Origin of the sequence: Caldiplasma sukawensis (assembly GCF_052315375.1) — an archaeon.
Taxonomy (GTDB): domain Archaea; phylum Thermoplasmatota; class Thermoplasmata; order Thermoplasmatales; family Thermoplasmataceae; genus Cuniculiplasma.
In genome coordinates this window covers 1-57,671 of the sequence record NZ_JBLSDG010000001.1, presented here as the reverse complement: position 1 = coordinate 57,671, position 57,671 = coordinate 1, and the positions used below count along the sequence as shown (strand labels likewise).

Here is a 57,671-nt window from a genome sequence, read left to right as displayed (position 1 = left end):
CTAATATGTTATCTTATTTGCTAAAATTAAGTTCTTTTTTAATATTTTATGTCGCAAATGGAATTAATGAATGGTATAACCCGTCATAAGTATATATATTGACATACAATCATGTGCTAAGGTATGCCAGATGTCATCCACGGTAAGAATTACGGTTAGGATAGATGAGGATGATTTGAAAAAATTGGAAAATATAGTGAGGGAGGATGGAAAATACACTCTATCAGATGTGGTGAGAGATGCTTTAAGAGAATACATTCAAAGGAGAGAATCCTTGGGAAGTGGGAGGAGAGTAGAGCTGGACATACCTGAAAAAGTTAAGGGCCAGTTGAATAAAATGGTAAATGATGGGGAGGCTCTGAATCTTGAGGAGATGATAAGGTTTATACTTAGGGAGTACTTGAAAAATAAGATTGAAGGCTCTGATATTAAAAAGGATTCTGAAAAGGGTGAGAACTAATTGGTTGTATTAAGAGTTGAAAAAGAAAGGCTTTTAGAGAAAGATTTAAAACTTGATGACCTGGAAAAATTCTCAAGAGTTATAGGTTTTTCAATTGAAAATGATGAAGAAATTAAAATTGAGCTTAATCCTGACAGGCCTGATCTTTATTCAGTTGACAGCATAATTGAACAGATGAATATTTATTCAAAAGGTGTGAGTGAATACGGTCACATAAAAATTAAAAAATTTCAATATGAAAAACCAGAACGAAGACCCTATTTTGCCTTTTTCAAAGTTGAAAACGTAAAAATTGATCAGAATGATTTTCTTGAATATTGCGACAGAATAAGTGAGAATAGTGGAAGATCAAGAAAGGGATTTGCAATAGGGGTTCATGATCTTGACCATGTTAATTTTCCCATAAAGTATGGATATGCAAATCAGAATGAAAAATTCAGAACGTTTGATGACCTAACTGGTAAAATATCAGATCTAGTAAGGGAGCATGAAAAAGGAAAAATGTATGCCAGTGATAATGATCTGAAAAAACCATTAGCAGTTATGGACAGCACAGGCATTATTTCAGTGCCACCTCTATTCAATTCATACAGAACCAGGGTGAATGGTGAAACAAAAAGCTTTCTTGTGGACATAACTGCTGAAGATGAACACTATCTCAGGATTGGAATTTCATTGACAGCTTTTTACTTTCTAAGAAAAAAAGTAGATATTAGCTTATACACGGAATTTAAAAAATTTAACGAGATGAAAATAAAATTTAATGAAATGGATCTTAATGGAATTATTGGTGGCACTGTCAAAAATACTGAATTTCATCTAAAGAGAATGGGATATATTCTTCATGAAGGATATGTTACAGTACCTCTGGGAAGGGTGGATGTAATGGGCCCCATAGACATTTATGAGGATGTATTTAAGTCAGCAGGTCTTGACTTTATTCCTGAAATAGTCCCAAAAAAATATTTGGAGGGAAAGCCCGAAATTCACAATCAGATAAGAAGAAATTTGAGATCATACCTCCTATCACTTAATCTGCAGGAAGTTATGACATTTGTTTTACAGGGAAATAAAGAAAATAATAGAAGCGGATATGAAATATTGAATCCAAAAAGCGAGGATTATTCTTCAATAAGAACAGATTTCATTGACAATCATTTAAAACTGCTCTCAATCAATAAAAAAAATCCTTACCCTCAGAAGATTTTCGAAATAGGTGATGTTATGAGAGAGGGCAAACAGGTAATGTCTCTGGCAATTACAATAGCAGGGGAGGGTTCATCTTACTCAAAAATAAAGGGTTATCTTGATTCCACTTTATATGGATTGTCAATCAAAAATTATAAAATAGAAAAAGGGAGAGTGGAATTTCTTATTGAGGGGAGAGCTGGATATATTAATGTGAATGGAAAATTTGCAGGATACATTGGTGAAGTTGATCCACTAAAACTTCAATCAAGTTATATAGATATGCCAGTCTCATACCTATTTCTTATGCTTGACGAAATTTTACTTTAAAAATTTTAATGATCAAAGTTTATCTTAGATTTTGATGGATCACGACATAGGAGACTAACCCTGCTCTCTTTCCTGCCCGCAGTCAGTTCATATCCTGTGAGATCAGATAATTTCCTTGAAAAATCCATTATTTCTTCGTGTGATGGCATGTTCTTCTCCGATAGTCTTGCTATGGACTGTCCAACATGAACGTATCCCTTTGATTCGATAAAATCCGGGCTCGCCATTTTATCCATCTGAGCATACTCTTCTAAATATGGCATGTTAACATCCTTCACAAGTGTGTGTCTTATGACCTTTCTGGTGTTAAGAGATGGTAAAAGAGCCAGTGTTTTTTGGAAGTTTTCCCATGCATTCCCAATTACCGGATTTAAAAGCTCGTTGAAAATTAACTTATTTGGTCCTGCAGTTGTGACATAAAGTTGTGTTGGCAGAGGATCCAGATTTTCAAGAACCATCGGTAATGTTCCGTTTGTAACCAAAAATGTTGAGAACCCTCTCTTGTGAGCCAGCTCTATGAACTCCCCAAGCCTTGTATAAAGGGTGGGTTCACCGGTTAGTGATATGGCAATATGTCTTGGATGGGTTGCCTCTTCCCATTTTTCCTTTGTAACCTTTGGATTTCCCTTGAAACCTGATATAAGTTTTAGGTGTGCTTTTATGCTCTCCTCAAGTATAAATTCCGGATCGTCCTCATCCGATATTCTCATACTGTCAAAGCCATTAAACCTCCAGCAAAATGAGCAGTTTTCAGTGCAGGAATTTAAAGCCGGAGTCATCTGTATGCACTGATGAGAGTGAATCCCATAAAAAGTACCTTTATAACAAGAGGGGCCTCCAGTCAGCTCACTCTTTGTCCAATGACAAACTTTTACCGCTGAATGTTTTCCAACTAAACCGTAGTGTTGTTTTTTGTATACTTCCTGATATTTGTTTGCGACCTGTTTCTGCATTTATAAACAAAAGAGTAAACGGTTATTTAAACATTCATCAACCAGTGGTTGTTTTAGGTAATTTTATTATCATAATTGTATTTTGAATGTATGAGCAATGGAAGTCTTTGGCTTGAGGTTGATCCAGGGGAGAACATCCCTGATGAGTTCTATGCCATAATAGAAACACCGAAAGGTAGTAGAAATAAATATGAGATAAACAAGGATGGACCAGGTATAATTCTGGACAGGGTACTTCACTCCAGTGTGGTTTATCCCCTTGATTATGGGCTTATACCAAGAACTTATTATTCTGACGGAGACCCCATGGATGTACTTGTTATAACAAGTTTTCCTTTAAGTCCTGGAGTTATAGTGAAGGTAAGACCTGTAGGCATGATGAAAATGATAGACGGTGGAGACAGGGATAATAAAATATTGTGTGTTGCTTCAAAGGACCCAAACAATTCTGAAATAAAAGAGCTGAGGGATGTAAACAAGCATTTGCTTGATGAGATAAAGAATTTCTTTGAAACCTATAAGATCCTGGAGGGCAAAAAAACATCTGTGGAAGGTTGGGAAAACGCTGAAAAAGCTAAAGAGGAGATCAGACTTTCCATGAAAATGTTCAATGAAAAATTTGAAAAATAAATTTTTTATAAACTTATAATATTTTGATTCTTGAATATTCACTAAGTATTATTGATGCAAGAAAGATTATACCTATGAATGAGTTTGAATTGAAAAAAGAAGCTTTTGTTCTTGTTGTATCTTTTTCAGAGATAATGAGGTGCTGATATACAATGAGAATTGAAATTATTACAAATGCAACATCATAGTATATTGAATTAAATGAAATTATCATCAACCCGAACAACAATATTGTGAATGCATGTGTTATATCGCTTATTATAAGTCCCTTTCTAATTCCATAAATTGACATTACTGTTTTCAAACCGTTAATTCTGTCAACTTCAACATCCTGTATTGTATATATCATGTCAAATCCAGCGATCCATGTGCCCGTTGCTAGTACAAGGTAATAGATTTCAGGATTTAAAGGAAAATGAGGGGTAACTGCCAGGTAACCTGCCATAACCCCAACTCCTATTGTAAGACCCATGAAAAAATGTCTCCACTGTGTGTATCTTTTCAGTACTGGATCTATCAAAAATAAAATTATGACTACAGGTGAAAGCAGTAACACAAGATTGTTTATGAAAAATACATCAATCTCAAAAAGAAATATAAGGAATGCTGTTAAGATTAAAGTGTTTCGTAATGAAATACTGTTATTTACAAGAGCCCAGTTCTTTTTTCTTGGATTTATTATATCATATTTTCTACCAAGAATTCTGTTAATTGACATTCCCGCAGCTCTTGCAAGTGAGCCGGCAAATAATACAAGAATAAGTTCTTTGATTCCCGGGAACCCATTGGCAGCAATGAAAGATCCGCTCACAATAAATGGAAGATCAAAAATAGTATGTTCGATCTTTATGAATTCAGCGAAATCCTTCACTCTTTTAGTCTTTCCATAATTTTTTTCACTTTGTCTTCCACGGTCTGATTCATCTTCAATGTATCCGGCCATATCCTATCATATCCCTCCGATTTCCATTTTTTTGTAGCATCAATACCCATCTTTGATCCGAAGTTGAATATTGGTGATGCGTGATCAAGACTATCTGTGTGTGTCCCCTTTATAATAACCACATCCCTGTCTGGATCAATTCTGGTAGTCATTGCCCATATAACCTGTTTTCTATCATGAACATTAATATCATCATCCACAACCACTACAATTTTTGAAAACATAAGTTGGCCGGTCCCCCATATTGAAAACATAACCTTCTTTGCATGTCCAGGATACCTCTTTTTAATTGACACCACCACCATGTTATGAAAAACGGCCTCTTCCATTGTATTCATATCCACAATTTCAGGTATTTGTAATTTTATGAGGGGAAGGAAAAGCCTCTCTACAGCCTTTCCCATTATTACATCTTCATGCCACAATTTACCCACAATTGTGGTTGGATATACTGGTTTTTTCTTCATTAGAACCTTTTTAACATGAAATACTGGGAATTCCTCTTCCAATGAATAATATCCTGTGTGATCACCAAAAGGACCCTCCAACCTTGATTCGGAAGGATCAACATAACCCTCCAGAACGATTTCTGAATTTTCTGGATAATATAGATCGTTAGTCTTACCCTTTATTAAATCCATTCTCTCTTTCGAAATTAAACCCCAGAATGAGAATTCGTCAAGAGGGTCTGGAAGTGGAGCAATTGCTGAAAAAATTGTAAGTGGATCTGTCCCTAGAGTCACAGCAACTGGCATTATTGTTCCATGTTCAGAATGTTCCTGAAATTGCTTTGAACCGTCCTTATGGATCTGCCAATGCATACCCAAGGTTTCATCGTCATAGTACTGTAAACGATACATACCTGCATTCCTTCTCCCTGTTACAGGGTCCTTTGTTATTACAACTGGAAGTGTTACATAGGGAGCCTTATCTTCAGGCCAGGTTGTACATATTGGTAATTTTGAAAGCTCCACCTTTTTCATTTCTGTTTCCATGGTATTCTTATCGTGGAATTTTGGCCTTATTCCAGATAACTGTCTAAGAAGTTCAAGACCCTTTCCAATGAATGATTCTGATTGATCGGGGGGCTTTATAAGTTCCCTTAGAGCTGAGCCGATTCTTGATGGGTCCTCCCCCAGAATATCAGACATCTTATCCCATCTGGAATATATGTTTCCAATAACAGGAATGTCAGACCCTTTGGGATGTGAAAAAAGAATTGTTCTCCCTTTTCCTATTCTTTCTTCTTCGCTTAAAATCCAGGTTAATTCTAGGTTCCTATCTGTTTCATCATCTAACTGTATGTAATCCTTTTTCCTTTTTCTGTCTTCAATGTAGTCCTTAATATCGTTATATACCATAAGTGGTAATTAAAAAAAAGTGTTTATTGTTTTGTTAAAAAAAGTTTTATTTTGTTTATTTTTTCCTGAATATTATTGTTACTGCTGCACCTACTGCTATTCCACCAACCGCTGCAATAATTATTTCTATTATTGTAAGTGTACCAGATACTGTTTGTGTGGAGAAGTTTACATTTATGGTGTCATTTCCAGTAAGAATCAGTGAGCCTGAGGATGTTGTTGTTAGATATCCAGTTTCATTGTTTACCAAGTAAGTGATTGAAGTTCCGTATGGCAACATCACAGAAATACTGTCTGTTGTGCTGTTGTATGTATTTCCGTTAATCACCACTGTCCAGTTTGTTCCAGATACCAGACCTGACTCTACTATTGTGAAGGAATACATTAACTGAGTAAATTTAACAGAAACCGATGAACTTCCCCTTACATTTACAGTACCAGATGACACTGACATACCATATCCAGTAACAGGCATTATTGAATATGAATAGCTTCCATTGGTGACATTTGTGAATGTTATTGTTGACCCACCTGAAGACATTGTCATTCCATTGAGTGTTACTGACCACTTTGTTCCGGATGGTAATCCTTTTTCCATGAATGTAAGGTTGTATTCTTTCATATATGTTAGAACAACAACTTTACTCTCATTTAAGGTTACTGTACCCATGTTCATTCCAGAGTAACCTGGGACATTCATACCCACGTAAGTGTAATAGCCATTCACAACTGTTTCACAGACAGAACTGGTGCTGGATTGGAGATCAACACCGTTAACCTCAACCGACCACATTGTTCCTGATTTTAATCCTTTCTCCATAAACTCCAAATTAGACGTGAATGGTTGTGCAAAATAAGTATCACCAGATTTTAGTGATGTTGTATTGATCATTGATACAGAGCATTGTTGGTATCCTTGATCATTCACTAGTAATGTGAAATAATACATTGCTGAAGAGGTCGTGTTTATAATTGGAAGATCAAAATAGTTTCCTGAACCTTCGTATTTGATTTCCAAGCCCAAATAGGACACATAAACTTCATTTTGGATGTTTTCAGGTGTTGAAAGTGTGAAATTAAATCCGGGCATCTCCATAATATTTTTTGCTGTAGTAGCCATTGTACCATAATCATTGTAAGATCCACTTCCTTCGTAATTCCAGAAATAATCACTGAAGAATGAATTACCCATGTATGTTGAATTAGGATCACGGACAGGTATTTGAGTCAAGAAGTGTGAATATGATATATTATCGTATCCAGAGCACATGAACAGACCTTCCAGATTTGGTCCATTGTAGAATGAATTGAAGATTGGGTTTAAAAGTGAAACGTTCATTACAAATGCAGCATCAATAAATGTAACATTTGTTATGTTCACATACCCTCTCTGATTTGCAGGATTTTCAAGGAATATTGAGTTTCCAAAAGATATGAATTCACTGTTCATTATGTTAATCCTTGATGAATTCCACTCTGTGAGTGTGCCCTCTACATAGCCAGCCTGATTTGATGAATACCATGAGAATGCCCTTGCGTTATCTACAATAACATTGGAGGAGTTGTATATCCAGAAATTAAGTCCGTTAAAAGTAGGAAGCTGCAAACCAAAATTTTGATCTAAAAATGCAATATCCAAATTATAATATCCCTGATAAGATACTGGCATTGAGAAGTTTGCTATTTTCACATGCATGGAAGTGCCATTTAAGAATACCCCTGTGAATATGGGGAAAAGATAATCATTGAACTGGCCAAATATTGGGTTAATATTAATACTACATGCATTTATAACATAAGGGGAGGACAAAGTACCTGAACCTGAAATAGCAATAGATCCTAATTGTGAATTATTAAAGGCATATATTGGAGTGTAAACTCCCATACTCACGTTCTTCACATAATTAAGTGCCAGTGACATTGTTGTGTAATTCAACTCTGCACTTATTGGATCGTAATAATTGTCAAGAGCCTCCACGTAATAGGTAGAATTTGGCAGGTAGAAGGATATCTTGTTATGTAAAATTGGTATGTAATCCCAGAGGTATAAACTTAAAAACGTCTCGTTCAAAATCTTCTCGTTCGGAGATACAAAGACGAAACCATTGTCATTGCTTACTGATATGGTGTATTTTTCAGTCATATTTTCTGTTGAATTCCATAGACCATACACCATTGAAGGTCCTGTTTGGAGATATGCTGTGTTTCCCTCGTAGTGCACATTCACACCTGTAGATGTTTCCCCTGTCTCAGAGCCTATATCATAAGCCTCCGGAACATTCATGTAACCTTTTGTTGTCATATTGTAATATTTAAGGTTGAACGTTCCATTGATGCCAAAGACTGTGGCTGTGCTTCCACCACCTGGGCCACCTATCATGATTTCAGCATCATATGGTATGCCAACTGGCGTGAGTGTATTACCACTTACGAAATATGTTAATGGTGCTGCTTTATATGAAATTGATGACGACTGATTTACGAAGTTGTTGAAAATGGCTGTTTCATAATTTCCAGAGTGCATGACTCCGCCAACTACATATGAATAATTAAAGAAAACTGTCTGTCTACCATAACAGAGGGATGTGTTTAGATATAGATTAAGTACAAGGTGAGGACTTGCATACACTGTTGGTCCTATATTGATCAATGTTGTGCTTGATACACTTGGTGTAGATGAGTAGTAAAATGTGCCCGGTTCAACAACTGCACTTGATGATGAAAAGTTCCATATATTATCTACAAATGTAAGCTGGTGTGTCCTTGCTGAATAATCAACAACATTCTGTGTCCAGAATACATAACCTGTTTTATTCAATATTTCAACGTTGTTCAGAATTGCGTTCAGCTGGAATGTTACTGTATTTGGAGCAAGATCTGCAAGATTTGTTGTTTCAAGATTGCTAATATTTATACTTGCCTCAAATGATGAGGTTGTTGAATTCTTTGTTAAAGTTTTTCCACTGACATTATAAAGATTATAAAAGCCAATTCCCATTGGAGCAGGAGAAGTAATATAGCCAAGTGTGATCGCATTGTTCACAACCTTGCTTGCTGGATGAAGATTTGGAACAAAAAGGTATTTCATCGGAACCTTCTGCTCAATTGCATTCTGTATAGCTTCGTAAGCTCCAGTGAGTTTTGAACTCTTTGCAGAGGACAACAATTGAGATGCTGTATTGGTTGACATATCATTTGTTACCGGATGTAACTGAGTATTTACAGATCTATCGCTTGTACCAAAATTATTCATTTGCTGCGAGTTTCCAAAAATAAAAAATGCCCCGGAAATCATCACAGCCACGACAATAATTGCCAAAATAGGCTTGATTTTTCTCATTACCCTGTTATGGTCTTAATTGTATAAAAAGATTATGAACTCAAAATATATTATGCTTGTTCAATAATATAACGGTAAAACCCTAATTTAACAAAACTTTATAAAAAGGAAAGAGAAATATATGAGTTTAAATGATAAAAAATAATTAATCATTTTCTTTTAATAATTCCTGAAAATAGTATCAGGGAAAACATTGTTGCAGTAAACGCAATCAAACCATAGATTGGGCTATCAAATATAAGATGGCCCAATGGATTTTTTGAGGGGTCATATCTGTCCACATGCATTTCATATCTGTCATTGAATTCTATAAGATGAATCCCTTCTCTACGCCCCTGTAAGGAGTGTCTCCAGTCAGATTTTTGGCCTTTTATTTCCCCAACCGATCTTCTGAATAATCCTGAATCTGAGGGATCGGGGACTTTATCATCTTTTTTAAATTCAATCTTGCCCCTTCTTACTGTTTCATCTATCTTTTCCCTCCAGAATTTTTCAGCGTACATTTATATTAAGAATGGATCATTTTTATATAAAATTTTAGAACAATTCTTTTTATTCCCTTAATACTTTAATGTTTATGGAAAAATCCAATATTCTTGTTTCTGGTACAACGGGAAGTATAGGTTCAGAAATTGCAAAGCAGCTGATAAAATCCGGACATTCAGTGTATTCATTATCAAGGGACATAGAAAAAGCTAAAAAAAATATACCAGATGCTGAAGAATTTCTTGTGATTAATAATAAAAAGATGGATGAAATAGTAAATGTTATGAAAAACATAGATTATGTAATTAATGTTACGGGAGCTCCAATATTTGCAAAATGGACAAAGGGTTATGAAAATGAAATAAGGGAGAGCAGGATAGGTGTAGTGAATTACCTCGTTAGTGCTATAGAAAAATCAGAAAAAAAACCAAATGCTTTCATAAATGGTACAGCAGCCGGTTATTATGGTTATGCAAAAAACGTTTCAGTGGATGAAAAATCTCCGCCGGGTAATGATTTTTGGTCTAAACTTGTTTTGGACTGGGAAAATGCTGCAGACAAGGCAAAACAATTGGGTCTAAGAGTTGTGAATGTAAGAACTACACTTGTTTTAATGAAAAATACTGGTGTGCTTGATGTTTTGGTCTCATATTTTAACAAAGGACTTGGAGGGTATGTAAGACCAGGAGATCAAATTTTCCCCTGGATCTCCATAGAGGATGAAGTTGGAATTTTTATAAAAAGTCTTGAAAATGATAATTTTTCAGGACCAATAAATGCTGTTGCAGGTAACATAAGCTCCAAGGAATTCTCAAGAGGTATAGGTGAAGCTCTTGGTAAAAAATCTGGATTGCCTGTTCCAGGATTTATAATTAAAACATTATTTGGACCAGCCAGTGATTTGGTACTAAAAAGCCAGTTTGTAAAATCTTCAAGGATGGATGAACTTGGATACAAAATTAAAAATTCTGATTATTTTGATACTGTGAAAAAAATACTTAATTATTAATTTTCAATATCTTCCTGGCCATACAAAATATTATACATCCTGAAAAATTCTCCATTCTTTTTCATCAGTTCATCCTTGGTTCCATGTTCTATTAATTTTCCATTTTTTAAAACCATTATCCTGTCCACCAGATCTATCATTGTGAATCTGTGAGTTATCAAAATAAGTGTCCTGTTTTTTGAAAATTCTTTAATTGCATTGAAAATCAACCTTTCTGAATATAGGTCTATGCTAGATGTTGGCTCATCCATAATTAAAATGTCTGGATCCCTTATTATTGCCCTTAGGATTGCAACAGCTTGTTTCTGACCCTCTGATAGGTTCCTTCCAAGTTCTCCTGCTTTTGTTTGAAGACCATTTGGGAATTTTTTAAATATTCTATCAAGGCCAAATGTTTTTGCTATCTCGTTTATTTGATCCTCTGAAATTTCTGGATTGCTCAATTTCACATTGTTTATTATGGTATCATTGAAAAGGAAAGGCTCCTGAAGAACAACGGCTACCCTTTGTCTGTATAATTTTGTTTCAACGTTCTTTATATCATTTTCATCAACAAGAAATTTTCCAGCAGTTGGTGTAATAAATTTTAACAAAATGTTTGAAAATGTTGTTTTTCCGGCTCCGGTATGTCCCACTATACCTATTTTCTCACCTTTTGCAATCTCCACATTTATATCATCAAGAGCGTTTCTTCCTCCATATGAGAAACTCATTGAATCTGCAAGATACCCTTTTTTTAACTTTGAGAATTTTTCCTTTCCACCATCAACATCATCATCCTGACTGTTAATAATTCCATACAATCTCCCAACCCCTACTATTGATGATTGATATGAATTGTACAACTGTGAAAGCTGTATAACGGGATCAAAAAATTCCTGAACATACAATATAAATGAAACTAGAATGCCTATGGAGATTAAACCTGATTGAAGCTGGGCAACACCTTCCAATATCACTATAATAATCCCTACAAATTCTAGAATTCTGACGATTGAGCCATAAATGGAGGCGAGTCTTGACGCCTTAATATTTGCTTCCAGGTTGTCGCTGTTTAAAAATTCAAATCGTTTTTCAACAAATTTTTCCACGTTAAAGGCCTTTATGCTTCTTATAGAGTTTATATTCTCGGCCATATTTCCAGTTATTGCAGCGATTGTTCTTCTTGTCCTTAGATAATTCTGTCTAACTTTTCCCTGTAGTGAAAGTGTCAAAATTACTAGAAATGGCAGGACTATGATTGCATACATTGTAAGGTAAGCATTATAATAAATCATAATGGAAATTGAAATTATTATTGTTGCGACACCTGATACTACCTGAGGAATCTGAAAAGTCAAAAAATCTCCAATGGTTTCACCATCATTTGTTATTCTGCTAATAAGAAAACCAGATTTTATATTGCTGAAAAAGGAAATTGGAACCCTCTGAATTTTATTGAATGATTTTTCCCTCAGTTCCTTCACTGTTGATTGGGCTACCTCCGTTGTGCTTATTGCTCTGAAATTGTTGGCTAAAAATTGAATCCCATAAAGTGCCAGAAATACAAATGCGTAAAATATTGCCCCCTTAAGATTTCCATAATCAATCTGATTCACTGAAAAACCCACCATTAATGGGATTAAGGTACTTGCTGCAGCGGTTGTAATGACTGAGATGACAATAATTGCAAAGCCTCTTTTATGAGATACAACATCAGAAATCATTTTTCTAAGAGCTTTTCTCCCCTTTAGTGCTTTAATGTAACGTTCCTCTACCCCCTCATATTTTCTGGCTTCCATATTATTTCATCTCTTCTACAAATTCTATCTGATGTAGTACTCCATCCTTCAACTCATACAATGTGTCTGCATATTTCATTGATGAATAACGAAGTGACACTATTATGACGGTTATACCAACTATTGCCCTCTTTATGTTAGTGAAAATCTTAAGCTCAGTTTCAGCATCTACACTTGAGGTTGCATCATCAAGTATCAGAATGCCAGGTTTTGATGCTATGGCCCTTGCAAGAGTAACCCTCTGTTTCTGGCCCCCGGAGAGTGTTATTCCTCTCTCTCCCACCACGGTCTCATATTTTTCCGGTAAAGATTCTACAAAATCGTCTATTCCGGCGATCCTTGCTGCCTCAATGGCCACTGAATCGGGAATGTCAGATCTCCCAAATTTAATATTTTCCATAATTGTTCCTGAAATCAGATTGCTCTCCTGAGGCACAATTGATACCCTTTTTCGAAGAACACCCAATGGAATTGAGTTTATATCCAAACCACCTATTTTAATTGTTCCAGAACTAGGTTCTATCAATTTTGTAAGCATACCAACCAGTGTGGATTTTCCAGAGCCTGTTTCACCAGTTATACAAACGAACTCCCCCGAATCTACTCTTAAATTAATATCCTTGAGTATAGTTGTCTCTCCTCTCTTATAATTCACAGATTCCATTAAAATATCATTTCCTAATTTAAAATCATCTTTGTCCACAAGAACCTCATCACCACTGTCTGTAAGGACTTCATTTATTCTTCCAATGGCCGCCCTTGCATTTTCTGAGAAAACTATTAGCCTTCCTAGAAAACTTACTGGAAAAGCAACTAGTGTGAATATATTAACTGCACCCACAAGGTTTCCGATTTGGCCATGCAGTATTATATCGTCATAACTTCCCACAATTATTGTTGCAGTTGCTGCTAGCCCAATTATAAATGGCATAAGGTTATTGTAAAATCCCCTGAGATGTGCAACTTCCATGTATTCATTGTAATACCCGTCAGTTGTTTCTTTGAATGATTTTATCTGTTCATTTTCAAGCATATAACTTCTTATTGTTCTCTGACCTGCAATATTTTCTGTTAGTTTTTCGTTCATATGCCCGTAAAGTTCCCTTATATTTCTCCAATGAGTTCTCTGTTTCCTTTGAAACACGATACCAATGAAAATTATGAATGGAAGTGATAAGGCAAAAATTATTGCAAATACATAGTATAGTATTGAAAGGTAGATTATTGCAAATACGATCATGATTATTGTTGGAATCAGAGAAGAAAGAGTGTTCATTATGAAGTTCCTTGAAGCATCAACGTCCATTGTTGTTTTTGACAAAAGATCTCCAGAGACCTGCCCTTCAAAAAACTGATATTTCTTATTGAACATTTTGTTAACCAGTTTTTTCCTTAAATTATAGGCATATACCTGGCTAGTGTACTGAGATCCATAGTTAACTCCGAAGCTCGCAATTGATGAAACCACAGCCATAACAAGAATAAGGTATATTTCAGAGTAAACTGATGAATAATTTGCATTCTTAATACTATCTATAATATCGCCGATTAACACAGGTACTAAAAGCCTTGCCGCTGTAGATACTACAGAAGCTGCAATAATACCATATATAAGCCACTTCCTTCCTTTCAGATAATTGAAAGAAAAGAGGAGAGGGTATATTGGAGATTTAAACCTTTCAGTTAAACTTCTTCCGTTTTTTATCAAATATTTCCGTAATACTTTATTACATAAAAATTATGGTTATTAAGAATCAAGATTAAATATTTTCTAAATAAATTTCAACAAAATGAAAAAATTTTCCCTTTATATACTCAGTAATGAATTGACAAAGTATATTTAATTTATATATTTACGGATTAAAATGGAAAATAATAATGATCTCATAAATAGTAATTCTGAAAAAATGAGTGGGGGAGGTCAGTTAATCCAGGTTATTTCTGCATTTTCAGGATGGTTGATGGACGGATATGTGTCTATAGGATATGCAGTTTATGCCATATTATTGGCTGAGATTTTTGGAATGTCAGATCTTTTAACTTTTCTCGGATTGGTGGTTGGGGCTATTGGCAGGTTTATAGGAGCGACATTGTTAAGCAATTATATTGGAGATGCATTGGGGAGAAAGAAAATGCTTACTTACTCAATATTAGGTTTTTCAATTTCAGCCGCGTTCATATCCCTACTACCTTCAGCCTCGGTTTTATCAACTTATGGAATTTCCCCAATATTTTCAATCATTTTACTTTTCATAGTATTATTCATTGTGGGATTTTTTGCAGGCGCGGAATATTCAGGTGGTGCATCCCTATCCCTTGAATCAGTTAAAGAAAAATACAGAGCCCCAGTAGGTTCTTTTGTACAGAGTGGTTATGGAGTTGGATATTTCCTCCTGCTTCTTGTTGGTGAGGAGATGCAAACCTTCATGGGAACATCTGCTTTTGACAATTATGGCTGGAGAATACTTTTTGCCACCTCCCTTATACCAGGTTTACTTACCCTTATAATCAGGCATTACAGTAGAGAAACACCAATTTTTGAAGAAATTAAACTAAGTGATGAGATAGAGAAAACTCCTGCCTTGAATGCAATATCAAAAAACCCAGGTATTTTTGGTGCAATACTTTTAATTTCAGGTCTTCTTTTAGCAAATACAGTGACCTTATCATTCTATCCAACATTTCTTCCTTCAATGTTCTCAAATCTTTCAAAACCTGTAAACAATTACTACAACGAAATCATAAATCTGATTTCACTTATAGGGGTATGGGTAGGAGGATTCCTGACATTTTACATAGTAAGGAGAAAATTATCCATATCTATATTTTTCATAGTTTTTGTTATTGTTTCAATCATAACTGAAATGATACTACTTTATTTCAATACCCTTATGAACGATGTTTATGCATTTTCCATTCAAAGCTTAGCTGAAGCAGCTATTTTCGCAGCAATACCAGCATATTTGACTGAGATATTTCATAAAGGACATAGGACCTCTGGTGTAGGATTTGTTTATAACCTGGGAGGTATACCAGCAGCTTTTGGAATTTCTGCCATAATATTTTACAATGATTTTATTTACAAAGGAAATACTCACGGATTCATAATAAGCTGGTTTGTAATAATTATAATATCCATAGTGACCATGGGAGCAGGTATATTGCTAAGCAGGGAGACATTTAGTACAAAGATTGATCCAATAAAAGTTTAAATATTATTTGCCTTTTCTTTTTCTATTTGTCTAAATATTTCTTCATATTCTTTTTCAATGTCTGTTTTTCCCTCTTCCATTGAATCTTTGTCACCTATTATATTATCCATTATATATGTCCACTGATTTATTCTCCAGATCTTACCTTTTGGAAGAGTTATTTCCTCTCTTTCTGTTTTAAGTATTCCATTTTCCTCAAGATCGTAGAATGCATCTCTCTCCTGTGAGGAAAGCACATTGTCCAACACATAATCCTCATATCCAAAAAAAGAAAGTATAAAATCGCAGAAAGATTCGACCTCACCTTTACTTAAACCCTTTTTTCCGTATATTCTCTCAAGAGCTAGTAACAAGGTCTCTCTTCTGAGTACCCCCATTTTAATCAACAGAAAATTTATCAATGTTTATTAAACTATCTGGGATTTAAATTCTTAATTTAATTTTAAAAAAACTTTATTATTATTCAAAGATCATGATGGTACAAGTGTATAATATAAAGCAGGAAACCAAACTGGAAGAGGATAGAAATTAATAATTATTAAAAGGGAGATCTCAAGCGCAACAGAAAAATATATTGTTTTTGTGATTGAATATATTGTAATGTAGACAAGCCCGATTGCAAAAGAGTCAAGCATAAATATTGGAAAGTAAATCCCTGGGAATCCCGGTAAACTATTAATAAGAACTGAGAAATAATAAAGAAAATAAAGTATAGTTGCTAAAAATGTTGCCTTACCGCGATCAACATAATTTGAAAGAATTTCTACAGAAATGAAGGCAAAAATTGTTAACTCCACAAATGAAGGGTAAAAGATGGATGAAAGTGAATATGATATTAATGAGTTACCGTATCCAAATACTAGTTCAAGATAAATCCATACAATTAACACAGAGAATAAGAAAATTATACCATATGGCGAAAGGTATGATTTTATCACCTTTTCTTTTTCCATAATATAAAATAAGAGAATTGAAATGATTGGCAAGGGATATAAAATGTAATATGTGATAACTGTGGCATAATCTGGAAATCTGAAAATAAAGAAATTGCACATTATAGCGGCTAAAGGAAAAATAATCATTATCAGAGTGTTTTGTCGCAGAAAATCAGATATATTATCAAGTTTGGCCATTATTATAGTAATATATTTCACATTCATATTTGTACGCTGAGAAATATTACACTTATCAACACAAGAAGAAGAAAAATATTTGAAAAACCAAACAACTTCATGTATTGAAATTCCAGACCTTTTTTAATCATATTCTGGAATGATATAAAGAGCATAATTGCTCCAAATACAATACTTACAATAAAATATAGAATTCCAAGGTTCGTTATAAACACAGACATAATTATGAAAATAAAAAGTACTATTGTGTTTAGAAATATAGCTTTTCTGGTAAAATCTAATGATTTAACAGCTGGAAGCATTGGTACTCCAGCCTTATTATAATCATCACGATACTTAATGGCAAGAGACCAGAAATGTGTTGGAGTCCATAAAAAGACTATTGCAGCTATAATTATTGATCCTGTTGTTATTATATTGCCTGCAGCTGCTGACCCTGCCAAAGCAGGAAATGATCCTGCTATACCACCTATCACTATGTTCCAGGATGTTTTTCTTTTAAGAAACACAGTATACAAAAGGGAATAACTAAGAAAACCGCTAATAATAAAGGTAAGTGAAAGTAAATTAAGGAAAATAACTCCAATGATAATTGAAGTAATAATAAAGAATACCATAGTTGCCAAAATTGAAGTTGAATTTTCTCTTACAATAGATCTATATGATGAAACACGATTCATTTCGGAATCAATATCTCTGTCAAATAAATTGTTAAATAAAGCTGAAGAGAAAGAAGCTAGTGATCCTGATACAAGAAGAGGCAAAAGCAACCATATATGATTTAATGCTCCATTATATGTAAAAAAACCAGCTATTGCAACCATATCAATTAAAAAAGTTATTTCAATTTTGAATAAACTATTAATTTTTTTAAAAGATATTTTTTTGTTCAATTCTATTCACTTTCATAGAGTGTAATCTTTTACTTTTTCAATTGCATTAAATGTATTGGATTCAAGATTATTTAGCAGATTTGAGTGAACTGATGAACTCTTTACCACAGAAGAACTTGTGGAGTTTGAGGTTGCATTGATGAATATATGTCCGACCATAGTTGTTGGATGAACTGTGCACCAATATGTATATTCTCCAGATTTGAAGAATGTGTAATTAGCTTTTGAAACATGACCTGGGGTCTGTGTTATATCACTTGTCGTCAGCAGAGTTAATGTTGAAGATGTTTCATTAGGTCCTGCGTTTATTGTCAATGTGTGAGGCAAATTATCTTCCTCTATTACAGTAAAATTGACCTTAGTACAAACTTGAAAATACATTGTTGGGTTTGTTGGCCCATGATTGTAATCCCATCCACTTGCATCAGCCCAAAGAGTAACGTTATAATAGTGGGTTGGATGGATACCAGTAGGATCAACCAAACCCGCTGATGCTGTTGTTGTTGGGGCTGATATAACAAACAGCAAAGAAAGGGCAGCAAACAATATTATCAAAACACCAAAAATGGCTCCAGCTTTCATTTTTATTCACCTCCTACAGGAGACGGAGTTTTAATGGGAGTTTCTTCTCCCTGAGACAACTCGTCCCCTCCATTCAAATTATATGTGTCCTCCAATACATTTCTTGGTTCAACTGAAGGTTCATGTAGATAGGAAAGTATGAGATTTGCAATGAAGAATAGTTGACCTATTCCTATTATTACTCCTCCAAGAATTGCGGTGTCCTGGTATGCCTGATACCTTGCAAAGTATCCCGCGACATATCGAGGCATTCCTATGAAACCTCCAACCAGCCAACCCATTGACATCAAAAATGAGCCGACTGAAGTAAATACAAAATGCCAGTTGGCTAGTTTCACACTGTAAGTTCTCCCATTTGTAATGGATGGCCATAACATATAAATGGTTGCAAAAGCAACCCCTACTGTTACACCCATGAATATGAAATGGAAGTGACCGGTTACAAAGTATGTACCATGAGCTTGTTCATTACCCAATACCATTGCAAGGTAAACTCCAGCAATTCCACCAATGATGAAGTCAATTATTCCATTTATAACGAATAGCATTGGAGTTGTCAGTCTAATCTTTTCTGAGCTCCAAATTGTGCCTATGTAATTGAATATAGTTATGGCTGAAGGTATTACAACGAGGAATGATGTCATTGAGAAAAACACTGCCCAGTCTTTTCCTAGACCTGAATTCATGAGATGATGTCCCCACACAAGCTCTGAAAATGGAAGCAACAACCCCAAAGCCACGACTCCAGATGAATAACTGAATACCTTTTTACCTGTAAATTTGGGTAATATTTCATATATAAGACCAAATTGTGGTAAAATTGCTATGTATACTATTGGATGACCCCATACCCAGAAAAGTTCCGCAAAACCCAAGGGTGAGGTTCCGCCGTTTATACCAGTAAAGAATATAGGATTGAAAAAATCATAGAATAGAAGAACTAGGCCAGTCATAAAGAATGGTGCAGATGCAAGGAACATTATTAATGTAAACAAAACTGACCACGCAAACAGAGGCATTTTTGAAAGAGGAACGGATTCATCCCTGTCCATTATGATCATCCTGACAACGATTATTGAAGCAATTGTTATTCCTATGAAGATCATTTCCATTCCTATTACAGCCAACCAGTTGTATGCTCCAGCTCCAAATGGATTTAATTGTAGGGCAAGTGGAGGATAGAAATACCATCTTGTTGAAGTTCTCGAGAATAATATAAACAATCCACCAAGTAGATATATCCAGTAGGCGGTTGATGAAATTGATCCATATTTATCTTCCCTCACTTTCAGGAAGGATGGAAGCAGATAATAAGCAAGACCCATGGCACTTCCAACGGCCCACATATATATCATCAGGACAGAATGCTCAGTCGTAAGGATATCATAAAGAACGGTTTTTCCAGAGAATAGAGTGGGGTTCGGCTCAATTAGACTCACTCTCATTATTACTCCAAAAGTACCAGCAATAAAGAAGAATATTATGCTTGTTATCAGGTACCTTATACCTATACTTTTAGCATCATTCAAAATAAAGGCATTAGTACTGAAAAAACTCACTGATTTCTTCTTTTCCCTGAAGTAACTGCCGTAGTCATAATATCCATTTTCATCTGCTACAACGTCCATCTCTGTTTTTATATTAAGATATCTATAATACAAAAAGAACAATATCACGAAAAAAAAGGATAGTATGACTGAAAGCTCAATTAATGTTGTTAATTGTGACATTTTTTTCACCTCACTCACTAACGTATACGTAACCTCTCATAAGATAGTGGTAATATCCGCAGTATTCAACACATTCCATAACAAATGTACCTGCCTTTGTTGGGGTAAATGTTATGGTGTTATTCTGGCCTGGTACAGCATAAATCTGAATGTCAAACTGCGGAATATACAAGTCATGAATAACTGCAAATTGATGTGAACCTGGAATTGATGTTACCACTAGAGTGTATGTGTGACCTACGGTAAGATTTAGTGCATCTGTCTGTGTAACTGTTGTACCATTTGCATTTGTATAAGTAAATTCCCATGCCCATTGATACCCATCAACCGTTATAACAGTAGAGTTGGCAGGTATTCCGGATGTATTTGTCATTTTTTGAGAAATAGAAAAGGAACTGTTGTCCACCGACATTAAGTCTAGGGTGGCAGCACCTATAAGCACCGCAATTACTGCGATTATCCACATAGCTTCTATCTTCTGCTTACTATTCACCTGTAATCCTCCCCCTCGTAATTCCTTGTTCCTTTTTTCACAACAGGGTATAGCAAAAGACTTATTGTGAAAGCTCCAGCTGCTACACCTGCTGCGTATACAGGTGAGGCGTAGGTTGCCTCAAGCTGACCTTGAGTGGTGGCTTCGAAGTTAGTTAGAAAATAGGTAAATAAGAGATCAGCTATGATTCCTATCACCACAGCAACTATAAAAAATTCTGTGATGACTAAAGAATTTTTGTTCATAATGAGTAATTAAGAGAATTTATTAATATTTTACTCAAAAATGGCATTAAAAATAAAATTAATTTCTATACTTTTTCTATAATTTTTACCTTAAGAAAAGTTTCCAGTTTCTTTGCAAGTTTTATATCCGGTTTGATTTTCCCCCTCTCTATTGAATATATTAAGGTTCTCTTTTCTTTTAACTTATCTGCAAGCTCTTCCTGACTAATCCCCATTTTCTCTCTTGTTTCTCTGATTATAATGTTATAATCTGGAACTATCTCCAGAGATTCAATATCTAACTTTTCTGAACTTTTATGTTTATTTTTTAAATTACTTTTTACTTGAGTTGCATTATTAACGGCTGAAACTTTTTTCTGAGGTATAGGTACCTGTTCGCTTTCATAAGAGGTGCGGTATTCTTCAATTGGTGTGCCAAATTTTTCACATTTTGGGCATACTGAAAGTATGGCTCCATCAATCCTTACTTTTCTAGTTTTCGGTACATTCTGACCACACATTTCGCATTCCATAAACAGTTATGTTATTTTCATTATATTAAGATGTGCAGTGAAAAATATGTTTTAGAAACAATTGACCATAATCAAGTAATAAATTTCTCTCCAATAATTTAACTAAACCCTTCATAAAAAAAATTTTTTTTAAAAAGTTCAGGGCCATATATCTTCTTGAAAACTGCTACCATTTAATAGTTTTAATTAAAAGGATAATGTTTTTAATTTTACTAAAATTGAAAGTTTTATTTTAAAGTCAATTTTAATATAAAATAATTTTGTGATAAAATGAAAACCATTTCATTAACTTTAGCGCATCCGCCTTATTTTTCTCATGTATTCTTTGAATTTCAAGGATTCTATTAGACCCATATTCATTCTATCCATAAAATCAATATAATCATTTAATTTGTTTTGTAAAGCGAATGAACTCTTCTCCTGAAATTTTGGCAAAAAATATTTTTCATCAATTCTTTCGTAATTCGAAATGGCATAAAGAAAATAATCATAACACATTTTTGCTTTGTTAAGATTCTTGTTTTCTTCGGCAGCAAAAAAATCCAATAGACTAAGATTTCCCAGAGACTTAATTTTTTTAATTTTTTTAATATTCATTATAATTTTCCTGGTTTCATTATCAAGAACATTCATATCCAAATTTTTATCATCTAAACAACTTTTATTTATCCAAGAATAGATTTTTTCAATCATCTGGTTTGGAATTATATTAAGCCTTATGGCATCCTCAGGAGGTAAAATTCTTCCATATTTTAAACTTTCAACCATTAAGTTTGTTGCATAATCGATTATTAACCTTAATTTTTTTTCAGAATCTATTTTGTTATTTAGTTTCTTAAAAGATTCTATACCCAAGAACTTCTGAAATTTTGAGATATAAGCTTCAACAAAACTCAAATCCTTTTTGGTTTCGCTTAAAATTCCGGCTTCTATTATTAATGATATTATTTCTTCATCTGGAATAATTAAATCACCATATTCTCTTGCAAGCTCCACAATTTCTTTATAGTTTTCATAATTTCTTAACAATTTTATGCAGAGCAGGAAGGCATAACCTTTTATTTCATCAACAACATTATCCTTGATAATCTTCTCAGTTTTCTCAACCGCTTCCCTAATAAATGAGTTGGCACTTAGAATTGAAAAATAAATATCAAGGAATTCTTTGTTTTTCTTCCCCTCTTCAAAAGAATTTTCTAATAAAAGGTAGGATTTTTCTGGCAAATTTTGCCCCAAATAAAATGTTGCGAGGGGGACAGCAATTTCCCAATTTTTAAACTTCATTACATATTCTTCTATGGACTCTCTGAAAAATTTATTTGATATGTTTTCATCCAATATATCAATTAAAAAAGTTTCGAAGTCTTTTTCACTTTTTTTAATTTTTTTTATTATTATTGGTAAATCATCAAATTCTTTGCATTCAACTTTTAATAAAAATTTAAGGTAATCAAGGCCCTTTTTGTTATTTTTAATTAATTCCTCTGCTTTTTTATAATCACCCTGCATGATCAGAGAGTGAACATAACGTTTTACCAAGCTTATTTCCTTTCCCTTTTCAATACACATGTGGTAATAGAGGGTGGATTCGTCCCACATTTTTTTATTAAAATAAAAATCAGCATATTTTGATAGGATGACCTTATCCATTGTTTTTCCATACAACGAATAAATTAAATCTAAATTTTGAAAGTCATTAGCCTTGAAACACTCGTCAATTATATCATCAAGTTCTTCCAACGAGTTTGAATTTTTTATTATTTTTGTTGTGATCTCCTGAAGATTGCCCATTATCAGTCCCTTTGTTATTAAATCTTTTTTAACTTTCAAAATACCAAGATTTTCGAAATCTGATCTCTCAATTATATCTATCAAATCTGAAAGTATATCCCTCTTCTCCTTTATTTTCTCGTAAAAAGATAGAACATCTATATGCTTTAGATCCAAAATTTCTATTAATTTCAAAATTTTTTTTGCATCTACAATTTCGATTCCAAAATTCTTTAATATAAAATTAATAAACTCCACGTGATAAAGATCTGTAATTGCTGATTTTATATATGTCTCCGCTTTTTTAAAGTTCCTACCTTTATAATAAAGAACAGAAGTAAAAAAATTTATAAAAGGATCGTTTTCAATGCCTGAAAATTTTTTTAAAATCTGCTCCATTTTATTATAATTTCCCTCTTTGAATGCCTTAAGACCAACAGGAAAACAAAATTCTGGGAAATCTATGCAATCATTGGATGATATTGCAGATCTCAGTTCATTTATTTTTTCATTTTCTATTGTGTTGGCGTTTGAAAGATAAAAAATCACGGAAAGTGATTCTATTTGATTTAAGCTTTCCACATTAGTATTTAATGTGTTGATTTTTCCGCTTAAAACGAATGAAATGAGGATTTTTACAATATTATTTTTAACCATATCATAAAGAGACATTGAAAGATTGTTGAATCTTATTATGTTTAAAAATCTCAAAATATCCTTATCCTGTGGAATTTCTTTAATTTCATTTAGTATAGAAGAAGCTGCCTCCAAATCTCCATTTTCCAATTTCTCATTTGCCTCTTCATACAATGTTTTTGTTATTTTACTCTCATAAAACTTATCATTTTTTTTACTTTTTAATCCATAAAATTCTACAATACTGTCTAATGATTTTCTAAAATAATTATTTTCCTTGTATTTAAGGAAGTTTTCAGAGAACACTTTGTGGAACTCCTTAGTTTCACCCTTGCCCAATAAAATTTCACATTTACACAATATGCCTTCGGATGAATATTTAAAATCTTCAGAAAAACTGGAAAAAATTTCCTCTGCCTCACTAATCTTATTCATTCTAACTTCAATCTTGCATAAATATGATTTGACCTTCTCAGAAGAATCAATAATTATTTGTTCTTTTTTATCTAATGCAGCTTTAAGATTTCCACTTGATATACATGCATCTAAGAAAGACTCTTTGCACAAATTATGATTGCATTTATATTTTTCATATAGAAGAATAACATCATTAAATAAACCTTTCTTTAATTTTATTTGAATTTCAATTTGATGAAAAAGGTTTGGATTTTTTATTGTATTTTTAATTTCTTCGAATATAATGTAAGCTTCATCTACAAAATTATTATTGATTAGAAAGTTAAAAAAATTCATGTAAGTCTCAATATTTTGAATTTTTTCATTTTTAATATTTCTTAAGAGAATTTTAGCTTCATAGTTATTACCGTTTTCAATCAATGAGGTTACGTAATTAATTAAAAAGGTATCGGAATCCTGAAATGAATAATACATGAATTTATTAAATTCTAATTTAGTTAGTTTGTCTTCACATTTTTGAAAATTTTCTACAATTATGTTCAGGGTAGCCTTATTTGCTACTGTTAAAAAAGATTCCATTATATATTCACTAAATTGGCAATTACACGATAATAAGTATGCAATTTTTTCGTAAACCAAAAACTTTTTGGCTATACTTTCCAATAGTCTTAAACTCTCTTGATTAATTTTAATTGAAGTTTTTTGGCTAAATGATCTCTCTATTTCTTCCTTCTTTCCTCTATTCAAAAGAAACTTCAAGTATGAAGATACCACATTTTTATTGAAAGAGAAAATTGAGAATAATTCATATACGTCTTCAAATCTATACTCCAAATAATTTTCATAAATTTTTTTAAAGACTTGTTCCATAAAAAAATTTATCGTTGGATCATCCTTTATAATATTTAGATTTGTTGACCCATTCAAATTTGTGAAAATTTTTTTTAAATCTGAATTTTTGTCGGATTTTCCCTCAACAAACTCCTCCATTAATTTGTAAAATGAGGCTATCTCCATTTTTCATCTTCCATTAACACAATCAAGATTAATATATCAATCTTTATGATAATATGTAGAGATCAGATTTTCATATGCCCTAGCATTTTCAATGGCCATTTTTTCATATGAAGGATCTCTTTTCCTTAATTTCCCGGGCACTCCTGCAAACATGGAATTGCTTTCAACCTTGGTATTTTCCAGTAATAAAGTTCCTGCACCAATTATTGAGCCGTTACCAATTTCACAACCATTCATTATAATTGCACCCATTCCTATTAAGCAATTATTTCCTATTTTTGAGCCGTGAATTATAGCGTTGTGGCCAATGGAAACGTGGTTCCCTATGATGACAGGATATGAAGGGTCCGTATGAATGGTAACGTTATCTTGAATGTTAGTTCCATCACCTATTGTTACTGGTTCAGTTTCTGCTCTTATTGATGCGAATGGAAAAACTGAGCTATTATTTCCAATTTTTATTTTTCCAATAAGACTTGCCTTTTCAGATATATAACTGTTTTTGCCTACTGAAATATCCATAACAAATCATATGTTGAATGCCATAATATTTTTTTACATAATAAATGAATTGACTCTTCTAAATTTGAACAATTTACATTGACAAAATATTGAAGTTCAATTTTATCATGAAAGTATTTCAATTATTTTTCTTAGCAATTTCCTTTCCTTTTCTGAAATATCCTCCCCAGAAAGCTCATAATTTAACCACTCTAAAAGATCTTCTTTGACTATGAGGCCTTTATCCATTGCATCGGAGATTCTTTTCATTCCTTCATATTCATTGTCTATGACTGCCATTATCTCTGCATAATTCAAATAATTGATAGGATCTTTAGGATTCAGTTTTATTGCCATATTCGCTTGCTTTATGGCTTCCTCATACTCGCCTAATTTTTTTAATGCAAATCCTTTAACATTATGATAATCAGGATATTTTGGATTCAGTTCAATTGCGGCATCAAATTCCTTTATTGCTTCCTCATACCTTCCTGATTTAAATAATGCAATTCCTTTATTATTATGATAATCAGGATATTTTGGATTCAGTTCAATTGCGGCATTGTATTCCTTTATGGCTTCCTCATACCTTCCTAAGCTTTCTAATGCAATTCCTTTATTATTATGATAATCAGGATCTTTTGGATCCAGTTCAATTGCGGCATCAAATTCCTTTATTGCTTCCTCATACCTTCCTGATTTAAATAATGCAATTCCTTTATTATAATGATAATCAGGATCTTTTGGATTCAGTTCAATTGCGGCATTGTATTCCTTTATGGCTTCCTCATACCTTCCTAAGCTTTCTAATGCAATTCCTTTATTATTATGATAATCAGGATCTTTTGGATTCAGTTCAATTGCGGCATCAAATTCCTTTATTGCTTCCTCATACCTTCCTGATTCAAGTAAATCCAATCCCTTGCTAACCTTCATATTTTCTATCTCATTTTCACTCAATATTATCCCCAAACATTTTATTCTAATTTATTTTATAAAGATTTCTAACTCTTCTTTAAAATAAATTCAACATTATTTTTCCTCTCATGCTGTTTTATTTTAAACTTTAAGGTGGGTTAATTGTATCACATATCAAATTCTTTGTCATTGTGTTTTTTTTCAGCATGAGTTAATGATGATATACAAGACCGGTTTCCTGAATCATGTAATTTATTTTTTTTATTATCCAACACATGAGTCTTTGTAGGCTTGAGAAATATATCCACATGATCCATTTTCCGTCAATGGAATGTATGTGCTTACATTTATTCTCCTCAATTCTATTCATCTCTGTTGCACCTCAATATATTAAAGTGAATCTCATAAAAATGTAGGGGATCTAAATGTATGGGATCTTTTTCACATTGATCTTCTCATGGAGAATTTTGGAAACTTTTCCTCAATTGTCATATAATGTAATCTCAGCTTCTTTCTTCTCAAATTTTTCCCTGAATGATAGATCATTCATGAATTTCCCAATGGATTCACCTGAAGAAATGTAATCAATGGATGAATGCTTTTTCCATTCATTGTGATAAGTGAATGCCTTTACAATGGCAATGGAAACATGATGGAAATCCATGGACAAATTTTGTCAGATACAGTATTTCCTGATTGAGTTATGGAAGGACTCATTATGTTTATTATCCTCCGAGGTATGTTTCTCCACTGTTATGAAATTACAAAAATTATCATATATTGCATAGAGCCTGTAGATGTAGCCACAAATATACGGAAATAGGGAAAACTCACCACAAATTGTCACAAAATCACACCACCACACATGGCCTTCTTAATCAAAAGTTTAAATTTTAATAGAGTGTTTTTTATTTAAACCTAATGATGCAATTCTGTCTGATGATTTTTATTAAACATTAAAAATATATCAACCAAAACACGTGATAAACCATACACACTGAAAAATTTACATTGTATTTAATTAAGATATCATAAAATATACCAGAAAAAATGAAAGTTCTAAAAAGAATTATAAATAGGAATTTAATTCACTTAAGACTGTGAATTCATATGGCACGAATGCATACTAGAAAGAAAGGGAAATCTGGATCAAGAAAGTCTTTTTATGATAAGCCCCATAACTGGGTGCAGCAGAGTCCAAAAGAGATTGAAGAGATAGTAGTACAAATGAGGAGAAATGGAATGTCAAAATCCCTGATAGGTATAAAACTCAGGGATCTTTATGGAATTCCTAAAACCAAAGTTGTAATTCATAAAAAAATAGGTACAATCATAGAGGAAAATGGACTTCAGGAGAGCATACCTGAAGACTTAATGAACCTTATAAACAAGTATAAAAGGGCACAGATTCACCTTGAAAAGAATAAAAACGATCTCCATAATGAAAGAAAGGTAAAACTTATAATGTCAAGAATCTTAAGATTATCCCGATATTATAGGGAGAGAGGTTATTTGCCAGAAGGATGGGAACTCAGCAAAGTCCTATGATTGAAAATTTAATTAATGATGAATTTAAACAGGATCTTACTAAGGCCCTTGAATTTTTGGACAGATATGACTATTTTAGAGTTCTCACCCATTATGATGGAGATGGAACAAGTGCTGCGGTAATACTTTCAAATTTACTTTTAAATAAAAAAAAGAAGTTTCATCTTGGTTTTATCAAAGAATTATCAAAGGAACCTTTTATTGAAAGATATAAGGAGGAATGGGATCTACCACTGATATTATGTGATGCGGGTTCAGATCAGGTAAAATTTCTGGAAGAAAATAATGACATATTGGTGTTAGACCATCATTTTTTTGAAAAGGGAAATGAAAAGGAGAATATTATAAATATAAATGCAAGAAATTATAGCATAAATGGAACAACGGAAGCATGTGGAGCGACAATGGCGTATATTTTTTCTCTGTTTGTAGATGAGAAAAAAAATAGCAAAATGTTACCATTTATGATGTCAGGAGCCATAGCAGATAAACAAGATCTTGGAGGTTTTAAGGGATTAAACAAATCGTTAATTGATAACTATGGAATTTATATAAATAGGAAGCATAGGTTAAATCTTGATGATATCCCTCTAAAAGATTCAATTTTATATTCTTCCGAACCTTTCTTTTTAGGGCTTACCGGCGAGAATAAAGGAACCATGGAATTTATTAAAAAATTAAATCTTGATCCAGAAAAAAAGATTTCAGAATTAAGTGAAGATGAATTATCCACTCTTGCAAAGTCACTTTATGTAAAACTTATAGAACAAAAATGTCAATCAGAGGCAATTTCTACAATCGAAATTGATGATTATGTTACTGATACTGGAGTATATGTATATCAGCTTTCAAGAATAATTGATTCTTGTGCTAAACTTGGGGAAAACGGTCTGCCAGTTGAAAAATATTTAGGAAAGTACGAAAACATAAAATTGGATGATGAAATGATACAGATTAAAAAAAGGTATGAAACAAAAATAATAGATTATATAAATAGATCGTACAAAATGATAGATAAATTGAAAAACGTACAATTTTTTTATACTCCTGAGAATGAAATGGCGGGATCAATTTCAGGAATTCTTGCGCTTTATCTTGCAGACCAAAAAAGGCCAATTTTTGGATTTAATGTTGGGGATGAAACAACACTTATATCCTCTCGGGGAAACAGGAGACTTGTGGAAAAAGGACTTAATCTTTCGGCTGTGATGAGAGAGGCAACTCAAAAATTTAATGGAACAGGAGGTGGCCATGACATAGCTGCAGGAGGGTCCATTAAGAGAGGTATGGAAAGACAATTCATTGAATATGTGGATGAGCTCGTGGGTAAACAAATTTTAATTAGAGAAAAGTTTTAAAAATATGAAAACATAATTAATTGAATGCCCAGGTTAGGTGTATATTCAAGGGACTTTAAGTTCTATTATGAGATAATAATAGCCCTTAAAAAATGGAATATACCATTCGTTTCTATAGATCCAAATGATAAGGTCCCAGAAGATGTGCCTGTAATTTTGAGTAGTGAGGATGATGGAATTGAATTTTCTTTTCAGATAAGGGAAAAGGACCCTGAGAAATGTCTTAGATTGTCGTTTCCATATTTTTTTAAAAAAACATATTTTGAACATTTAGTAGTTGGAATAGATCCTGGCCCAAAACCAGGTGTAGCAGTTGTTGCCGATGGAATTGTTACAGAAGCCAGAGAGTGTAATTCAGTAGAGGACACAGGTATAACAGTTAAAAAAATACTTTCTGATTATAGATATAAAGATGCTATTGTAAGGATTGGAAATGGAGATAAACCCAATTTGGAAAAACTACTTTTAATTCTTGATGGAAACAGATTGGAGATTATAAATGAGAGGGGAACAAGCCAGCCACATAAAACCCATGATAATGCCCTATCTGCTGCAAGGATTGCCCAGATTGAAAAATTTCAGATGCAAGGACCCTCTGCAAGAAATAATAGAAGGACTCTTATAGAAGAAGAATTCACTACGATTTATTATTTTTTTAAAAAAACTTTTTATTAATTTTTCTTTCTGGATGCCCATTTTGGTCTTCCACCAGTAACAGTTCTTCTGCGTCCAGCTCCAACTGCTAGTAATACCATGAATACAATAACAACACCCGCAACATAGTATATCCAAGTATAATTTGGAGGATTTCCCACATATAGAGTTGATGAATAACTTAATGAGACTGTGTTTGAAAATATTGTGCCATTTATTAACTTAACAGAGATTTCATTTGTTCCCGGATTAAAGATGCTTTCTGGCAATGTTATTGATACAATCTGAGTTGAGTAAGGAGGTAATGAGGAAATTGTTTTTTCACCCTGTGGAGCTCCATTAACGTAAAACTCTACAGATAAATTATGGTCTGTATCTCCGCCACCATTTTTCAACAGTGCATAAATAGTTACTGGATAGCACACTTCTATTGAAAAATATGCGGTAGAATAAAATGGAGAAGAGCCTTTAAAGGCAACAGCTATGATCCCGCCCTGAATGTATTGTCCCTCAATAATAGGGGCTGAAACATTTAATGAGACATTTGAAGAATGGCTGTTTAAATGGTGCTGGAAATTCATTCCTGTTCCATTATCTGCTGATAGGAACATTGTAACTGTATAATTAGAATAACCAGGTGACATTATTGCATGAACTTGGAATTTTTCTCCCGTATAAACAGAGAATGGATGAAGAACAGAAACTGAAAATTGAGAGTTTGATGAGTATGCAATTTCATCACTTCTGGAATTTACTTTAGATACGCCATGACCATATGATATTCCTGAAACAAATATTGCAGATGCAATGATTATTATAATAAGAACTGTAATTTTAGAATTGTGTTTCATCTATTTCTTCCTCCTGCCCTTAATAGCGATCACTGCAAGACCTCCTATCACGGCCACCATAATTATGATTACCCCGTATAGTAATGTATCAATTGGTGCTCCCGTATAATTTGATATTATGTTATTTCCTCTTGGATATGCTATTACTCCAGGGGCACCAGGAGTCACCAATGTAAGGTTTAAAGTTTTCATGTAAGATGTGTTCTGTATAACTGTTCCCTCCATTGTAAAAACAAGTGAAGAACTGAATACTGATGAATTTGGTATAAGAAGAAGATTAATTGTTACGGACTCCTGGAAATTAAGATTGATTTCTGTTATATTCTTTCCATTCAACTGGGTTAGGATCTTCCATCCGAAATCCTTTGAGATTTTAGATAGATTGAGTATTGAAATATTTATTGTCTCATTTGTGTTTCCTGTGTTTGTTGCCTTAACATAAAAGAGCCCGTTCCCTCCGTTATATATAATGCTTGATTGTGATGTGGACAGAGATACACCATATTGTTTTATAATGTTTACTTTAATATAAACAGTTTGATTTCCTCCACTGTATTTTACATTAATAGGTATAAGGTTCAAACCTGCAGGAACCACACTCATGTCTTCTACGGATACATTAAGATTGATTGATCCGTTGATATCAATCTTGGCAGTGCTAGAAGGTGTGAAACTTATTTTCCAAGTACTGTTTTCTGAACTCAAATTAAAGCTGGTATTCTCATTCAATCTGTTGATCAAAGTTAAATATGTTTTGAAACCTCCATATTCCCTAATGTTGAAAACCTGGCCCTGGGTAACATTTACGTTTCCGAAAACTTCCTTTCTTAGATCTAGCTGTACAGCAACGTATGATCCCACGAATGTTGTTTCTCCAGCAACATATCCATAGGTAGTATTGTAATTGTTAACACTAAAACTACCTGTAATGGATGATACAAATGTATAGTTACTATGAGGTAGCTTTATCTCATTGCCCCCTGACCTAAATCTTCCAAAGAAATTGCTGGAAGTAACGTTCACATAGTTGTTCACAATATTCTTACCTATACTTGTTGTCAATTGAACAAGACCCGAAGGTACTAATGTTAAGTTTTCAAATGAATAATTCAGGAAATATCCAATTGTGAAGGTTCCGGTATATGCATATTGATAATCTATTGAATATGCATAAATTGAGTAGGTTCCATTGTTTATTTCTGTAGAAAATTGACCTGAAGAATCAGTAGTTCCATTCATTACAGGATAACCGTTCTTGAAAATACACAATGAGCTAATGCCTGTTTCATTAAAGTTGTTGACTTTGAATTCAATTGTTGTTCTAAACTGGCTTATTCTTAGAGGCATATAGTAATTTATATTAGATTGCAAGGAATAATTTTCCTCCCCTCTTATCTTGTATTCGCCTGTAGCATTAACATAATTTTCAAAGTAAAGAACCTTATAATTTCCAGATGGAAGTACTATTGAATTGGAAGATGTATTGAATCCAACTCCGCTGTCAGAAATTATTTCATAATCACCATGAGAAAATTCATTGTTGGCCACTGATATATTAAGATAATAGGATTTTTCCAATACAGGCACATAAGACATATTAGCTAAAACATTTAACTTTGTTATTGATGCCCCTGTTATATTATATGCATACACAGTGTAAAATCCTGGACTTATCTCAGTGGTATTTTTTACACTTACACCTGTAGTGTTGTAAATTGAATAATTAACATTTCCGTTAATTGAAAGACTAACTTTGGGGACATAACTTAAGTTTATGAAAATGTGAGATGATGTGTTTATGTAAAGCAGATTATTATATGATAATACGTATTGATTGCCTCCGAACAATTTCATGTAATATGCTCCCTCTGGTGCTGTGAATGTTATGGATCCATTAACTATATCAAAGGATACATTCTCTTTTGAAATTAATCTGATTTTTCCATCCAACCTTTCTACACTCATTGTGGGTATGAAATTAAGTGTTACTTTTCCTGTAGGTATATTTGGATTTAGATATTTTGTGCTTGAAAGTTGTTCATTTGGAGATTCAAATCCTCCTGCTATTGACTTTACATAGTATCCAGAGTAAACTGATGTCTGAGTGATGATATTAGCATATCCGTTTACCACAGGAACTGCAAAATTAATTCCCTCCACTGAATTCACAATTACTATACCGTTGTGATATTCATTTTTAGAAGTTTCAACTGAGCCAAAATTGTTGTTAAAAACTCCTATTACTTTTGATACTGAACTTACATAGCCAAGGTTAACTGTAACATTTTTGTCTAATAATATACTTGTGTATGAACTTGAATAGTTTCCCAGGTAGCTTGTCGACGAATAAATTTCATAGGAGTTTCCATATGTTTCCATCACTGAGTACATTTCAGACCCATTGAATGGTATTAAAATATTAGATGATGAAGATACAATTGAAGTGTAGCCTGTGAAATTCATGAATTTCTGATTATTTGATAATATATTTATAGAGTACATTTTTTCTACACTCAAATTTAATATGGTAGAATGGTTAAACACAAAGGAACTTGATAAACCGTAACCATCATTTGAGTAATAAACAGTGTAATATCCCAATGGAAGTATTGAACTACCAGTTCCATTTTTTATGGTCAAGTTATAATTCTTGTTTATTATTCCATCTTCCAGCAGTCTTACCATTCCATTGTTGAAACCATTTATATTAAGAGTTAGTTTTGCTCCTACAGTTAGATTAAGATCTAAACTGTTATTTGAGCCATATGATGTAATAGTAAGAGTTGTTATATTACTTACAAGATTGCCATATCTGGAATAAACTGTATATGTACCAGGCCTTAAGCCAAGAATGTATTGGCCATCTTTTTCTGTTTTATATTCACCATTATTGATAAATATTGTGGCATTATTAACTGGATTGTTAAATTCAGAAACTGACACTTCAACCTTTGGTATCTTTATTGTTATATTATTTGTAGATAATATTGAAGATACTGTTATGTTTCCAACGTTACTGTATTTTACTCCACTAAGATTAAATGATGCATTGTAAGAACCCAATGGAATTCCGCTAATTGAGAAATTTCCATTTCTTACAATCCCGTAATGTTCTCCTGTAGATGTATTAACGCATATGGTTCCATTTAATGCGTTATCTGTAATTGTTCCATTTTCTGTTGGTATTTTCATTGAAACAGTACCGTTTGAGTAATAATTTTTTAGTGCCAGGTTCTTAACAACGTAAAACTGAGGGAGACCGGTGGTCACATTAATACTTAGATCTTTACGCTCCGCCTGGCTTCTTGATATGTAGATGTTTGTACTGTTCAATTTTATACGTCCTTCCAGATTTGCCTGTTGCAAGTTTCCATATGAAAACACAAGAGTATCATTACCCGGAAGTCCAGTTATGTTATAGTAACCATTTTGATTTGTTAAAACTGTCTGATGAGGAACACCGTATTGATCCAGAATTGTAACTCTAATTCCAGGAACAGGATTTCCATTTTTATCTGTAACCTGTCCCTCAACAATAGCCCCGGGGAAATACCTCAATATTGGATCGTTAACTGTATATATATCAGCAAGGGTTGGGAAAATAACAGCAGTACCATTTTTCTCTTCTTGAAGTTTGTACGCTTCATTTAATGGTTTTAAAACGAAATTGTTTTCATGATTCGTGATGTTGCTGTAAGGATTGTAAGGTATTGCTGCATAACAAACTTCAAAATTGCTCATGTTGTAAGCAGGCTCTATGGGATATTGGTTTGTTCCATAAGTGTACCCAGGAATTCCGTTTGTTTGACCAACTGCACCTGGAGGTAAGCCAACAACTGCACGATATATTGTAGTGTTATAGAATGCCGGCGTGTATGATATTTCATAGGATATGGGAACAACATCCGCAGGAGTGTCGTTTAAAGGAAAAGTACCGTTTGCAGTAACTGCGAAAACATTATAATAATCATAAGGAACAACAGCACCATCAGAGGCCGTATAACTTGGCTGATCTGTTAAGTACGCTGGAGCGTAAAATATTCCAGTATCCAATCCAGAGACTGGTAAAAGATTGTGGTCTACCCCGATATATTGTATACTGTATCCGGTTACCTCCTGAAGAGCCTGATAGAAATTTATAAGTTTGTTCAGACTCATCTTAGATGCAAACTGACCTTTTAAAAGTGCAAAATAAGCATTTTGAGCTGAAATTCCTGGTATAAATTTGCCATATACAGATGAGTTATCCAATATCCATGATCTGTATGAAAGCGGGTTTGAGTATATCTGATTTACCAGATTCAGTTCAGAACTATTCATATATTGTAACATAACTGAAGCAACAGAACCTGGCAATAACCCATTATTCTCCTCATATTCCGCCTGAAGTAACCTTGCTGAAAACAGAGCTATTATCTGACTTTCATTTGTTGACAGCAATACCTGTCCTGCTACCTGATATGCCTGCTGAAAATCATCAGCAACGGTGGGGTGCTTTCCCTGACATAACTCCTCAAATCCATAATCCCACCAACTTACATATGCTGGTTTTTCGTTAATAGGTATTCCTGATTGCTGTGTAGATAGCCAGGAAAATGACATTGCAATTGGACTTGAAGAATTCACCACAAGTGATCCGGTTTCTCCGAAATATGTGTCGTTGTTTGGATTAAAGGAGCCGTTCTGGGCAAAAGAAGGTAGTGAATTGTACACCTGCCTATTGTAGTGTGCTGCGGAATTTGCAGGAACAGCAGCAGATACATCGCTTAATCCTGATGGTATTAACAAAGCTCCAACCAACAATAACACAAATACTATCTGTAGCCACCTTATATTTCCCTTTAATCCGGCCTGTCTGCGATAAAGTTTTTTAACACCAGATGCCGCCGCTGTATCGTCCATTTTTACGATTCTGGCAATATAGACTATTAAAGCACCACCAAGTATTGCATAAGCAGGAGCCGCTGTAATATTAAATCTTGCCGCTGCAAAACTCATATATATTGATACCAATGAAAAGACAAGCAGAAATAGTAAACCATCATCCTTCTTTCTGAAGAACTCATAAACAACAAGAACTATGCCTCCAACACCTAATAAGAATTGTGCTACACCAAATCCTGCAATATACTCACCAAGAGGTGGAGCCTGCGCTTCAGCAATAGTTGAGTATACCCTTGTTTTTATGAAATATCCTTCTCCGCTAATTATTTCAAAGAAAATGTGATGAGCAAAAACATCTAAAAATGAAAGACTTACAATTGTTACTATTGCTATTACAGGTACAGATATTATCCAAGGCTTTCTACCTATAATGCTCAATAATGCGGATACAAAAATCAGTCCAAGTCCAATTATAAGAGGAGGTATGTACCATATACTTGGTGCATTATCTGCCGCATAATAGTAATAACCTCCCATTGCAAATGCTAGAAAAACAAAAATTGTTGATATGTAAAGAAGGTGAGCGTTGCTCTTTGAAAGGAATAGATTTGCAACAAGTTGTACCACAACGTAAATTGTTATGATTGCCAGAATATACGCATGACCCTGCCAGGAGAGCATTAGGGCCCCATAAGATGCTCCGGCAAGAAGGGCATAATATGTAGTTCTTTTATTCCTTCTATAGAATTTTAAAAGAGAACTTTTATAACCTCTTAGATTAAAAATTGATCCTTCAATGACTCTGTCTTTTTTAGCAAACCGTACAGCTCTTTCAAAGAAATAAATAGCAAAAAATGCGAATATCAGTTCAGGAGTGTGCATCCTCCCATCCGTTAAAATTCCGGAGGTTAGATTGCTTGGCATTAAGGTATAAAGGATAGCTCCTATCATACCACCTTTTTTACCAATTATATCTTTACCCAGCAAATAAACAGGAATAATTAAGAGTGCACCAAAAACGGCATCGAATTCATTAAACGCATAATATGCTGCTTTAAGAGCACCGCCAAATAGGGGTGCTGTGATCTCAGCAACAAATGCCAGCATCCAGTGGAAGAATGGATTCCTGGGATTGTGAGATCCTATTGGATAGTTGATATTTGTTGTGTATAAAAGAGTTGAGTGATGAGTTATTATATATTGTAAAAATATATAATTAAAATAAGGATCACTACCTCCTGAAAAATTTGGTGCCCCGTCTATAAATGCCTGGCCCCAAATATAGAAATTTGACAGGAACAGGTAGATGGAGATCAGGATGAACAAGCCAACCAGCTCCCAGTTCTTAACAAACCAAAATCTGGCTTTTCTCAATGTAGTTTCGAAATTACTTTCCATCTGCATTTACCAATCCGCCTAATGAAATTTACCTATAATAATGTTATACGTTTAAGTTGAAAAACTGAAAAAGGATATATTATTACATTAAATAATGTAAGGTGGAGTTATTTAATGAGTTTAATGGAAAGACAATTCTCATAACTGGAGGAGATTCAGGACTTGGATTAGAAACTGCAAAACTTTTTGGTTCCTTTGGTTCAAAAATACATATAACAGGAAGGAACGTTGAAAAGTTAAAAAGCGCTAAGAAATTAATTGAGGATTCTGGAGCAGAATGCTTCATCTGGTCTCACGATATAAGAGATTTTGAAACCGTTCAAAAGCACATAAAGGAAATGTTCCAGATTTCTTATTTAGATTATTTGTTAAACAATGCAGCTGGTAATTTCATCTCGAGAACAGAAGATCTGTCAATAAATGCATTCAATGCCGTAATAGGAATAGTATTGAATGGTGCAATAAATGTAACTCTGGAAATTGGGAAAAGATGGATAATGGATGGCAAGAGGGGGAGTATAGTAAATGTTCTTGCCACATATTATGATACTGGTTCAGGGTATGTTGTTCCTTCAGCTGTTGCAAAGTCGGGACTTGGAACATTTACCAAAAGTCTTGCAGGGGAATGGGGTTTTAAAGGCATAAGGATAAACGGTATAGCACCAGGACCCTTCCGAACAGAGGGAGCTTGGAAAAACTTAATTCCTTCAGAAAAGTTTGAAAAAAGATTAATAGAGAGAAATCCGTCCGGACGCCTTTCTTCGCCAAGAGAAATATCAATGCTCATTGCATTTTTATTTTCAGAGATGGCCTCATACGTAAATGGTGCAATATTAAGGGCTGATGGGGGAGAGACCCCTTTTATCAGCGGTGAATTCAATGAACTTAAAGAAATAACAGATGAAGAATGGAAAAAATTGAAGGAGATGAGAAATAGATGACAACTGTAAGTATTAGAGGGTGGGAAGCAAATATAAAATTCTCTTCAGCACATTTTATCCCAGGGCATAATAAATGTAAAAGATTGCACGGACACGACTACGCAGTAGATATTACAATTTCTGGAGAAATTTCCAATGGTATGGTGTATGACTTTGTTGAATTAAAGAGAATATTAAGGGAAATTGTTGAATATTATGATCATAAACTTATTCTTCCCAAAAGATCCAGGGACATGAAATTTTATCAATTTGAGGAGAGCGTAAAGATAAACTACGAAGAGGGAGAGATTATCTTACCATTAAAATTTGTTGCATGGAGTGATGTTGAGCACACCTCAAGCGAAGAAATGATAGAGGAAATTCTGCAGAAAACCTTACAGAATATTGATAAGAAAGGAATTGAAAAACTTTCAATGTCGTTGTGGGAGGGCCCTGGACAATATTCATCTGTGGAGAAAATACTATGAACACTCTAATTGTGTTTTCTGGAGGACTTGACTCATCCACGTTGCTCTCATATTCAATTAAAAGAGGTGACAGGGTTTTCCTCCTAAGTTTTAATTATGGACAGAGGCACAGAAAAGAAATGATTTCATCTGAGACCATAGCAAAATTTTACGGTGTTAAAAGGGATGTTTTCAACATTGATTTGAGAAAGATAGGAAATAGTTCATTAACATCAGAGATAGATGTAGAGGAGGGGAAAACAGAAAGAACTGAGATACCAAACACATATGTACCTTCAAGGAACATAATTTTTTTGGCTATTGCATCTGCCTATGCGGAATTGACAGGTTCAAATAACATAATGATAGGCGTGAATTCAGTTGATTTTTCAGGTTATCCTGATTGTAGGCCAGATTTCATATCTGCAATGGAAAATGCATTGAGAATTGGTACAAGATTGGGACAGAATAATAAATTAACAATAGAGGCCCCTCTTCAATATTTAACTAAGGCAAAAATCATTGAAATGGGAGTGTCGTTAAAAACACCCTACAATCTAACTTGGTCATGTTACAATGGTGGAGATAAGGCCTGTGGTAAGTGTGATTCTTGTCTTTTAAGACTTAAAGGTTTCCTTGAAGCAGGATATGATGATCCCATTGAATATGAAAAATACCCTGACTTCTATATGAATGAAAAAAAGAATCTTAAAAAATTAACTTATTTGGAAAGGAATTGATCTACCTTTCCTGCATTGTTTTTAACAGATTCAACGGTTTTGTTCCAAAGAGCTTTTTCTTCTTCAGTGAATTCCAGATCATAAATGTGTTCAACGCCATCCTTTCCAATTTTTATTGGTAAACCTATGAACAGCCCCTTTGCACCATAGTGAGCGGCCTTTTTCTCATCCACATAGGCTGCGCATGGAATCACCCGCTTCTTATCTTTTATAATTGATTCCACCATTGCAGTTATTGAAATTCCAGGTGCGTAATATGCACTTCCTGTTTTAAGATAGTCAACTATCTCCCCTCCTCCGAATCTTGTTCTTTTCACTATCTGATCTATTTTCTCCTTGCTTAATAGACTGCTGATTGGTATCCCCGATACAGATGAATACCTGATAAAGGGAACCATGTCATCTCCATGACCTCCTATTACAAAGGCATTCACATCCTCAACGGAAACTCCCAGTTCCATAGCGAGAAATGTTCTGAATCTTGAACTATCCAAAGATCCGCCCAGACCCATTATCTTTTTTGGGTCTGTTCCAGTAACTTTGTAAAATGCATATGCCATTGTATCTGCGGGATTTGAAACCATTACTATTTTTGATTCTGGTGAATATTTTTTAACATTCTGTGCCACTTCCTTTATAATCATTACATTCTTTTCCAGAAGATCATCTCTGCTCATTCCAGGTTTTCTTGCAAGTCCTGCGGTTATAACAATAACTTCTGAACCTTTAAGATTTTCATATTTTGATGGAACCGTTGTTGTAAACCCCTGAACGTGGACATCTGAACCCCAGTGTGGAGTTCCCTCCAATATGTCAAGTCCAATCCCCTCTGGCTTTCCATCTATAACATCGAATAGATATATGTCTCCAAGTTCTTTCAGTGCCAGAAACTGAGCAACTGTGGCTCCCACATTTCCTGAACCTATAACTGATATTTTAGGTCTCATGGTACCTAATTTCATCTTTGATTATATTTTTAATCTACAAATTTATTTTTTTAAATATTAAGCAATCTTTTGCAATATCTCATTGAGATTTTTAGTTTTTCTGGATAATTTTGCATACTTCCCACACTTATCCATTCATTTTTTTTAATTATTTTATATGTATAGTTTATACCATTTTTTATTCCGCTATCCATCACCTCTGTCCATTCAGTTTTACTATCAAAATAATTGAAAATTTCATGACTGCTTAAGTATACGGCCGCAAGTCCATAACTGGACATTGGAATGGCTGGTTTTTCCTTCATTTCCAGAACTAATCTGTTTGCAGAATTTATTTTTACATTTCCATATTTTTTGGGGTTTTTTGTTCTGAATATGAATACCAGATTTGTATCTATATTTGACATCTCTCTGTATTTATCCCTATCAAACATTATGCCGTCTCCAGCATTCAGTATGAACATAGAGCCTGAAACGAATTCTTCTGCCAATTTTACAGCATCAGCAAAACCTTTTTTTTCCAGCTGAAAAATCAGCTCTGCCTCCGGGTGCTCCCTTCTTATGTATGAAAGAAACACATCATCATTTGGATCTGTGATAATGCAGTATTTTTCTATGCCTGAATATCTTAATCTGTCTATTACCATTGATATAACAGGCCTCATTTTTATTTTTTCCTCAACAATATCATAAAGTGGTAGCATTTCCTTTCTTAATTTTCCATCCAGACCTGATCTGCTACCAAGCCCTGCAGCAGTTATGACACCCTTCAATTGAAATCACCTTTTAAGTAATCGATAACCATGAATATGATGTAAAGTCCAGGAAAAATATAGAAACCTAATACCATCCCTAGTATGGCAGGTAGAATTTCAAATTCTGAACTTACATTTAATAAGGCCATTATATGAGACTGATTTAATGATATTGCAAATGAAACTATTGCAAGAACGCCCCCTATTCCTACCAATAGTCTTTTTTTTATTTTTAATATCAAGATAGAGAATAATAAAATAATAAAAATGGCTATTATTGTTAATAATGAAAGTATAAGAGGAACTTTTTTAAAAATATAAAGATCAAAACCTCCTATGGATAAGCATATGGCTGAAAGAATCATAAGAATTCCATATTTTTCAATTCTCACATACAGTAATTTAAAATTAACTTAAACATTTTATGAAAAATAATATATTTCATGGAGATTACATTACAGGATAATTATGTTAAATGGTGCTGTAGAAAAAATGATCGCTGGCAAATGGATAGCAGGTCCCACGGAAGAGGATGCCATAGAGAGAGGGGAGAGATTCAAAAAACTTGGAATTGGTGCAATTTTAAACTACCTGGGCGAAGCTTTCACTGACCAGTCAGATATAGATGATGCAGTAAACAGTTATCTAAAGATCATAGACAAAATAGAGAATGGTGATGACAAAATGCAGATTTCAGTTAAACCTACACAAATTGGTCTTGCTTTAAACAAAGAAATTACACTGAAAAATCTTTTGAAAATAATAGAAAAGGCCAAAGAAAAAAACATATTTGTATGGATTGACATGGAGGAATCCAATTACGTTGACAGTACAATTGAGATTTATCTAGAAGCTCTAAAGTCTTACAAAGAAACTGGATTATGCATGCAAGCATATCTGAAAAGAACCTACGATGATGTCGTGAAAGTTTCTTCCAACGGAGGAGTTATAAGACTTGTCAAGGGTGCGTATACGGAGAGCGAGGAAATAGCTTTTAAGAACAAAGATGAAATAAATAAAAATTACATAAAAATATTGGAGCTGTTATTTGAAAAATCAGAGAGATTCATGGTTGCGAGCCACGATGAGTTAATGATTGAAAAGGCAAGAGAATTAAGTAAGAAAACAGGCAAAAAAATATGGTTTGGTATGCTTAATGGAATAAGAAATGAGTATCTGATAAAATTAAAAGATGAAGGAGAAACAACATTCTCATACATACCCTATGGAAGAAGATGGATTCAATATTCGTACAGAAGAATGCAAGAAGCAGGCCACATTAGCCTTATAATGAAATCACTGCTTCATAGCAAGAAGATTTAGTCAATTGACTAACCAATATTCGTCAAATTTTTATATGATTTCCTTTTTTACTTTTTAATGGATATAGAAGAGAAAATTGCAGGTGAAATTGTTCTTTCGGATTTTCCTGGAGAAACTCTTAGGAAGTGGAGACTTGAATTCGGAATTTCCCCTGCAGATCTGAGCAAAAAAATGGCAGTTCCCTTATCTATGATACTTGATTATGAGAAGGAGAGAAGAAAATCCCCCGGCATTAAAACCATAAGAAAGTTTGTAAAGGCAATGGTGAGCATTGACATGGAAAAGGGAGGAATTATAACAAGGAGATATAGTTCGGGAATGCCCTATGAGGCACTTCTTGATATAAAGGATTATGACAGGGATATAGGTTTAAAAACCATAATAAACAGAGTGAGAGGTGTTGTGGTATCTAAGGCTGACGTCAACAGATACATAAGAGGATATACCATCGTTGACGGAATAAAGGCCATTCTCACATTCTCCTACTCAGAGTATAGCTTACTTTATGGGTGGTCAAGCCAGAGGGTTATATTTTTCACTGAGGTTAAAATGGGAAGGAGCCCCATGATAGCCATAAGAGTGCATCCCTTGAAGCCCGCTGCAGTGGTCTACGTACAGGCAGATAAGACAGATGAGCTTGCAATACGCATATCAGAAATTGAAAACATTCCTCTCATAACAACTGATATGGATGTTCAAACAATTGTGAAGAATCTTTCCACAATTAAATGATAATTTATGGAAAAATTTTATTTATTATATATTCAGGGGTGAATTCAACAATATCATTTGGTGACTGGCCAATCCCAAGAAAGTATATCGGAACACCTATTTCATTGGCAACTGTGAATATAGAACCGCCCCTAGCATCTGTGTCAAGCTTGTTAAAAACTATTCCTGAATAATTTATGTGTTTTTTGAATGTTTTTGCCTGTTCCACCGCATCTGAAGCAGCAATTGCATCTAGAACCATCAAAACCATATCTGGATTGGCAACCCTTTTAATTTTATTCATCTCATCGATAAGATTCCTGTTTGAATGCATCCTTCCAGCTGTGTCAATTATTACAAAATCTATGTTTCTCGCCTTGGCATGCTCTATTGCATCATATGCAATTGAAGATGGATCACTTCCTGGTTTCTGAAATATTACACGTGTTCCTGTCTCCTCTCCAAGATATTTAATCTGGTCGATTGCACCTGCCCTGAATGTGTCAGATGCAGCTATCACTGTACTTTTGCCATGTTCTTTCAAATATCTGGAAAGCTTTGAAACTGTTGTAGTTTTTCCTGTACCATTTATTCCCACGAGCATGATCACATAAGGTTTTTTTGAAACATCATAAATCTTTGAATTTGGAACAACCTTTTCAAGAATTTCAAAAAGTATATCTTTGATTGACTTTATTGCAACTTCTCTTGACAATTTTTTTATGTTTGCGTTTCTTTTGCGTAATTTTTCCACGATTTCCTCAGCTGTTTCAAATGATACATCGGATTCCAGAAGAACCTCAAAGAACTCATCAGAGAGCTCCTGAAGGCTTGTCAGATCCTTACCTTTGAATATCTTTGCCAGCTTTTCCTTCAGAGACATTTGTAGAAGACACCCTATTTATCTCAGAAATCATGCTGTTGTACCTTTTTATTGCATCCATCCTTTGCATATTCAACTTTTCAATGCTTTTTCTCAGTTCATCAATATGTTTTTTCAATCTTTCGATTGTCTTTTCCTTTTCTTCCTCAATAAATATGTCAGAACCAATTGCCACTAGAGCATTATTGGTATTCTCTATTTTGCATTTTACAAATACCCCTCCACCAAGGGACATCATTGATTCCTTTGCCTCAGGTATATTTTTATCTTCCAAAACTGCAAGAGCTTTACCGTACTCCTCTATTCCCTGTGTTAAAAGACTGATCTGCCTCTCTGAAGTTGAAATGTAAGACTCCAGAAATTGGATCTGTTCTCCAATATCCATACTATTTTCCATCCTCTTTTCCTCCAAATATTGACCTGCTTAATTTTAGCGATTCTATTACTGGCATTGGTTCGCCTGTTAAATAACTTATGAGTGCACCACCACCAGTGGAAACATGATCTATGCTGGACATTAAATTGGTTTTTTCCAGGGCACTTATTGTGTGACCTCCTCCAGCAATTTTCATTGCCCTTGAGCGGGCAACCTCCTTCAAGAGCTCATAAGTTCCATAGCTATATTCTTTGATTTCATACATACCCATTGGACCGTTCATAAATATACCTTCGGCCTTTTCAATATAGGAAGAATATGTTGCCAAAGTTTCCACTCCAATATCCGCAACAATCTGATCCTCAGGAATATCTTCTGAAGCGGAAATTTTTTTCTCTGAGGGATTCAATATAAAATCTTCCGGTAAAATTATCCTTTCAGAAAAATTTTTCAAAATAGATCTGGCTTTCTCAATCAATTTTTCATAATTCTTGTTGTTTTTAATTATGAAATCTTTGTTCCTTTCTCCAATGTTTTTTCCCTTAGCCCAGTAAAATAAATTTGAGACCACTCCGCCAGTAAGAATTTTTTCAACAATATTCTTGCTCAGGAAGGATTCTGCAACTTTTATGGAATCTTCGATTTTAGCTCCTGCAAGAATTGCAATTTTCATCCCATCTATTTCATTCATGAATCTGTCAAGGTTAGATTTTTCTGTTCTTACGAGTTCACCCATTATATTAGGCATTACCCGGGTAAATCCAGTAAGGGTTGTTTGATTTCTATGAATTGCGGGGAATGCGTCATTCACAAAATATTCCGCATGTTTAGATAATTTTTTCACTATGTTTGTGGATTCCATTGTTTCATAATCAAAGGAATCCAGTGAAACTTCCTCTGAATAAAATCTTGTGTTTTCTAGCATCAGTATTTCTCCGGAATTCATAGACTCAATTTTTTTCAGTGCACTTGAATCGAAGAGAGAATCTGTAAATTCCACCTTCCTTCCTATTATGTGAGACAATTTTCTAGCATGAAGTTCAAGTGATGTAAAATCCTTCTTCCCAGGCCGGCTCTGGTGTGCCAAGATCACAACTTTTGAATTTCGTAATCTTCTAATTGTGTCCACATGTGATCTGAATCTTTCCTCGCTCATTATTTCACCCGTTAGGGGCTGAATAGGAGAATTAAGATCAAGTCTTAATAATACAGTTCTTTTATCAAGATCAAAATCATCAATAGAGAAGAAATCGCCCTCCCTGTTTTCCATAAGATCAGTATGCATTTTTTTATATTATTGTTTTGAAAGATTACATATGTTAATTTACGAAATAATAATCTTCCTAGTATGAAGGAAGAAAAGAGCTGTGGTATTATAATATTCAGAAGAAGAGGAGAGAAAATAGAATATCTTATACTAGAAAAAGTAAACATGGAATATGATTTTCCAAAGGGCCACGTTGAAAATGGTGAAGAAGATTTGGAAACAGCAAAAAGGGAAGTTGAAGAAGAAACCGGAATAAAAAATATGAGTATAATAGAGGGATTCAAAGAGATAATTGATTACAAATTCAACACGGAAAACGGTATGGTACACAAAACAGTTGTAATGTTTTTAGCCGAGGCTGATCAAAGGGTTACCATCTCAGGAGAACACAGAAATTTTAAATGGCTGGACAAAGATAGCGCAATAAATATGTTCAAATTTAGCCAGCAGAAATATTTAATAGAAAGAGCTTCTGAATTTTTAGAAAAGTACTATAAAAACAAAAAGTGATCTTAGTTTTTTAAAGCGTAATGTGTTATTAGGTGGTTAATATTTATACATTTAGGTGTTGTTTAAACAATGAATATATTCATGTAATTATTTATTATATAATCTATATTGTATAAAAATAAGACTTTATAAATTTCAAAACCAGAATAATAAGCCTTTATTTCTTTAATTAGGGAAAAGGAACATATTTATAAAAAGTTGGATCAAATAAAATATGTTAAAAAATTATTTTTTTCTAAAAGCAAGGGAGATAAGATATGCAACAACCACTATTCCAATGCCTACAAAAATCCCATAGAAATAATAGATTGTGCCTGGTATTTTTGAAAATGTAATTGTGGATGTTTCCTCTGAAAAATACATTGTTATATTAGCATTAGTGGCCGAAGTTGTGTATCCGGCAGGTGAAATTACTGTGTAGTTGTATGTTCCTGTTTCAACCAGGAAACCCACAAAGGAACTTGTGGTATTGTTGTACATCCCATTCAGATCTATTCCCCATTTTAGATTTGATGGAAGTCCTGATTCATAAAAAAGTATCCAGTTGTATGTATTATTTAGAAATTCGTAGGTATAGTTGTGATAACCATTTACTCCTCCAAATGTTCCACCAAATGAGATTATTGTGCTATTTGCTTCATATGCTGTTGAAGCCATTCCATAGAGCGCAGGATAAGCATTATTGGATATTGGTAGCCAGTTCTTCGTGCTGTAAGAAAATACCCATGATGAATTTACAGGCCCATTTTTATTCTGGCCTCCCGAAAGCAATGTGAAATTATTTTCAGAAAAATAGTTCAATGAAGCAAATGCCAGGGGGCCAGGTGAATTTGATGTCTGAATAACAGACCAGTGCAGAGTTTTAACATTGAGCAAATATGTATTGGACATGTATGTTCCGTTGTATCCACCATATAATAGAAGATTGCCATCAGGAAGCTGGGAAAGGGATGCTCCTGCCATTTTAGGAATCATTCCGGTCGTGTTAAGGAGAGCCCAAGATCCATCCTTAAACATCCATGTGCTATTGAAATAAGCTGATCCATTTTTACCTCCAAAGAGAACCACTCCCTGAAGCATGCTTGAATATGTACTTGCCGCAAATGCCAGCGAGGGAGGATGAATCTTAAGACCTTTTATTGGTGACCATGAGTATCCGGTAAAAACCCAAGTTTTATTGAAATAGGATGTTGAATTGAATCCGCCAAACAATATTATTTCATTGTCCCTTGCGGAATAAGCCATGGATTGTCCTGCCATGGGTTGCGGGCTCAATGTTGTTGAGAGTTTTGACCATGAACCATATGTGTATTCCCATGTTTGGTTGGAATACTCCATAACTGTCTTGTTTGATACATTTGCTGAATATTCACCACCAAACAATATTACAGTCTTTGAAGGTGTAAAACAGGATAGTGATGCGTTGCTAACAGATGCTGGAGCAGGGGTATTTGTGTAATTAACCCACTGATATTTGAAAACTGAAACGCTATAATTATATGATGACGAATAGGATTTTTCGCCTGTAATTCTCGTCCCGTAATTTATTTCCTTTACTGCATTACCCTGAAATGCAGGAAGGGCAAGCATCAAGAAAGCCATTATTATGACTAAAAATACTGTTATTTTAGCAATCTTATGATCAGGGAATTTTTTACGCATACTCAGGAATTATAATTTCATTTATAAACATTCCAATAATTCAAAGCCCTCTGCTTTCTTTCCATTTTGTTTTTGGAAGGATCACATTTCTCAGTTTTTCTGCCTTTTCACTGTATTTTTCTATGGATTCAAAAATTCTGGATATCTCTTCCCTCAGGTTTCCCTTTGGAACATACCCCAGAGCTTTCAATTTTTCATGTTCCGGATTATAATAATGCTCATCGGCCTCAACCCTTGGATTTTCATAATTTTTAATTTCAACTTCTCTTCCATATTTCTTTAGATTGATTTCCTTTACAAAATTAGCTAATTCGTTGATGGAGTAATGCTCATTGAATTGGTTGTAAACTCTGTATTCTCCATTTTCCGGTGGCTTCTCCAGCCCGAGGGTTAGACAATTTATGCTATCTTCAATGGATATGAAACCTCTTCTCTGATTTCCCTTTCCATAAACAGAAATGGGTATACCAAGTAAGGATTGAACACAAAACCTGTTTAATGCGGTTCCATATATTTCGTCAATATCAAAACGGGTTGGCAGATCATATTTTTCTGTTAATTCTGTTCCTGCACCGTAAACAACACCCTGCATTACATCAGTAATTTTTAACCTCCAGACTTTATTTGCGAACATTAAATTGTTTGAGTCATGCACCTTACTCCAGTGGTACCAGGATCCAGCATTCTTAGGAAAAGGAAGTGTATCCTCCCTTCCCTTATATTGAATATGAAAAAACCCTTCTGGAATGTCAATATTTGGAGTTCCATACTCCCCCATAGTACCCATTTTTAGCAGATGAGCATCAGGAACAATGTCCTTTATTGCATATATCAGGTTTAGTGTTCCACCAATGTTCTGAATCATTGTTTCCCTTGCCTCTTTCAATCCAATCATTGAATATGGAGCAGATCTCTGTTCTGCAAGATGCACAAACGCCTCCGGCCTGTACTTTTTAACGAATGAATAAATTGTATCAGGATCGTTAACATCTCCCTGGAAAAATTCTATATCAAGACCATTTTCTCTTGCTATTTTGATTCTTTTTTCCATTGATTGTATGTCTATTAAGGAATCTGATCCAACAGCCTTCACCCTACTTCTTGTGTAGAATGAATCGAAACCAACTATGGAATGTCCCCTAACGGCAAGGTTAAGTGCCAATGGCCAACCTATGTATCCATCAATACCGAGAATGGCAATTTTCATCTGGTAGTGAATGAAATATGGATTTAAATCTATTTCATTAGTTTAGAATTATTGAATATTTTTTAATATATTTTAATGCCTTTAGTATATCCGCTTAACATGAACATTTACATTGAATTTGTGAAAATATTCTTCCCCTTATTTGTGGTTATTGATCCATTTGGTACTATGACACTTTTTTTTGCAATGACCGCTGATTACTCGGAAAATGAAAAGAGAACTGCTGCTAAGGATGCCTTTTTTTATGGGAGCATAATACTGATCTTTTTCACAATTGCTGGCTCCCTAATTCTATATTTCATGGGTATCTCAATAGCTTCAATAGAAATTGCAGGTGGTATAATTCTTGCCATTATGGGAATAGAGATGGTAAGAGAGGGTGACAGACCTAAATCAACTGGAAAAAGTTACAAAAATCCGGATTTGGGCATAGTCCCATTTGCCACACCATTGCTTGCAGGGCCAGGTGCCATATCTCTTGTGATAATACTTTCAAAAGCAAGCATAATCAGCACCATAATGACCATCATATCCGTTTTTATAATATTTTTAATTGTGTACATCCTGTTCTTTTTCTCGACGCCTATTTCCAGGGCCATGGGTGATAAATCACTAAAGGCAATAACAAGGATATTCGGTTTGTTTGTTGCTGCATTTGCGATGCAGTTCATTATAAACGCAATACCAGATATTGTTAAACTTGCATAATGTATATTAGTTACCATTTTTTTTATATATATGTCACATATTCCTTCTTTCCCGTGATTCTATGACCAAGATAGTTATTGCATTTGGAGGAAACGCACTTTTAAAAAATAACGATAAAAGGGACTATGATACTCAAGTGAAAAGAGCTAAATCGGCCTTTGAGACTATTAGTGGAATAATCGAAATGCACGATGTTATTATTACTCATGGAAATGGCCCCCAGGTTGGAGATATTTTCTTAAAAATGGGCAAGGAGGATGAAATTCCACCCTCACCTCTGCATGTATGTGGTTCAATGTCTCAGGGAATGATTGGAGAGATACTGATGGATGCATATGAACAGGTAAGGATAAGCAAGGGTCTTTTAAAAATTCCCATTACAATTTTAACAAGAACGAGGGTGGATGAAAATGACCAAGGTTTGAAAACTCCAACAAAACCTATTGGAAAATTTTACAGTGAAGAGGAATTCAAAAAATTGAACAGGAAAGATTGGAATTTTATAAAAACGGAAAAAGGATATAGAAGGGTTGTTCCTTCTCCTGAGCCTATAGAAATAATTGAAAAGGATGCTGTGAATAATCTGCTTTTAAGCGGATATTTACCAATCTGTACTGGAGGGGGAGGTATTCCAGTTATAAAGAGGACAGATAGGATAGAGTCCATAGATGCTGTTATTGATAAAGATCTTGCAAGTGCAGTTCTTGCGACGCAGATCGAGGCAGATGTGCTTGCAATTCTAACAGACGTTAATGGTGTATTTTTAAATTATGGCAAGGAAGATCAGAAAATGCTGAGCAAAGTCAAGGTTGATGAGATTGATGAATACATAGAAAGAGGTGAATTTTCCAAGGGTAGTATGCTGCCAAAAGTTCAAGCTGCTGTTAAGTTTGTAAGAAATGGTGGGAAAAAGGCTGTTATAGGATCACTTGAAAATGCAGATAAGGTAATAAATGGAGAAGATGGAACTTTAATCATACCTTAATTTGGGAATATTTACCATTTTTATTTGAAAATTTTTTCTGTTTTACTGCCTGATTAAGAACTTTCTCAATTTGCTCTTTGCTTACCTTGAGATCATTTTCATTTTTTAATGATATTGCAATATCCTCTGACGTCATATTTTCTGGGTCTAATTTACCAATTAGATTTACTAGGTCTTCATAAACATTCCAGGGGAATATGAACCAGGCCCAGTTTTCCTTAGTTACCTCTTCTCCGAAATAATCTGGAATAAATGCCGAATGATCGATATGTAACATGGTTGCGGTTCTCAATTTAGAGGGTTTAAGGGTGCTAATGTAGTCCTTTGCTATTCTCATACTTTCGCCTGTATCAGTTATATCGTCAACAATGAGAACGTTTTTCCCTTCTAGAGAAGTGTTCAATCCATATTTTAACTTAGCTTTTCCGTCTTTTGTCGCTGTTAATCCCCAGTGCTCTGTTTTGACAGAAAAGAGATCCTTTATCTGCATATAATCTGAAATAAGTCTTGCAGGGACTAAGCCACCTCTGGATAGGCCTATGATTGTATCAGGCAGATCATTTTCTGGTATTGATGAGTTGATTTTTTCACACCATTTCTCTATTTGATTCCACTCCACCAACCTGGCTCTAGTCTTCATTTTAATCTTTACCTTATTCAATACTTTTTAAAATGTTTTTCAATTGCACAATATTAAATTTCCATTAAATTTTAAGATTCAGGGTACGTACATATGATAAAATAAATATAGATTAGAAACTTTACGAATTAAAGCTCCGATGGTGTAGTCCGGTCAAGCATATCGGCCTTTCGAGCCGACGACCCGGGTCCAAATCCCGGTCGGAGCATGTTACAATTGGGTCAAGTTTACCTTTATCACATATGAAATTTAGTTCGAAAATTGTGATTACTCTCCAGTTAATTTCCTCTTTTGACTATTTTGGAAATCTCGAAAGACAGTGATTTTGATTGTCATTGATGATTTTAATTAATTCAAGTTAGTTTATTTTTATATAATGATTAAAGGTCGATCATACGTAGTATGAGGGACTTATGAGATTAAAGATAAGTCCAACAACGTTCTATGATATCATAGGTGGATAATGGCAACCATCATTATGATAATAATACTATATTTTCAATTAATGATCTTTAATTAGATTGTGCCCTTCCAAAACTTATGTTAATTTAGAATTGATTAATAGGCTTTTTTTAAAATCATTTCTCTTAGCTTCATTATTTCTTATTCTGAATGGAAAGTCGCCCCATTTATTGGTATCCATTTTTCTTTATTAAAAAACATTATATATTATTTTTTTTATTATACAAAGCAATTAATAATTTTTTCCATTGGTAATGAACCACATGGTGCAAAATCCCGGGTCACATTCAATGACTGGAAAATTAATTCTTTTTTTCCAGGGGTTGCATATTTGAAAATAAATCCTTGGAAATCATAATATCCTTGGTCATCAAAGATTTATGAATCACAGGTTCTGGAGACCAAAATTTTTCTATTTATAGATAGTATCTTCCAATTAATCTTATGGATTTTGTGAGTATATTTTTGCCTGGACTTAGAACAAGATCTTTGAAATCCTTTATAATTGTATAATGTAGTTAAGAATTCCTAGTTTTAAAGATAGGTATTTCTTTTTGATCCTCCGGATTGTACCAAGGTTAAGATGTATAACATTGAACCTATACAAAGGATGTATCTCCAAAAAGTTCTCCGGCGCATTATCATATGCTTTATTTCTATTTGTTAACATATTACAGGAGCATCAAAATATTAACCAGAAGGTACCTCTTAAGAACTCTCATTATATGAAATTTATTCTTTTCTTGTGTAAAAAATATTTAGTAATGCTTAGAACTTTTTTGCAATGGTTTTTCAAGAAGTTATTAGGTTTAAAACTTTTATTCCCGTTTAAATAAAATTGACATTATGTTTGAATATTCATCTGCAATTTCTTTCCCCTTTTGGGATAATTCCACTGCCTTTCCTGGACCATAAATTGTAAGAACATTTCTAATTACCACTATTCCATTCTGCTGAAGCTTTTCGAGATGATTGCTCAGACTTCCCTTTCCTATGCCCAGAGTTCTCTGAAGCTCATAAAACCTCATTCTTCCATAAATACTAAGAATGATGATGATCAAAAGTCGTTGAGAAGATTTTAATACTGGCTCTCCAAGATTTGAAGATAATTTTTCAATGATGGAATCTATTGTCTCTTTATTTTTATCATTCTTCATATAGACCCAGGTCTCCGGTTGCTGTGTAAAAACTGTACATACTTGCAAATGCCCAACCTATTATTGTTGGGGCCCAAATAAGTTGTAAATAAGATTCTATTTGGCCAGAAATATTGAAAAATAAAATCGTTATGATAGAAGATATGACACTAAACAAGTAGGTTAATGAAGCAATATAACCCTCAATGGGTATATTTCCAAATGAAACCTTGAGGAAAAAAAGAAGGTATACGGGCACTATGAGTAAAATGAAATAGAATAAGGTGTATCCCACTTTTTCATTATATAAGATCAATATCAATAGTAATATAATAAGATATATTGGGAAAAATATGAGATTAAATATTCTGTAGATCTTTCCATATGATTTAACCTCGTTTATTCTAAAAACCTTATTTATTTTAGTGGTTTTAAAAGAAAGTGAAAAAGTTCTGAAATTGAAATAAAATGCCACAGTTGTTACTATGATAAAGCTAATTATTTCGATTAAATATCCTAAAAAGTTATTTAAAAAAATCAAAATGCTGGGAGATATGTATACATAATAAAAAATGGAAATTACCCAAATTGAGTAATAAATTCCAAAACTCATTTTCAGGGAATACCTTGAAATTGATATTGACCTGTTCTTTAATTTTTCCAAAAATTCTTTAATGTTTTCATCTGTCAAATTTGCCTGGCCTCCTCTATGGATACTGCTCTTATATTTTTAACAAGTTTTAAAAATATGAAGATGAGAATAAAACTCCATGTTATTAAAGCAACTGCCATATAAAAGATGTTGATTGATGGAGAATTAGGGTTTGAAAGTGAAATATGGGGAATGCTTCCTGAAAATGAGAAGTAAAATAGGGAAATAGATTCGGAAAATGGATTTCCATAAACAATCCATGATGGCAAAGATGTATTCAGCATTGTAAAACCAAATATATATGAGAGAATCAGTGGTAAAAATGATATGAAATTGATATTTTTCAATGAAAAATAATTAGTAATAATGGTTGTCAGAGATGCTGAAATTCCAAACATAATTGCACCTGCTCCAACTGCAATTAATATTGAATAATAGGGCATTGAAGGTATGAGTATATTGTTGGATCTTTCACTGAATAGCAGTGAACATAACATCAAAATAATAGAGCATAAAATGATTGAAGAGACCGCAACACCAGATATTATTGAGAACAGAAATTTTTTTAACGTTAAGTTTGTAAATTTCAAAGTGAAATTCAAGGAAGATGATGCATAATAAATTGAATATGCAATGGATGTTCCGATTGTGCTTAGTGAATAAAGAGCAATCAGTGAAAACCAGGTAGATGTATATTTTAAATCGAAATTACTTGAAGATGGAGTAAAGCCAAAAAAATAAGCTCCCATAACTAGCCAGATTCCCATGAATGCAACACCCCAGAAGAGCAGGTTTTTATTTCCTATTATTGATTTTACATAATATTTCATAATCATCTATTTATCACCTCATAAAGTTGTTCAATACTATAGATGCTTGATAACTGAATTTCACCAGAACCTTTAGTTATTGAGAATGTTCCGTAAGGCAACTCTATAACAGATATGGCATCCTGAACATTTCCCTTTGATAGAAACAAATTGTTGAGATCACTTGTTTCAAATGGGCCATATAGATGTTTATCCATCAAAAAATAGAGAGTCCAATCTGTTAATGACTTGATTATGTTAAATTCGTGTGTATTCATCAAAATCTCACCATCAAAGGAATTAATCATCTTTAAGAGGAGAAGTTTTCTGCTCTGATCTACAGCTTCAAATGGCTCATCCAGAAGGATTGTTTTTGACCCTGAGCTTAGAGCCATAATGTTTCCAAACATCTTTGATTGGCCTGTACTTAGGGAATATATTTTTTTATCAAGGATTTCAGTTAGTGAGAACTTCTTAATCATATCAAAAAAAACTTCCTTTTTATTTCCCATTATTTCTGAATAGATTTCGATTATCTCACTTATTCTAAGATTTAGAAGCTTATAGACTTCCATAAGGTTAGTTGAGATGTGCTTGATTTTTTTACCTTCATTCAAATCAATCCCATTTATTTTTATGTAACCACTTGATATTTTCATAAAACCCAAACATGCCTTTAGCAGAGAGGTTTTACCTGAGCCATTTGACCCAACTATTACTATCCTATTTCCATTTATTGAAAGATTGATGTTTTCAAGGACGTTTCCTTTATCATCCCTGTAATAACTGCAGCTCATGCCCTTTATTTCTATCACATAACCATATTTTATATATGTATAAATTAGGTTAAAATAGTTCAAAAACTGAACTGTATTTTATTCATACTTTATTGAAATTCATCGTTTTTTATATTAGGAGATAAAATATTAAGGAACTAAATTAATTTATTTAAAATCAGATGTTATAAAAATTATTTGAAATATAAGAATTATGGACCTATATATTCAATACCTTTAAGACAAATATGTAACCACAAAAAGCCATTGAATTCAATAAGAGCAGAAGTTCAGCCAGACTTGAACTATATTTAAGTGCCATATTATAATAAATGACAAATGAGACCACCGTGTATACAAAGAATATTGAGGAAAAAATTATAATTCCCCCTAAAGCCTTAGATTTGATTTTATAATAACTTTTAAGATAAGATATTACAATTATCACAAATATAACAGATGACATTGCGATAACTGCTAAATTCGCAATCCATAATGGACCCATCATATCTCCTCCCACTTCAGGTTTTGCTTATATAGAATATCCTTCAAAGTATCCAGATTTCTGGTGAAAACTGATGATGGAAAGTATATCTTTCCATACCCGTCACCCTCTACATCAAGAAGGTTATTTGAGATCAAAACCTTGACATGATGTTCCACAGTTCTGTAATTGACCTTTAATGTTTCACTTAGCCTGTTTATATTAGAAGGGTTTTCCATCAGTATTTTCATTATCTTTAATCTCATCATCCCGCCTCTGGTTGATATAAAAATCCACCATAATAACCTCTTAACAGATAAATTAAAGTCTACAGACACTCAAGTGCCTATAGAAAAATAAATAATATATTTTTATTTTAAATTTTGCTTAAGCTGTTTATTCCTGTTATCATGAAAGTTTCAGATGTGATCAGGAAATTTGGCATTCCTTTTGATACATTGAACCCTTCAAACGAGTATACTATGGTGTATGTCACATTTATGAATTTGAATTGTGATGTGTTTGCTGCATTCTGCACAACGAATTGAACCGGTGCACTTACTTTTACTTCATTTCCATTGTAGACTATAGTTGGAGGACTTTCTGTATAAAACCATACAGCTGACCAGGCGTTAAAGAATTTTGTCCATGTTGAATTTATTGAAGTGTATCCTTTATAAGTTCCGTTCAGGCTTCCACCTACCCAATAAAGCGTTGCGTTACTGGCATATTCTGTCATTACTGCCGATACATTTTCTATTGCAATGTTATTCCAGTGATTGAATGCCAGGTTTTCAACGTAATTGTTTATTGTGAATTCCTGTGTAGATGATATAAAACCTGCACCAACTATATGCCATATCTCCCCTGATATAAGCCATGTATTGTTTACATTTGTGTAATTAAGTGTATAGCTCACATTTATGTATTGAACCTGATTCTGATTGTTTGCCGGCGTAACTATAAACTGGTTTAGTGAATTTACATAGGCCTCATTTCCAGACACAGATACACTTGGAGGATTGATTGTGTAAAACCATACAGCTGACCATGCGTTAAAGAATTTATTCCATGTTGAAATAATATTGGATTCTCCCATATACTTTCCAGCAAGAGGTCCGCCTATCCAAGTCAGAGTTGCGTTGCTTTCATATTGATTGTTCAACAGTGATGAGTTCTCTATTGAAATGTAGTTCCAGTGAGAATATGCAGCATCGAGCACCACTGAAGCTTGTTGTGAGTTATAATTTGTTTTTAGAGATGAATAATCACTGCTCTTAGCAGAATACGAGCTGTATTCAAAAACTGCCACACCAGCCATAACTATGGTAAGGGCTATAAACAAGCCCGCCAGATATTTTAAGGTTTTAATCTCCATAGATATTTATCCTTATGATAATAAATAGAATTTTTCAAAAATATATGCAAATCTTTTACATATTTGGTATAAATTTTCATTTTTCAATATACTTTGATATAATCAATGCCTTTGAATTTGTAAATCCAATGGAATATACTGACAAAGTTCACACCTAATCAAATCTTAATATCTTTTTTTTACATTCCTTACAAGTGGAGAGCCATAAAAAATTGGAGATGGTTTCACTTTTAATTTTAATCTTTGTTTTAATTTCTGTTAGCTTCATACCCTCTGGAGGTGCAAATTATTCATTTATAAAGTTTGAGAAAATACCCAATTTAAATTTAAAAAACGATTTCAATCTAAGTATCTCATTGAATGGATACAATAAAACTTTGATTGATTCTTACTCGGGCTTCATTACAAAGACTGTCCCATGTATGAAGGACAATTTTTCTTATTCCCATAAGGGCCAACCTTTAGGAGGATTTTTTGTATATGCACAAAAATTTCCTGGCGAGGATTTCGAATAACCACCCTAATTCTGCTATCTTCGTTCTGTAGTTCGTGATTTTCATTGCAATATGAACAATAACAGCATTTTCAAGTTCTATTTATCCAGATTTCCCTTGTATTTCATGTAAATCTTCATAGCTAC

Annotated in this window: 54 protein-coding genes and 1 tRNA gene; 17 read left to right on the top strand and 38 right to left on the bottom strand. The window is 33.7% G+C overall.

Annotated elements, in window-relative coordinates; translation table 11 throughout:
• The first annotated feature begins 130 nt into the window (after positions 1–130).
• Together ACNF4Z_RS00275 and ACNF4Z_RS00270 are read left to right on the top strand one after the other, a co-directional pair.
• A complete protein-coding gene (locus ACNF4Z_RS00275) occupies positions 131–460 on the top strand; it encodes a ribbon-helix-helix domain-containing protein (protein WP_458327238.1) in 330 nt (109 codons plus the stop codon).
• A complete protein-coding gene (locus ACNF4Z_RS00270; RefSeq protein WP_458327237.1) occupies positions 461–1,978 on the top strand; it encodes a hypothetical protein in 1,518 nt (505 codons plus the stop codon).
• 5 nt (positions 1,979–1,983) lie between these two features.
• On the opposite strand, the gene twy1 is transcribed toward ACNF4Z_RS00270, so the two are convergent.
• Positions 1,984–2,931 carry a 4-demethylwyosine synthase TYW1 gene (twy1, locus tag ACNF4Z_RS00265; protein WP_458327236.1) on the bottom strand — a complete coding sequence of 316 codons (948 nt, stop codon included), beginning with the start codon at positions 2,929–2,931 and terminating at the stop codon, positions 1,984–1,986.
• A 90-nt stretch (positions 2,932–3,021) separates the two neighbouring features.
• On the opposite strand from twy1, the gene ACNF4Z_RS00260 reads away from it, so the two are divergent.
• Complete coding sequence (locus ACNF4Z_RS00260) at positions 3,022–3,561, top strand: inorganic diphosphatase (protein WP_458327235.1); 540 nt, start codon at positions 3,022–3,024, stop codon at positions 3,559–3,561.
• Between the two features lie 13 nt (positions 3,562–3,574).
• On the opposite strand, the gene ACNF4Z_RS00255 is transcribed toward ACNF4Z_RS00260, so the two are convergent.
• From ACNF4Z_RS00255 to ACNF4Z_RS00240, 4 genes are all read right to left on the bottom strand, one after another.
• Positions 3,575–4,504 carry a UbiA-like polyprenyltransferase gene (locus ACNF4Z_RS00255; RefSeq protein ID WP_458327234.1) on the bottom strand — a complete coding sequence of 310 codons (930 nt, stop codon included), beginning with the start codon at positions 4,502–4,504 and terminating at the stop codon, positions 3,575–3,577.
• On the bottom strand, positions 4,429–5,865 hold the full coding sequence (locus ACNF4Z_RS00250; RefSeq protein WP_458327233.1) for a menaquinone biosynthesis decarboxylase: 1,437 nt from the start codon (positions 5,863–5,865) through the stop codon (positions 4,429–4,431). The genes ACNF4Z_RS00255 and ACNF4Z_RS00250 overlap by 76 nt, the downstream gene beginning before the upstream one ends.
• A gap of 55 nt (positions 5,866–5,920) precedes the next feature.
• Positions 5,921–9,205 carry a thermopsin family protease gene (locus tag ACNF4Z_RS00245; protein WP_458327232.1) on the bottom strand — a complete coding sequence of 1,095 codons (3,285 nt, stop codon included), beginning with the start codon at positions 9,203–9,205 and terminating at the stop codon, positions 5,921–5,923.
• A 149-nt stretch (positions 9,206–9,354) separates the two neighbouring features.
• Complete coding sequence (locus ACNF4Z_RS00240) at positions 9,355–9,708, bottom strand: hypothetical protein (protein ID WP_458327231.1); 354 nt, start codon at positions 9,706–9,708, stop codon at positions 9,355–9,357.
• Between the two features lie 74 nt (positions 9,709–9,782).
• Here ACNF4Z_RS00240 and ACNF4Z_RS00235 point away from each other — a divergent pair, with 74 nt between their 5' ends.
• Positions 9,783–10,700, top strand: a complete 918-nt coding sequence (locus tag ACNF4Z_RS00235; protein ID WP_458327230.1) for a TIGR01777 family oxidoreductase — start codon at positions 9,783–9,785, stop codon at positions 10,698–10,700.
• Here ACNF4Z_RS00235 and ACNF4Z_RS00230 read toward each other — a convergent pair.
• Positions 10,697–12,481, bottom strand: coding sequence for an ABC transporter ATP-binding protein (locus ACNF4Z_RS00230; RefSeq protein WP_458327229.1), 1,785 nt, complete (start codon positions 12,479–12,481; stop codon positions 10,697–10,699). The genes ACNF4Z_RS00235 and ACNF4Z_RS00230 overlap by 4 nt on opposite strands.
• A gap of 1 nt (position 12,482) precedes the next feature.
• Positions 12,483–14,189, bottom strand: a complete 1,707-nt coding sequence (locus tag ACNF4Z_RS00225; RefSeq protein WP_458327228.1) for an ABC transporter ATP-binding protein — start codon at positions 14,187–14,189, stop codon at positions 12,483–12,485.
• Positions 14,190–14,346: 157 nt separating this feature from the next.
• On the opposite strand from ACNF4Z_RS00225, the gene ACNF4Z_RS00220 reads away from it, so the two are divergent.
• Positions 14,347–15,693, top strand: coding sequence for an MFS transporter (locus ACNF4Z_RS00220; protein WP_458327227.1), 1,347 nt, complete (start codon positions 14,347–14,349; stop codon positions 15,691–15,693).
• Here ACNF4Z_RS00220 and ACNF4Z_RS00215 read toward each other — a convergent pair.
• The 13 genes from ACNF4Z_RS00215 to ACNF4Z_RS00155 form a co-directional block, all read right to left on the bottom strand.
• A complete protein-coding gene (locus tag ACNF4Z_RS00215) occupies positions 15,690–16,070 on the bottom strand; it encodes a DUF6015 family protein (protein WP_458327226.1) in 381 nt (126 codons plus the stop codon). The two genes, ACNF4Z_RS00220 and ACNF4Z_RS00215, sit on opposite strands and share 4 nt — an antisense overlap.
• Positions 16,071–16,163: 93 nt before the next feature.
• Positions 16,164–16,646, bottom strand: a complete 483-nt coding sequence (locus tag ACNF4Z_RS00210; RefSeq protein WP_458327225.1) for a hypothetical protein — start codon at positions 16,644–16,646, stop codon at positions 16,164–16,166.
• Positions 16,647–16,849: 203 nt separating this feature from the next.
• Positions 16,850–17,719 carry a heme o synthase gene (gene cyoE, locus ACNF4Z_RS00205; RefSeq protein ID WP_458327224.1) on the bottom strand — a complete coding sequence of 290 codons (870 nt, stop codon included), beginning with the start codon at positions 17,717–17,719 and terminating at the stop codon, positions 16,850–16,852.
• Positions 17,720–17,731: 12 nt separating this feature from the next.
• Positions 17,732–18,301, bottom strand: coding sequence for a cupredoxin domain-containing protein (locus ACNF4Z_RS00200; protein WP_458327223.1), 570 nt, complete (start codon positions 18,299–18,301; stop codon positions 17,732–17,734).
• Between the two features lie 2 nt (positions 18,302–18,303).
• A complete protein-coding gene (locus tag ACNF4Z_RS00195) occupies positions 18,304–20,031 on the bottom strand; it encodes a cytochrome c oxidase subunit I (RefSeq protein ID WP_458327222.1) in 1,728 nt (575 codons plus the stop codon).
• 10 nt (positions 20,032–20,041) lie between these two features.
• Positions 20,042–20,524, bottom strand: a complete 483-nt coding sequence (locus tag ACNF4Z_RS00190; protein WP_458327221.1) for a hypothetical protein — start codon at positions 20,522–20,524, stop codon at positions 20,042–20,044.
• Positions 20,521–20,769, bottom strand: a complete 249-nt coding sequence (locus ACNF4Z_RS00185; RefSeq protein ID WP_458327220.1) for a hypothetical protein — start codon at positions 20,767–20,769, stop codon at positions 20,521–20,523. The genes ACNF4Z_RS00190 and ACNF4Z_RS00185 overlap by 4 nt, the downstream gene beginning before the upstream one ends.
• Positions 20,770–20,834: 65 nt before the next feature.
• The gene (locus ACNF4Z_RS00180; RefSeq protein ID WP_458327219.1) at positions 20,835–21,269 is read right to left on the bottom strand and encodes a multiprotein bridging factor aMBF1; all 435 of its coding nucleotides are present in this window, start codon (positions 21,267–21,269) and stop codon (positions 20,835–20,837) included.
• A gap of 303 nt (positions 21,270–21,572) precedes the next feature.
• Complete coding sequence (locus ACNF4Z_RS00175) at positions 21,573–25,121, bottom strand: hypothetical protein (RefSeq protein ID WP_458327218.1); 3,549 nt, start codon at positions 25,119–25,121, stop codon at positions 21,573–21,575.
• 36 nt (positions 25,122–25,157) lie between these two features.
• A complete protein-coding gene (locus tag ACNF4Z_RS00170; protein ID WP_458327217.1) occupies positions 25,158–25,643 on the bottom strand; it encodes a gamma carbonic anhydrase family protein in 486 nt (161 codons plus the stop codon).
• Between the two features lie 105 nt (positions 25,644–25,748).
• Positions 25,749–26,582 carry a tetratricopeptide repeat protein gene (locus ACNF4Z_RS00165; protein WP_458327216.1) on the bottom strand — a complete coding sequence of 278 codons (834 nt, stop codon included), beginning with the start codon at positions 26,580–26,582 and terminating at the stop codon, positions 25,749–25,751.
• Positions 26,583–26,751: 169 nt separating this feature from the next.
• Positions 26,752–26,910, bottom strand: a complete 159-nt coding sequence (locus ACNF4Z_RS00160; protein ID WP_458327215.1) for a hypothetical protein — start codon at positions 26,908–26,910, stop codon at positions 26,752–26,754.
• A gap of 111 nt (positions 26,911–27,021) precedes the next feature.
• Entirely contained in the window at positions 27,022–27,204 is a 183-nt protein-coding gene (locus ACNF4Z_RS00155; RefSeq protein WP_458327214.1) for a hypothetical protein, read from the bottom strand.
• A gap of 455 nt (positions 27,205–27,659) precedes the next feature.
• Here ACNF4Z_RS00155 and ACNF4Z_RS00150 point away from each other — a divergent pair, with 455 nt between their 5' ends.
• The 3 genes from ACNF4Z_RS00150 to ACNF4Z_RS00140 are packed head-to-tail and all read left to right on the top strand — an operon-like array spanning position 27,660 to position 30,121.
• Positions 27,660–28,088: a 30S ribosomal protein S15 gene (locus ACNF4Z_RS00150; RefSeq protein WP_458327213.1), complete on the top strand. Its 429-nt coding sequence runs from the start codon at positions 27,660–27,662 to the stop codon at positions 28,086–28,088.
• The gene (locus ACNF4Z_RS00145) at positions 28,064–29,446 is read left to right on the top strand and encodes a DHH family phosphoesterase (RefSeq protein WP_458327212.1); all 1,383 of its coding nucleotides are present in this window, start codon (positions 28,064–28,066) and stop codon (positions 29,444–29,446) included. The genes ACNF4Z_RS00150 and ACNF4Z_RS00145 overlap by 25 nt, the downstream gene beginning before the upstream one ends.
• 24 nt (positions 29,447–29,470) lie before the next feature.
• Positions 29,471–30,121 carry a hypothetical protein gene (locus ACNF4Z_RS00140; protein ID WP_458327211.1) on the top strand — a complete coding sequence of 217 codons (651 nt, stop codon included), beginning with the start codon at positions 29,471–29,473 and terminating at the stop codon, positions 30,119–30,121.
• Here the strand turns inward: ACNF4Z_RS00140 and ACNF4Z_RS00135 are convergent.
• Together ACNF4Z_RS00135 and ACNF4Z_RS00130 are read right to left on the bottom strand one after the other, a co-directional pair.
• Positions 30,118–30,951: a CARDB domain-containing protein gene (locus ACNF4Z_RS00135; RefSeq protein WP_458327210.1), complete on the bottom strand. Its 834-nt coding sequence runs from the start codon at positions 30,949–30,951 to the stop codon at positions 30,118–30,120. The genes ACNF4Z_RS00140 and ACNF4Z_RS00135 overlap by 4 nt on opposite strands.
• The gene (locus ACNF4Z_RS00130) at positions 30,952–37,233 is read right to left on the bottom strand and encodes a carboxypeptidase regulatory-like domain-containing protein (RefSeq protein WP_458327209.1); all 6,282 of its coding nucleotides are present in this window, start codon (positions 37,231–37,233) and stop codon (positions 30,952–30,954) included.
• Between the two features lie 101 nt (positions 37,234–37,334).
• Here ACNF4Z_RS00130 and ACNF4Z_RS00125 point away from each other — a divergent pair, with 101 nt between their 5' ends.
• Genes ACNF4Z_RS00125 through queC form a run of 3 tightly spaced genes read left to right on the top strand, consistent with a single transcriptional unit; the run spans position 37,335 to position 39,360 of the window.
• Positions 37,335–38,174: an SDR family oxidoreductase gene (locus ACNF4Z_RS00125; protein WP_458327208.1), complete on the top strand. Its 840-nt coding sequence runs from the start codon at positions 37,335–37,337 to the stop codon at positions 38,172–38,174.
• Positions 38,171–38,641, top strand: a complete 471-nt coding sequence (locus ACNF4Z_RS00120; protein WP_458327207.1) for a 6-pyruvoyl trahydropterin synthase family protein — start codon at positions 38,171–38,173, stop codon at positions 38,639–38,641. Before ACNF4Z_RS00125 ends, ACNF4Z_RS00120 begins: the two co-directional genes overlap by 4 nt.
• Positions 38,638–39,360 carry a 7-cyano-7-deazaguanine synthase QueC gene (gene queC, locus ACNF4Z_RS00115; RefSeq protein WP_458327206.1) on the top strand — a complete coding sequence of 241 codons (723 nt, stop codon included), beginning with the start codon at positions 38,638–38,640 and terminating at the stop codon, positions 39,358–39,360. Before ACNF4Z_RS00120 ends, queC begins: the two co-directional genes overlap by 4 nt.
• Here the strand turns inward: queC and mdh are convergent.
• From mdh to ACNF4Z_RS00100, 3 genes are read right to left on the bottom strand one after another with little or no spacing between them, the layout of a single operon-like run.
• Positions 39,342–40,307, bottom strand: coding sequence for a malate dehydrogenase (mdh, locus tag ACNF4Z_RS00110; protein WP_458327205.1), 966 nt, complete (start codon positions 40,305–40,307; stop codon positions 39,342–39,344). The two genes, queC and mdh, sit on opposite strands and share 19 nt — an antisense overlap.
• Positions 40,308–40,357: 50 nt before the next feature.
• The gene (locus ACNF4Z_RS00105; RefSeq protein WP_458327204.1) at positions 40,358–41,080 is read right to left on the bottom strand and encodes a sugar phosphate nucleotidyltransferase; all 723 of its coding nucleotides are present in this window, start codon (positions 41,078–41,080) and stop codon (positions 40,358–40,360) included.
• Positions 41,077–41,454 (bottom strand): hypothetical protein, encoded by a 378-nt coding sequence (locus ACNF4Z_RS00100; RefSeq protein ID WP_458327203.1) that lies wholly within the window; start codon positions 41,452–41,454, stop codon positions 41,077–41,079. Before ACNF4Z_RS00100 ends, ACNF4Z_RS00105 begins: the two co-directional genes overlap by 4 nt.
• A 100-nt stretch (positions 41,455–41,554) precedes the next feature.
• Between ACNF4Z_RS00100 and ACNF4Z_RS00095 the strand changes: the two genes are divergently transcribed.
• A complete protein-coding gene (locus ACNF4Z_RS00095) occupies positions 41,555–42,385 on the top strand; it encodes a proline dehydrogenase family protein (protein ID WP_458327202.1) in 831 nt (276 codons plus the stop codon).
• A 57-nt stretch (positions 42,386–42,442) separates the two neighbouring features.
• Positions 42,443–43,117, top strand: coding sequence for a transcriptional regulator (locus ACNF4Z_RS00090; protein WP_458327201.1), 675 nt, complete (start codon positions 42,443–42,445; stop codon positions 43,115–43,117).
• Between the two features lie 4 nt (positions 43,118–43,121).
• Here the strand turns inward: ACNF4Z_RS00090 and ftsY are convergent, their stop codons facing one another.
• The 3 genes from ftsY to ACNF4Z_RS00075 are packed head-to-tail and all read right to left on the bottom strand — an operon-like array spanning position 43,122 to position 45,625.
• Positions 43,122–43,979 (bottom strand): signal recognition particle-docking protein FtsY, encoded by an 858-nt coding sequence (gene ftsY / locus ACNF4Z_RS00085; RefSeq protein ID WP_458327200.1) that lies wholly within the window; start codon positions 43,977–43,979, stop codon positions 43,122–43,124.
• Positions 43,939–44,376, bottom strand: coding sequence for a prefoldin subunit alpha (pfdA, locus tag ACNF4Z_RS00080; RefSeq protein WP_458327199.1), 438 nt, complete (start codon positions 44,374–44,376; stop codon positions 43,939–43,941). Before pfdA ends, ftsY begins: the two co-directional genes overlap by 41 nt.
• A complete protein-coding gene (locus tag ACNF4Z_RS00075) occupies positions 44,366–45,625 on the bottom strand; it encodes a phosphoglycerate kinase (protein WP_458327198.1) in 1,260 nt (419 codons plus the stop codon). The genes pfdA and ACNF4Z_RS00075 overlap by 11 nt, the downstream gene beginning before the upstream one ends.
• A 78-nt stretch (positions 45,626–45,703) precedes the next feature.
• Here ACNF4Z_RS00075 and ACNF4Z_RS00070 point away from each other — a divergent pair, with 78 nt between their 5' ends.
• Positions 45,704–46,132, top strand: coding sequence for a bis(5'-nucleosyl)-tetraphosphatase (locus ACNF4Z_RS00070; protein WP_458327197.1), 429 nt, complete (start codon positions 45,704–45,706; stop codon positions 46,130–46,132).
• A gap of 225 nt (positions 46,133–46,357) precedes the next feature.
• Here the strand turns inward: ACNF4Z_RS00070 and ACNF4Z_RS00065 are convergent, their stop codons facing one another.
• Positions 46,358–47,794 (bottom strand): Kelch repeat-containing protein, encoded by a 1,437-nt coding sequence (locus tag ACNF4Z_RS00065; protein WP_458327196.1) that lies wholly within the window; start codon positions 47,792–47,794, stop codon positions 46,358–46,360.
• A gap of 40 nt (positions 47,795–47,834) precedes the next feature.
• A complete protein-coding gene (gene agl3 / locus ACNF4Z_RS00060; RefSeq protein WP_458327195.1) occupies positions 47,835–49,001 on the bottom strand; it encodes a UDP-sulfoquinovose synthase in 1,167 nt (388 codons plus the stop codon).
• 99 nt (positions 49,002–49,100) lie between these two features.
• On the opposite strand from agl3, the gene ACNF4Z_RS00055 reads away from it, so the two are divergent.
• On the top strand, positions 49,101–49,709 hold the full coding sequence (locus tag ACNF4Z_RS00055) for a MarC family protein (protein WP_458327194.1): 609 nt from the start codon (positions 49,101–49,103) through the stop codon (positions 49,707–49,709).
• 61 nt (positions 49,710–49,770) lie between these two features.
• The gene (gene arcC / locus ACNF4Z_RS00050) at positions 49,771–50,694 is read left to right on the top strand and encodes a carbamate kinase (RefSeq protein ID WP_458327193.1); all 924 of its coding nucleotides are present in this window, start codon (positions 49,771–49,773) and stop codon (positions 50,692–50,694) included.
• Here the strand turns inward: arcC and ACNF4Z_RS00045 are convergent.
• Complete coding sequence (locus ACNF4Z_RS00045; RefSeq protein WP_458327192.1) at positions 50,684–51,334, bottom strand: phosphoribosyltransferase; 651 nt, start codon at positions 51,332–51,334, stop codon at positions 50,684–50,686. The genes arcC and ACNF4Z_RS00045 overlap by 11 nt on opposite strands.
• Positions 51,335–51,467: 133 nt before the next feature.
• On the opposite strand from ACNF4Z_RS00045, the gene ACNF4Z_RS00040 reads away from it, so the two are divergent.
• A tRNA-Glu gene (locus ACNF4Z_RS00040) sits at positions 51,468–51,542 on the top strand.
• A 1,072-nt stretch (positions 51,543–52,614) separates the two neighbouring features.
• Here ACNF4Z_RS00040 and ACNF4Z_RS00035 read toward each other — a convergent pair.
• The 7 genes from ACNF4Z_RS00035 to ACNF4Z_RS00005 all read right to left on the bottom strand — a co-directional run bounded on the left by ACNF4Z_RS00035 (position 52,615) and on the right by ACNF4Z_RS00005 (position 57,031).
• Positions 52,615–52,953: a transcriptional regulator gene (locus tag ACNF4Z_RS00035; protein WP_458327191.1), complete on the bottom strand. Its 339-nt coding sequence runs from the start codon at positions 52,951–52,953 to the stop codon at positions 52,615–52,617.
• A complete protein-coding gene (locus ACNF4Z_RS00030; protein ID WP_458327190.1) occupies positions 52,943–53,623 on the bottom strand; it encodes a hypothetical protein in 681 nt (226 codons plus the stop codon). The genes ACNF4Z_RS00035 and ACNF4Z_RS00030 overlap by 11 nt, the downstream gene beginning before the upstream one ends.
• Complete coding sequence (locus tag ACNF4Z_RS00025; RefSeq protein ID WP_458327189.1) at positions 53,620–54,414, bottom strand: hypothetical protein; 795 nt, start codon at positions 54,412–54,414, stop codon at positions 53,620–53,622. Before ACNF4Z_RS00025 ends, ACNF4Z_RS00030 begins: the two co-directional genes overlap by 4 nt.
• Before the next feature lie 2 nt (positions 54,415–54,416).
• Positions 54,417–55,208 carry an ATP-binding cassette domain-containing protein gene (locus ACNF4Z_RS00020; protein ID WP_458327188.1) on the bottom strand — a complete coding sequence of 264 codons (792 nt, stop codon included), beginning with the start codon at positions 55,206–55,208 and terminating at the stop codon, positions 54,417–54,419.
• 181 nt (positions 55,209–55,389) lie between these two features.
• Positions 55,390–55,677 carry a hypothetical protein gene (locus ACNF4Z_RS00015; RefSeq protein ID WP_458327187.1) on the bottom strand — a complete coding sequence of 96 codons (288 nt, stop codon included), beginning with the start codon at positions 55,675–55,677 and terminating at the stop codon, positions 55,390–55,392.
• Entirely contained in the window at positions 55,674–55,919 is a 246-nt protein-coding gene (locus ACNF4Z_RS00010; protein ID WP_458327186.1) for a winged helix-turn-helix domain-containing protein, read from the bottom strand. Before ACNF4Z_RS00010 ends, ACNF4Z_RS00015 begins: the two co-directional genes overlap by 4 nt.
• A 110-nt stretch (positions 55,920–56,029) precedes the next feature.
• Positions 56,030–57,031 (bottom strand): hypothetical protein, encoded by a 1,002-nt coding sequence (locus tag ACNF4Z_RS00005; RefSeq protein WP_458327185.1) that lies wholly within the window; start codon positions 57,029–57,031, stop codon positions 56,030–56,032.
• Positions 57,032–57,671: the final 640 nt, after the last annotated feature.

Bases quoted from the DNA above. Each gene is read 5' to 3' on its own strand.
- ACNF4Z_RS00275 (WP_458327238.1), top strand. From the start codon at position 131: ATGTCATCCACGGTAAGAATTACGGTTAGGATAGATGAGGATGATTTG.
- twy1 (WP_458327236.1), bottom strand. From the start codon at position 2,931: ATGCAGAAACAGGTCGCAAACAAATATCAGGAAGTATACAAAAAACAA.
- ACNF4Z_RS00260 (WP_458327235.1), top strand. From the start codon at position 3,022: ATGAGCAATGGAAGTCTTTGGCTTGAGGTTGATCCAGGGGAGAACATC.
- ACNF4Z_RS00255 (WP_458327234.1), bottom strand. From the start codon at position 4,504: ATGGCCGGATACATTGAAGATGAATCAGACCGTGGAAGACAAAGTGAA.
- ACNF4Z_RS00250 (WP_458327233.1), bottom strand. From the start codon at position 5,865: ATGGTATATAACGATATTAAGGACTACATTGAAGACAGAAAAAGGAAA.
- ACNF4Z_RS00245 (WP_458327232.1), bottom strand. From the start codon at position 9,205: ATGAGAAAAATCAAGCCTATTTTGGCAATTATTGTCGTGGCTGTGATG.
- ACNF4Z_RS00240 (WP_458327231.1), bottom strand. From the start codon at position 9,708: ATGTACGCTGAAAAATTCTGGAGGGAAAAGATAGATGAAACAGTAAGA.
- ACNF4Z_RS00235 (WP_458327230.1), top strand. From the start codon at position 9,783: ATGGAAAAATCCAATATTCTTGTTTCTGGTACAACGGGAAGTATAGGT.
- ACNF4Z_RS00230 (WP_458327229.1), bottom strand. From the start codon at position 12,481: ATGGAAGCCAGAAAATATGAGGGGGTAGAGGAACGTTACATTAAAGCA.
- ACNF4Z_RS00220 (WP_458327227.1), top strand. From the start codon at position 14,347: ATGGAAAATAATAATGATCTCATAAATAGTAATTCTGAAAAAATGAGT.
- ACNF4Z_RS00215 (WP_458327226.1), bottom strand. From the start codon at position 16,070: ATGGGGGTACTCAGAAGAGAGACCTTGTTACTAGCTCTTGAGAGAATA.
- ACNF4Z_RS00210 (WP_458327225.1), bottom strand. From the start codon at position 16,646: ATGGAAAAAGAAAAGGTGATAAAATCATACCTTTCGCCATATGGTATA.
- ACNF4Z_RS00200 (WP_458327223.1), bottom strand. From the start codon at position 18,301: ATGAAAGCTGGAGCCATTTTTGGTGTTTTGATAATATTGTTTGCTGCC.
- ACNF4Z_RS00195 (WP_458327222.1), bottom strand. From the start codon at position 20,031: ATGTCACAATTAACAACATTAATTGAGCTTTCAGTCATACTATCCTTT.
- ACNF4Z_RS00185 (WP_458327220.1), bottom strand. From the start codon at position 20,769: ATGAACAAAAATTCTTTAGTCATCACAGAATTTTTTATAGTTGCTGTG.
- ACNF4Z_RS00180 (WP_458327219.1), bottom strand. From the start codon at position 21,269: ATGTGTGGTCAGAATGTACCGAAAACTAGAAAAGTAAGGATTGATGGA.
- ACNF4Z_RS00175 (WP_458327218.1), bottom strand. From the start codon at position 25,121: ATGGAGATAGCCTCATTTTACAAATTAATGGAGGAGTTTGTTGAGGGA.
- ACNF4Z_RS00170 (WP_458327217.1), bottom strand. From the start codon at position 25,643: ATGGATATTTCAGTAGGCAAAAACAGTTATATATCTGAAAAGGCAAGT.
- ACNF4Z_RS00160 (WP_458327215.1), bottom strand. From the start codon at position 26,910: ATGAATAGAATTGAGGAGAATAAATGTAAGCACATACATTCCATTGAC.
- ACNF4Z_RS00155 (WP_458327214.1), bottom strand. From the start codon at position 27,204: ATGGATTTCCATCATGTTTCCATTGCCATTGTAAAGGCATTCACTTAT.
- ACNF4Z_RS00150 (WP_458327213.1), top strand. From the start codon at position 27,660: ATGCATACTAGAAAGAAAGGGAAATCTGGATCAAGAAAGTCTTTTTAT.
- ACNF4Z_RS00145 (WP_458327212.1), top strand. From the start codon at position 28,064: ATGGGAACTCAGCAAAGTCCTATGATTGAAAATTTAATTAATGATGAA.
- ACNF4Z_RS00140 (WP_458327211.1), top strand. From the start codon at position 29,471: ATGCCCAGGTTAGGTGTATATTCAAGGGACTTTAAGTTCTATTATGAG.
- ACNF4Z_RS00135 (WP_458327210.1), bottom strand. From the start codon at position 30,951: ATGAAACACAATTCTAAAATTACAGTTCTTATTATAATAATCATTGCA.
- ACNF4Z_RS00130 (WP_458327209.1), bottom strand. From the start codon at position 37,233: ATGGAAAGTAATTTCGAAACTACATTGAGAAAAGCCAGATTTTGGTTT.
- ACNF4Z_RS00120 (WP_458327207.1), top strand. From the start codon at position 38,171: ATGACAACTGTAAGTATTAGAGGGTGGGAAGCAAATATAAAATTCTCT.
- queC (WP_458327206.1), top strand. From the start codon at position 38,638: ATGAACACTCTAATTGTGTTTTCTGGAGGACTTGACTCATCCACGTTG.
- mdh (WP_458327205.1), bottom strand. From the start codon at position 40,307: ATGAGACCTAAAATATCAGTTATAGGTTCAGGAAATGTGGGAGCCACA.
- ACNF4Z_RS00095 (WP_458327202.1), top strand. From the start codon at position 41,555: ATGATCGCTGGCAAATGGATAGCAGGTCCCACGGAAGAGGATGCCATA.
- ACNF4Z_RS00090 (WP_458327201.1), top strand. From the start codon at position 42,443: ATGGATATAGAAGAGAAAATTGCAGGTGAAATTGTTCTTTCGGATTTT.
- ftsY (WP_458327200.1), bottom strand. From the start codon at position 43,979: ATGTCTCTGAAGGAAAAGCTGGCAAAGATATTCAAAGGTAAGGATCTG.
- pfdA (WP_458327199.1), bottom strand. From the start codon at position 44,376: ATGGAAAATAGTATGGATATTGGAGAACAGATCCAATTTCTGGAGTCT.
- ACNF4Z_RS00075 (WP_458327198.1), bottom strand. From the start codon at position 45,625: ATGGAAAACAGGGAGGGCGATTTCTTCTCTATTGATGATTTTGATCTT.
- ACNF4Z_RS00070 (WP_458327197.1), top strand. From the start codon at position 45,704: ATGAAGGAAGAAAAGAGCTGTGGTATTATAATATTCAGAAGAAGAGGA.
- ACNF4Z_RS00065 (WP_458327196.1), bottom strand. From the start codon at position 47,794: ATGCGTAAAAAATTCCCTGATCATAAGATTGCTAAAATAACAGTATTT.
- agl3 (WP_458327195.1), bottom strand. From the start codon at position 49,001: ATGAAAATTGCCATTCTCGGTATTGATGGATACATAGGTTGGCCATTG.
- ACNF4Z_RS00055 (WP_458327194.1), top strand. From the start codon at position 49,101: ATGAACATTTACATTGAATTTGTGAAAATATTCTTCCCCTTATTTGTG.
- arcC (WP_458327193.1), top strand. From the start codon at position 49,771: ATGACCAAGATAGTTATTGCATTTGGAGGAAACGCACTTTTAAAAAAT.
- ACNF4Z_RS00045 (WP_458327192.1), bottom strand. From the start codon at position 51,334: ATGAAGACTAGAGCCAGGTTGGTGGAGTGGAATCAAATAGAGAAATGG.
- ACNF4Z_RS00035 (WP_458327191.1), bottom strand. From the start codon at position 52,953: ATGAAGAATGATAAAAATAAAGAGACAATAGATTCCATCATTGAAAAA.
- ACNF4Z_RS00025 (WP_458327189.1), bottom strand. From the start codon at position 54,414: ATGAAATATTATGTAAAATCAATAATAGGAAATAAAAACCTGCTCTTC.
- ACNF4Z_RS00015 (WP_458327187.1), bottom strand. From the start codon at position 55,677: ATGATGGGTCCATTATGGATTGCGAATTTAGCAGTTATCGCAATGTCA.
- ACNF4Z_RS00010 (WP_458327186.1), bottom strand. From the start codon at position 55,919: ATGAGATTAAAGATAATGAAAATACTGATGGAAAACCCTTCTAATATA.
- ACNF4Z_RS00005 (WP_458327185.1), bottom strand. From the start codon at position 57,031: ATGGAGATTAAAACCTTAAAATATCTGGCGGGCTTGTTTATAGCCCTT.